Origin of the sequence: Bacillus sp. B1-WWTP-T-0.5-Post-4 (genome assembly GCF_009183795.1) — a bacterium.
GTDB lineage: Bacteria > Bacillota > Bacilli > Bacillales > Bacillaceae_G > Bacillus_A > Bacillus_A cereus.
The window spans coordinates 1-57,671 of the sequence record NZ_WEIJ01000008.1; the positions used below are offsets into that span (position 1 = coordinate 1).

Consider the following 57,671-nt stretch of genomic DNA (forward strand, 5'->3'; position numbering starts at 1 on the left):
CCCATAGCGTAAGCTAGTAAGATCCCTGAAAGATGATCAGGTTGATAGGTTCGAGGTGGAAGCATGGTGACATGTGGAGCTGACGAATACTAATAGATCGAGGACTTAACCATATAATATGTAGCAATGTTATCTAGTTTTGAAGGAATATGCCTTCATAGTTTGGTGATGATGGCAGAGAGGTCACACCCGTTCCCATACCGAACACGGAAGTTAAGCTCTCTAGCGCCGATGGTAGTTGGGACCTTGTCCCTGTGAGAGTAGGACGTCGCCAAGCAAGAACCTAAGTTATTTTGACTTAGGTTTTTTTGTGTTTATTTTTATTTACCGAATGCTATAATCCGTAAATTTAATAAAGCTACAGACGAAAAAAGAATGAAGTAGAGACTCTTTAAAATAATAGTAATGATTTTTTGTGTTCCTGATTTTCCTAATGTCGCTAAAGTAATACTTAAAATAGGACACATTATTTCTATCATAAGTATATATTTTAAATAATGAGATGCTATAAATAAATATTTAATAATTACAGAAATTACTGCAATAGAGAAAAATAAATAGGATAATAGCATAGTTCTTTCTTTAACAGTTATCCTCCTTAGAAATTAAATCGTTATAATAATACAAGAGTGTATATATTTTGATTAAAAACATACTGAAGTGCTATTTAAACGATAAATACATAAAATAGATCTCTAGAAATATATATTCTAATTCCCTTTTCTTCTTGTATATAGTTGCAATTCTTCTTTTGAATATAACTAAAACACGAACGTTATTGACTGCTAATAAAAAAACATTCGATTATTTATTGACATTGTTTATGAAATATTGTTAATATAGCCATAGAAACAATAATATAAGACCTCATATAATCGCGGGGATATGGCCTGCAAGTCTCTACCTAACGACCGTTATTCGTTAGACTATGAGGGAAAGTCACTCGGTATTTTTCTATTCACAAGGGATACGTATGCCTGAGTAGAGCGCTTTCTCTCATAGTAAAAGAGAAACTGTTCTATTTCAGGCTTTTTTTATTTGAATCGGGGGGATTCTAATATGAAATCACTAGTTGGAGTCATAATGGGAAGTACGTCAGACTGGGAAACAATGAAATATGCTTGTGACATTTTAGATGAATTAAATATACCGTATGAGAAAAAAGTTGTATCCGCTCATCGGACTCCGGATTATATGTTTGAATATGCAGAGACGGCTCGTGAACGTGGATTGAAAGTTATTATTGCTGGAGCTGGTGGAGCAGCACATTTACCAGGAATGGTTGCAGCGAAGACAAATCTTCCTGTAATTGGAGTTCCAGTTCAATCAAAAGCATTAAACGGCTTAGATTCATTATTATCCATCGCCCAAATGCCAGGAGGTGTTCCAGTTGCAACTGTTGCAATTGGTAAAGCCGGTTCAACGAATGCTGGATTACTTGCCGCACAAATACTTGGATCATTTCATGATGATATACATGATGCATTAGAATTGAGACGAGAAGCGATTGAAAAAGATGTGCGTGAAGGTAGTGAGCTAGTATGACGAGAATCATTTTACCTGGAAAAACAATCGGTATTATTGGAGGCGGCCAGCTAGGAAGAATGATGGCATTGGCAGCTAAGGAGATGGGATATAAAATTGCTGTTTTAGATCCTACAAAGCATTCGCCATGTGCACAAGTTGCTGATATTGAAATTGTTGCACCATATGATGATTTAAAAGCAATTCAGCATTTAGCAGAGATAAGTGATGTTGTCACATATGAATTTGAGAATATTGATTATAGATGTTTACAATGGCTTGAAAAACATGCGTACTTACCACAAGGTAGTCAGTTGTTAAATACAACGCAAAATCGTTTTACAGAAAAGAATGCGATTGAGAAGGCTGGGTTACCAGTAGCAACGTATAGATTAGTTCAAAATCAAGATCAGCTTACAGAAGCAATTGCTGGGTTATCATTCCCTTCCGTCTTAAAAACGACGACAGGTGGATATGATGGGAAAGGGCAAGTTGTTTTAAGAAGTGAAGCTGATGTTGAGGCAGCAAGAAATCTTGTGGATAAAGCAGAATGTATTTTAGAGAAATGGGTGCCTTTTGAAAAAGAAGTATCAGTTATTGTGATTCGTAGTGTAAGTGGTGAAACAAAAGTGTTTCCAGTAGCAGAAAATATTCATGTAAATAACATTTTACATGAATCTATCGTTCCAGCTCGCATTACAGAAGAGCTTTCTCAAAAAGCAATTGCGTATGCAAAGGTACTTGCGGATGAATTAGAACTTGTGGGAACACTAGCTGTAGAGATGTTTGCTACAGATAATGGTGAGATTTATATTAATGAATTAGCGCCAAGACCTCACAATTCAGGACACTATACACAGGATGCATGTGAAACGAGTCAATTTGGTCAACATATTCGAGCAATCTGTAATTTACCTCTAGGAGAAACAAATTTGTTAAAACCAGTTGTCATGGTAAACATTTTAGGCGAACATATAGAAGGGGTCCTAAGACAAGTGAATAGATTAACCGGGTGCTATTTACACTTGTATGGAAAAGAAGAAGCAAAAGCACAGCGAAAAATGGGGCATGTTAATATTTTAAATGATAATATTGAAGTCGCTCTAGAAAAAGCGAAGAGTTTGCATATTTGGGACCATCAAGAACAACTGTTGGAGGGAAAAAGATGATTAGTCGTTATACACGCCCTGAAATGGGTGCGATTTGGACGGAAGAGAACAAATTTAAAGCGTGGTTAGAAGTTGAGATTTTAGCTTGTGAAGCATGGGCTGAGCTTGGCGATATTCCAAAAGAAGATGTTAAAAAAATTCGTGAACATGCATCATTTGATATTGATCGTATTTATGAAATTGAAAAAGAAACACGTCATGACGTAGTTGCATTCACTCGTGCTGTATCAGAAACGCCAGCATTAGGCGAAGAACGTAAATGGGTTCATTACGGTTTAACATCTACAGATGTAGTAGATACAGCATTATCTTACATCTTAAAACAAGCGAATGAAATTATATTAAAAGACTTAGAGAACTTTGTAAGCATTTTAGCTAACAAAGCGAAAGAGCATAAATACACAATCATGATGGGAAGAACACACGGTGTTCATGCAGAACCAACGACATTTGGTTTAAAACTTGGTCTTTGGTATGAAGAGATGAAACGTAACGTAGAGCGTTTCAAACAAGCTGCTGATACAGTTCGTGTTGGTAAACTATCTGGTGCGGTTGGTACATATGCAAATATCGATCCATTCGTAGAAAAATATGTTTGTGAAAATTTAGGATTAGAAGCAGCACCAATTTCAACACAAACATTGCAACGTGATCGTCACGCACACTACATGTCAACACTTGCACTAATTGCAACATCTATCGAAAAGATGGCAGTTGAGATTCGTGGTTTACAAAAGAGTGAAACACGTGAAGTTGAAGAAGCTTTCGCAAAAGGTCAAAAGGGTTCTTCTGCAATGCCACATAAACGTAATCCAATTGGTTCTGAAAATATGACTGGTTTAGCTCGTGTTATCCGCGGTTATATGATGACAGCTTACGAAAATGTTCCATTATGGCATGAGCGTGACATTTCTCACTCTTCGGCAGAACGCGTAATTTTACCAGATGCTACAATCGCATTAAATTACATGTTAAATCGCTTTGGTAATATCGTTAAAAACTTAACTGTATACCCAGAGAATATGAAACGTAATATGACAAGAACATACGGCTTAATTTATTCTCAGCGCGTAATGCTTACACTAATCGACAAAGGTATGGTACGTGAAGAAGCTTATGATATCGTACAGCCTAAAGCGATGGAAGCTTGGGAAACACAAGTACAATTTAAAGAGCTTGTAGAAGCTGATGAGCGTATTACAAGCAAGTTAACACAAGAAGAGATTAATGAATGCTTCAACTATGAGCATCATATGCAACACGTTGATACAATCTTTGAACGCCTTGGATTAAACGAAGCGTAAAATTTCATATGGCACAGAATAGAGTCATTCTGTGCCATTCTTTATAAAAATATTATTCACATTTTTCAAACTACAGGGGGCTTGCGAAATGCAAAAGCTAGAATTGCTGTATGAAGGTAAGGCAAAAAGAATTTATCGTACAGAATCAGCAGATATGGTTTGGGTAGAGTACAAAGATAGTGCGACTGCTTTCAATGGGGAGAAAAAAGAGACGATTACAGGAAAAGGTCGTTTGAACAATGAAATTACAACTTTATTGTTCAGAAAGTTACAAGAAGTGGGAATTAAAACACATTTTGTTGAGAAGTTATCTGAAACAGAACAACTTGTTAAAAAAGTGAGTATTATTCCTTTAGAAGTTGTCACAAGAAATGTAATTGCAGGAAGTCTTTCAAAACGATTAGGAATGGAAGAGGGAACTGTACTTGCAGAACCAATCGTAGAATTTTACTTCAAAGACGATGATTTAGGAGATCCGCTTGTAACGGAAGATCATATTCGTGTATTAAACGTTGCATCGCCAGAGCAAGTAAGTGTATTACGAGATATGGCTCTACAAATCAATCAAGTGTTGATTGATCATTTCGCAAGCTGTCGTGTAAGATTAGTAGATTTCAAATTAGAGTTTGGTGTAACGGAAGAAGGAGAAATCATTTTAGCGGATGAAATTTCACCAGATACTTGCCGTTTATGGGATGAAACGAGCAATGAAAAGTTTGATAAAGATGTATTCCGTCGTGATCTTGGAAATTTAACAGATGCTTATGAAGAGATTTTAAAACGTTTAGGGGGAATTTCACATGTATAAAGTTAAGGTATATGTAACATTAAGAGAAAGCGTATTAGATCCACAAGGAACAGCAGTAAAAGGAGCACTTCATAGTCTTTCATTCACAGAAGTACAAGACGTTCGAATCGGAAAGTACATGGAACTAACAATTGATAAATCTGTATCTGATTTAGATAGCAAGGTAAAAGAAATGTGTGAAAAACTATTAGCGAACGTTGTAATGGAAGACTTCCGTTATGAAGTTGAGGAGGTTGTCGCACAGTGAAATTTGCCGTAATAGTATTTCCGGGTTCGAACTGTGATGTCGATATGTTCCATGCAATTAAAGATGAGCTTGGCGAAGAAGTAGATTACGTTTGGCACGATACAGAGAATTTAGATGAATATGATGCAATTCTACTACCAGGTGGATTTTCTTATGGTGACTACTTACGCTGCGGTGCTATCTCTCGCTTTGCTAATGCAATGAAAGCAGTGCAAAAAGCTGCTGAGCAAGGAAAGCCGATTTTAGGTGTATGTAATGGATTCCAGATTCTTGTTGAATCAGGATTACTACCAGGAGCGTTAATAAGAAACGAAAACTTAAAATTTATGTGTCGCACTGTTCAGTTACGTGTTGAAAATAATGAAACGATGTTTACATCACAATATGAAAAAGATGAAATAATTAATATTCCAATCGCGCATGGTGAGGGGAATTACTATTGTGATGAAGCGACTCTTAAACAATTAGAAGAGAACAATCAAATCGCATTCCGTTACGTAGAAAACCCTAACGGTAGCGTTTCAGATATTGCTGGTATTGTAAATGAAAAAGGAAATGTACTTGGTATGATGCCGCACCCAGAGCGTGCTGTAGATGAATTACTTGGCGGTGCTGAAGGGTTAAAAGTCTTTCAATCTATCTTAAAACAGTGGAGGGAAACATATGTCGTTAATGCTTGAACCAAATCCAACACAAATTAAAGAAGAGCGTATATATGCGGAAATGGGGCTAACAGACGAAGAGTTTGCCATGGTTGAAAAGATTTTAGGTCGTCTGCCAAATTATACAGAAACAGGGTTATTCTCTGTAATGTGGTCTGAACATTGTAGTTATAAAAATTCAAAACCAGTTCTTCGTAAGTTTCCAACTACAGGTGAGCGCGTTCTGCAAGGACCTGGAGAAGGTGCTGGAATTGTAGATATCGGTGATAATCAAGCAGTTGTATTTAAAATGGAAAGTCATAACCATCCTTCAGCTATTGAACCATATCAAGGAGCTGCAACAGGTGTTGGTGGTATTATTCGTGACGTATTCTCTATGGGAGCACGCCCGGTAGCTCTATTAAACTCACTTCGTTTCGGTGAATTACAGTCACCACGTGTGAAATATTTATTCGAAGAAGTAGTAGCAGGAATTGCAGGATACGGTAACTGCATCGGTATTCCGACTGTTGGCGGCGAAGTACAATTTGATCCATGTTATGAAGGAAATCCACTTGTAAATGCAATGTGCGTAGGTTTGATTAACCACGAAGACATTAAAAAAGGGCAAGCGCACGGTGCTGGTAACACAGTAATGTACGTAGGAGCATCAACTGGTCGTGACGGTATTCACGGTGCAACATTCGCGTCGGAAGAACTATCTGAAAGCTCAGAAGCGAAACGTCCAGCGGTTCAAGTAGGGGATCCATTTATGGAAAAGCTTCTTATTGAAGCGTGTTTAGAATTAATTCAATCCGATGCACTTGTTGGAATTCAAGATATGGGTGCGGCTGGTTTAACATCATCATCTGCAGAAATGGCAAGTAAAGCAGGAATGGGTATTGAAATGTACTTAGATGATGTACCACAGCGTGAAACAGGAATGACACCATATGAAATGATGCTATCTGAATCACAAGAGCGTATGTTAATTGTCGTGAAAAAAGGTAGAGAACAAGAAATAGTAGATTTATTTGAGAAGTATGGTCTTGCAGCGGTTACGATGGGGAAAGTAACAGAAGATAAAATGCTTCGTTTATTCCATAAAGGTGAAAAGGTAGCTGAAGTTCCAGCAGATGCTTTAGCAGAAGAAGCACCAATTTATCATAAGCCATCAAAAGAAGCAGCATACTTTGCTGAATTCCAAGCAATGAAAATGGAAACGCCAAAAGTAGAAAATTATAAAGAAACGTTATTCGCTTTATTACAGCAACCAACAATTGCAAGTAAAGAGTGGGTATACGATCAATACGATTACCAAGTTCGCACAAGCACAGTTGTTACGCCAGGTTCAGATGCTGCAGTTGTACGTGTACGCGGTACAGAAAAAGGATTAGCAATGACGACAGATTGTAACTCTCGCTACATTTATCTAGACCCAGAGATGGGCGGTAAAATTGCAGTAGCAGAGGCAGCGCGTAATATCGTATGTTCTGGCGGAGAGCCACTTGCAATTACAGATTGCTTAAACTTCGGTAACCCAGAAAAACCAGAAATCTTCTGGCAGATTGAGAAATCAGTAGACGGTATGAGTGAAGCTTGTCGCACATTACAAACACCAGTTATCGGCGGAAACGTATCGATGTATAACGAGCGTAGTGGTGAAGCTGTATATCCAACACCAACTGTTGGGATGGTCGGACTTGTGCATGACTTAAAACATGTAACAACACAAGAGTTTAAGCAAGCTGGTGATTTAGTGTATGTAATTGGTGAGACGAAAGCTGAGTTTGGCGGAAGTGAATTACAGAAAATGATTCACGGCAAAATTTTCGGTCAATCACCAAGTATCGATTTAGATGTAGAATTAAAACGCCAAAAACAAGTATTAGAAGCAATTCAAGCTGGTCTTGTTCAATCTGCACATGATGTTGCTGAAGGTGGTTTAGCAGTTGCGATTTCAGAAAGTGCAATTGGTGCTAAAGGCTTAGGTGCTACTGTGAAATTAGATGGAGAAGCAACAGCAGCATTATTCGCTGAATCACAGTCTCGCTTCGTGATAACTGTAAAACGTGAAAATAAAGAGGCGTTTGAGAAAGTGGTAGAAGCAATCCAAGTTGGAGAAGTAACAAGTACAAATGAAGTAACAATTCATAATGAAGAAAATGAAGTATTACTTACAGCAAATGTAGATGAAATGAGAAAGGCTTGGAAAGGGGCAATCCCATGCTTGCTGAAATAAAGGGGTTAAACGAAGAATGTGGCGTTTTCGGAATTTGGGGGCATGAAAATGCAGCACAAGTTTCATACTACGGATTGCACAGTTTACAGCACCGTGGGCAAGAAGGCGCAGGCATTGTCGTAAATAATGGGGAAAAAATCGTCGGTCACAAGGGGTTAGGTTTAATATCAGAAGTGTTTTCAAGAGGTGAGCTAGAAGGATTAAATGGAAAATCAGCAATCGGACATGTACGATATGCAACAGCTGGTGGAAGTGAAGTTGCTAACGTTCAACCATTGTTGTTCCGTTTTTCCGATCATAGTATGGCGTTAGCTCATAACGGAAATTTAATTAACGCAAAAATGCTTCGTCGTGAATTAGAAGCAGAGGGCAGTATTTTTCAAACTAGTTCAGATACAGAAGTACTTTTACATCTTATTAAACGTAGTACGAAAGATTCTTTAATTGAAAGTGTAAAAGAAGCTTTAAACAAAGTGAAAGGTGCGTTTGCGTATCTTTTACTAACTGGAAATGAAATGATTGTTGCATTAGATCCGAATGGGTTCCGTCCGCTTTCAATTGGAAAGATGGGGGATGCTTACGTTGTAGCATCTGAAACATGTGCTTTTGATGTAGTAGGTGCAACATACATTCGTGATGTAGAACCGGGTGAATTACTTATCATTAATGATGAAGGAATTCACGTAGATCGTTTCACAAATGATGTAGAACATGCAATTTGTAGTATGGAATACATTTACTTTGCACGACCAGATTCTAATATTGCAGGCGTTAACGTTCATGCAGCACGTAAGAATATGGGGAAACGTTTAGCGGCAGAAGCTCCTATTGAAGCAGATGTTGTTACTGGTGTACCAGACTCTAGTATTTCAGCTGCGATTGGCTATGCGGAGGCGACAGGTATTCCATATGAGTTAGGATTAATTAAAAATCGTTACGTTGGACGTACGTTTATTCAACCTTCTCAGGAACTGCGAGAGCAAGGGGTTAAGATGAAGCTTTCCGCAGTAAGAGGTGTAGTTGAAGGGAAACGAGTTGTTATGATTGATGACTCTATCGTAAGAGGAACGACAAGTAAACGAATTGTTCGTATGCTTCGTGAAGCTGGAGCGACAGAAGTTCACGTAAGAATTGCTTCACCACCTCTGAAATATCCATGTTTCTATGGCATTGATATTCAAACGAGAAAAGAATTAATTGCAGCAAATCATACAGTAGAAGAAATCCGTGAAATGATCGGAGCAGATTCTTTAACATTTTTAAGCGAAGATGGATTAGTAGATGCAATTGGACGTCCATATGAAGGGAAATATGGTGGCCTATGCATGGCTTACTTTAATGGGGACTATCCAACAGCTCTTTATGATTATGAGCAAGAGCTTTTAGAAAGTATGAAATAAGAAAAGTGAAACAAGCTTCTACTTCTTTTGATGTAGAAGCTAGCTCCTTTCTTAAAATAGCCCGCCCTGGATGGGGAGAAATTAAAAGACGAGGTGTAAATAACGATGGCGAATGCATATAAGCAAGCAGGAGTAGATATTGAAGCTGGATATGAAGCGGTATCTCGCATGAAAAAACACGTACAAACAACTATGAGAAAAGAAGTACTAGGCGGTTTAGGCGGTTTTGGAGGTATGTTTGATCTATCAAAATTTGCATTAGAAGAACCTGTATTAGTATCTGGAACAGATGGCGTGGGAACGAAATTGATGCTCGCTTTTATGGCAGATAAACATGACACAATTGGTATTGATGCAGTAGCGATGTGTGTAAATGATATTGTTGTCCAAGGAGCAGAGCCGCTTTTCTTCCTTGATTATATTGCTTGTGGTAAAGCTGAACCTAGTAAAATTGAAAACATCGTCAAAGGTATATCAGAGGGCTGTCGCCAAGCTGGTTGTGCATTAATCGGTGGAGAAACAGCTGAAATGCCAGGAATGTATTCTACGGAAGAATATGATTTAGCTGGTTTTACAGTTGGGATTGTTGATAAAAAGAAAATTGTAACAGGTGAAAAGATTGAAGCTGGTCACGTGCTAATTGGCTTAGCATCTAGCGGTATTCATAGCAATGGTTACTCTTTAGTACGAAAAGTGTTACTAGAAGATGGAGAACTATCTTTAGAGCGTATTTATGGCCGCTTAGAACTACCTCTTGGTGAAGAATTATTAAAACCAACGAAAATTTATGTCAAACCTATTTTAGAACTATTGAAGAAACATGAAGTATACGGTATGGCGCATATTACAGGTGGCGGATTTATTGAAAATATTCCACGCATGTTGCCAGAAGGAATCGGTGCTGAGATTGAACTAGGATCTTGGGAAATTCAGCCGATCTTTAGTTTGCTTCAAGAAGTTGGAAAACTGGAAGAAAAAGAAATGTTCAATATTTTTAACATGGGTATTGGTATGGTAGTAGCAGTGAAGGAAGAAGATGCAAAAGATGTTGTTCGTCTTCTTGAAGAGCAAGGAGAAATGGCTCGTATTATTGGACGTACTATACAAGGAGCTGGCGTTACTTTTAATGGGGGCACAGCACTATGAGTAGATTAGCAGTTTTTGCTTCTGGAAGCGGATCTAACTTTCAATCTCTCGTTAATGCGGTAGAAGAAAAAAGATTGGATGCAGAAATTAGTTTATTAGTATGTGATAAACCAGAAGCACGCGCTGTTGGACGGGCAAATTATCATCATATTCCGTGTTTTGCTTTTTCAGCGAAAGCATATGAGTCAAAAGAAGCATTTGAAAAAGAGATATTAAAGAAGCTAGAAGAATATGAAATTGATTATGTTATTTTAGCTGGATATATGCGGTTAATCGGGCCGACGTTACTAGAAGCATACGGCGGGAAGATTATTAATATTCATCCATCATTACTACCGAGCTTTCCGGGTAAAGATGCTGTCGGTCAAGCGTTAGAAGCAGGTGTGAAAGTAACTGGAGTAACAATTCATTATGTAGATGCAGGTATGGATACAGGGCCAATTATTGCGCAAGAAGCAGTGGTTGTTTCTGAAGGGGATACGAGAGAAAGTTTACAAAAGAAAATTCAACAAGTTGAACATAAATTATACGTAAATACAGTGAATCAAATTGTTCAGTCTGTGAAAGAATCAACTGTTAACTAACATACAACCAGGGGTGAAGGATAAATGAAAAAGCGTGCATTAGTAAGTGTTTCAGATAAAACAGGAGTAGTAGAATTTGTTAAAGGGTTACTAGAACAAGGGATTGAAGTTATTTCAACAGGTGGTACGAAAAAGTTACTAGAAGAAAACGGTTTACAAGTAATTGGTATTTCTGAAGTAACTGGTTTCCCTGAAATTATGGATGGCCGTGTGAAAACGTTACATCCAAATATTCATGGTGGTCTATTAGCAGTTCGTGATAATGAAACACATGTAACACAAATGAATGAATTAGGTATGGAGCCAATTGACTTTGTTGTTGTTAACTTATATCCATTTAAAGAAACAATCGCTAAGCCTGATGTAACATTTGCTGATGCAATTGAAAATATTGATATCGGTGGCCCGACAATGATTCGCTCTGCTGCGAAAAATCATAAATTCGTATCTGTAATTGTAGATCCAGTAGATTATGATATTGTGTTAGCAGAACTGAAAGAGAACGGTGAAGTAGCAGAGGAAACAAAACGTAAACTAGCAGCGAAAGTATTCCGTCATACAGCAGCGTATGATGCGTTAATTTCTAACTACTTAACAGAGCAAATGGGTGAAGAAAGTCCAGAAACATTAACGGTGACATTTGAGAAAAAGCAAGACTTACGTTATGGCGAGAACCCACATCAAAAGGCAACTTTCTATAAAGCGCCATTCGCAGCAACTTCTTCTGTTGCATACGCAGAACAATTACACGGTAAAGAATTATCGTATAACAATATTAATGATGCAGACGCAGCGCTTAGCATCGTAAAAGAATTTACAGAACCAGCAGTAGTAGCAGTAAAACATATGAATCCATGTGGTGTTGGAGTAGGAACTGATATTCACGAAGCATATACTCGCGCTTATGAAGCAGATCCAGTATCAATTTTCGGCGGTATTATTGCAGCAAATCGTGAAATTGATAAAGCTACAGCAGAAAAGTTACATGAAATTTTCTTAGAAATTGTTATCGCACCTTCGTTCTCGCAAGAAGCTTTAGAAGTGTTACAAAGTAAGAAGAACTTACGTTTATTAACTATAAATATTGAAAAAGCGACAAGTGCAAGCAAAAAACTAACTTCTGTACAAGGTGGACTTCTCGTTCAAGAGGAAGATACGTTATCATTAGATGAAAGTACAATTTCAATTCCAACGAAACGTGAACCTTCAGAGCAAGAATGGAAAGATTTAAAACTAGCTTGGAAAGTTGTAAAACATGTGAAATCAAACGCAATTGTTTTAGCGAAAGATGACATGACAATTGGCGTCGGTGCGGGACAGATGAACCGTGTAGGTTCTGCAAAAATCGCAATTACACAAGCTGGTGAAAAAGCACAAGGTAGCGCACTTGCATCTGATGCTTTCTTCCCAATGCCAGATACATTAGAAGAAGCAGCAAAAGCAGGAATTACAGCAATCATTCAACCAGGCGGATCAATCCGTGATGAAGATTCTATTAAAGTGGCAGATACTTATGGGATTGCTATGGTGTTCACTGGCGTACGTCATTTCAAACACTAATAGAGGATGTTTAAAAAGTCCGGTTAAGATAACCTTTTATTGATATGAAAAAGCAAACTAGGAGCATAGCTTCTAGTTTGTACTTATTTAATTATTGGGGGATGAAATATGAATGTTTTAGTAATTGGCCGCGGTGGGCGTGAGCATGCTTTAGCTTGGAAGTTTGCACAATCTGAAAAAGTAGAAAAGGTATATGTAGCACCAGGTAATGAAGGTATGAGAGATGTTGCAATACCAGTTGATATTGATGAAAATGATTTTGATGCATTAGTTTTATTTGCCAAAGAGAATAATATTGAGTTAACTTTCGTTGGACCAGAAATTCCACTTATGAATGGAATTGTTGATCGTTTTAAAGAAGAGGGACTTCGCGTATTTGGTCCGAATAAAGCGGCTGCTGTTATTGAAGGTAGTAAAGCTTTTACAAAAGAGCTTATGAAAAAGTATGATATTCCAACTGCGGCGTACGAAACTTTTACCGATTATGAAGAAGCAGTACAGTATATTCAAAAAGTTGGTGCACCAATCGTTATTAAAGCTGACGGATTAGCTGCTGGTAAAGGGGTAACGGTAGCAATGACGCTTGAAGAGGCATTACAGGCTGTGAAAGAAATGCTACAAGATGTGAAGTTCGGCGCGGCAAGTAAGAAGGTTGTTATTGAAGAGTTTTTAGATGGACAAGAATTTTCATTAATGGCATTTGTAAATGGAACAACTGTACATCCGATGGTAATCGCTCAGGACCATAAACGAGCTTTTGATGGTGATAAAGGCCCAAATACAGGCGGAATGGGTGCATATTCTCCAGTACCACAAATTCCAGAATCAGCAGTCCAAGAAGCGATTCAAACTGTATTACATCCAACTGCTCAAGCAATGATCCAAGAAAATCGATCGTTTACAGGGATTTTATATGCAGGGCTTATTTTAACAAATGATGGTCCAAAGGTAATTGAATTTAATGCACGCTTTGGTGATCCTGAAACAGAAGTTGTATTACCTCGCTTAGAAAATGATTTAGTTGATGTATGTAACGCTGTATTAGATGAAAGTGAGTTAGTGTTAGAGTGGTCAGAGGAAGCAGTAATTGGTGTTGTACTTGCTTCAAAAGGATATCCAGAAGCGTATAAAAAAGGTGATATTATTAGTGGACTAGATGCACTGCAAGATGTGATTGTTTTCCATGCAGGTACAGCAATGAAACATGGGGACTTTGTAACGAACGGTGGCCGTGTATTATTTGTTGCTTGTAAGGCAAATAGTTTACAAGAAGCAAAAGATAAAGTATATAAAGAAATCGGTAAAATTGAGAGTGATGGTCTATTTTATCGAAGTGATATAGGATATCGTGCAATTGGGCATGAGATGACGAAAAGTTAATATGTAAAAATCCCGCTGAGGAATCAGCGGGATTTTTTATGCATCTTTATCTTTTTTTAATTTCCCTTTTTGCTTTGCCATTTCTCGAAGTAAATACTCGATGTGTGCATTGACGCTACGAAATTCATCATTTGCCCATTTTTCGATGACTGCGTGTAATTCAGGATCAATACGTAATGGAAAGCTTTTCTTTTTAGCCATAATTACTTATAGCCCTTAGTATAGGCTTCCTGTATTAATAACTGGTTGCGCACCTTTATCTGAAACGATGGCAACTAATAAGTTGTTTACCATATTTGCTTTACGCTCGTCATCGAGTTCTAGTACGCCTTCTTCATCTAACATATGGATGGAATCTTTCGCCATCTTCACAGCACCTTCAACAATTTCTTTTCTAGCAGCTAATACTGCTTTTGCTTGCTGGCGTTGTAGCATTGCATGGGCAATTTCTGTTGCGTAAGCTAAGTGCGTTAAACGAGTTTCTAATACTTCTACACCAGCAATTTCAAGACGCGCCTCTAACTCACGTTTTAATTCTTCAGAGATTTCTTCAGTATTTCCGCGTAACGTAACGCAGGTTTCATCTTGGAAATTGTCATAAGGATATTTTGTTGCAACATGGCGGATTGCCGTTTCGCTTTGAATTTCTACAAATCGATCATAATGTTCAACACCAAACATTGCTTTTGCAGAATCAACAACTTTATATACGATAACAGCTGCAATTTCAATTGGATTTCCATCAACGTCATTTACTTTTAATTTTTTACTGTTAAAGTTTTCAACACGTAAAGATACAGTTTGACGGAATGCGAACGGAATCGTTAAAAATAAACCGTTTTGACGAATTGTTCCTAAATAATTACCGAAGAACGTAATAACCTTCGCTTGATTCGGTTGAACAATACCGATACCTGTAGCGAGAACTGCGGCTAATATAATAGTTAGTGCTGCTCCTATGAAAATTTCTTGTGCAAGGAAAAATACACCGATAGCAGCTAAAATCAAAATTCCAATAATACCGAGAAAACCATTTACATAAAATACTTGTTTTTCTTTCATATGATCGCCTCCTGATATAAAAATGATATCACTTTTATATCATTTTAAGCAAGAGGTATGCACCTAATTTTCTGAATTTTATTGATTGATATCTTTTATATACATTTTAAGGTCAAAAAAGAGAATGTACGTTCTGTTTTATGGTAAAATAAAGAAGACTTAACCGCCCACTGCAGCAGCTAAGTCCCTTTGAGAGCATCTTGCATCGTGACAAATGATTCAAAGCGGTTTTGCCAGGATTATATTTTCAATCGCTGACTCAATCTCTTTGTCAGAAGCGTCATAACTTCCTTTTGACTTTGGCTTGTCATGAGTGGAAGTTTGATTCACTTCTTCTTTAGCATGTCCTTTTTCAGCAAAATTCATGCTAGGCATTTTAAATGCCCCCATATTCATGTATTTTCCGAATTTCCACATTTCAACAACAGGGCAGAAACGAACAATTCCTTCTGCAACTTTCATTGCACCAATCCATAGAAAAATGTTAGACCAAGTGCACCACGGCTTGCGTACAAGTTTAGTTGCACTACATCCGAAGAGGACGAGCCCAAGTGTAATTCGAATTAGAGCGTTTATTGTCCCGATATTTTGCTTCATTAGAAAAACACTCCTTTTTATGAAAGTTGAAATAGATAATACTATTTCTTTTATTAGTATCCCGTTTGATTTTTGGGATATGTAATCCAACATTTGACGTGGAAAAAGATGTTGGAATGTGCGTGTGTGTAAGTAACTTTTTTTGTTATAATGAAAGAATGCATAAAAGGAACTTCAAAATTAAATCCTCTAGTTTAAAAAATATGGAAGAGGTAATTCCAAACTTAATTCTCCGTTTTAAACAAATATTTAAGATGAAGTTAAAACAATAATGATGAAAATAAACTGTTATTTTGAACAGAAATATATATAACTAGAGAAAAGGAAGGGTGTTTTCATGTACGATATTTCCGGATGGAAACATGTATTTAAGCTTGATCCAAATAAGGAGTTAAGCGATGAACATTTAGAAATGATTTGTGAGTCTGGAACTGATGCGGTTATTGTAGGCGGAAGTGATGGAGTTACAATTGATAACGTATTACACATGCTAGTTAGCATTCGTAGATATGCAGTTCCTTGTGTATTAGAGGTTTCTGATGTAGAAGCAATTACACCAGGATTTGATTTTTATTACATCCCAAGTGTTTTAAATAGCCGAAAAGTAGAATGGGTAACAGGTGTTCATCATGAGGCATTGAAAGAATTTGGGGATATTATGGACTGGGACGAAATTTTTATGGAAGGGTATTGTGTTTTAAATCCAGAAGCGAAAGTAGCCCAGCTTACAGAAGCGAAATGTGATGTAACAGAAGATGACGTTATTGCATATGCTCGTTTAGCAGACAAGCTATTACGTTTACCGATATTTTATTTAGAATATAGCGGTACGTATGGAGATGTTGAACTTGTTAAAAATGTAAAAGCAGAATTGAAACAAGCTAAGTTATATTATGGCGGTGGTATTTCTAATGCAGAACAGGCGAAAGAAATGGCACAATATGCTGATACAGTAGTTGTTGGAAATATTATTTATGATGATATAAAATCGGCGTTAAAAACAGTTAAAGCAGTAAAAGGAGAGTAGGTGCAGGCGTATATGAGTATGACAGATAAGTTATTAAACGGTTTAAATCCACAGCAACAAAAAGCAGTACAAACAACGAATGGACCACTTCTATTAATGGCAGGTGCAGGTAGTGGTAAGACACGTGTGTTAACACATCGTATTGCGTATTTACTTGGTGAAAAAGGTGTAGCACCATGGAATGTACTAGCTATTACCTTCACAAATAAAGCAGCTCGTGAAATGCGTGAGCGTATTGATACACTTGTCGGACCAGAAGCAGAAGATATTTGGATTTCGACGTTTCACTCTATGTGTGTACGTATTTTACGACGCGATATCGATCGTATTGGTATTAATCGTAACTTTACAATCTTAGATTCAGGTGATCAGCTAACTGTAGTCAAAAAAATTATGAAAGAGCGCAATATTGATCCGAAGAAATTTGAGCCGCGCTCTATTTTAGCGGGTATTAGTAATGCGAAAAATGAACTGTTATCTGCGGATAAATATGCAAAAAAAATTACAATGGCTGATCCATATGAAAAATTAACGAGCGATGTATACACAGAGTATCAAAAACGTCTTTTGAAAAATAATTCATTAGACTTTGATGATTTAATTATGACCACGATTCAGTTATTTGAACGTGTTCCAGAAGTATTAGAGTTTTATCAGCGTAAGTTCCAATATATTCACGTTGATGAGTATCAAGATACGAACAAAGCGCAATATCTTCTTGTTAAACATTTGGCAGCGCGTTTTAAAAATCTTTGCGTTGTAGGTGACTCTGACCAGTCTATTTATCGCTGGCGTGGTGCAGATATTTCTAACATTTTGTCGTTCGAAAAAGACTATGAGAATGCACAAGTAATTTTGTTAGAACAAAACTATCGTTCGTCACAAAATATTTTAAATGCAGCGAATGCTGTTATTGAAAAAAATACAAATCGTAAGCCGAAGAAATTATGGACAGACAATCAAGTTGGAAGTAAAATCTCGTATTATCGTGCTGCAACTGAAAAGGACGAAGCGTATTTTGTTGCGAAAAAAATTCGTGACGATATTCAAATGGGGAAACGAAAATATACTGATTTTGCAGTGTTATATCGTACGAATGCTCAGTCTCGTATGGTCGAGGAGATTTTCCTTAAATCTAACATTCCGTACAAAATTGTCGGGGGTACGAAGTTCTACGATCGTAAAGAGATTAAAGATATTTTGGCGTACTTACGTTTAATCGGTAATCCAGATGATGAAATTAGTTTTGCACGTATTATTAACATGCCAAAGCGTGGGATTGGTGCGACTTCTATCGATAAAATTATTAATTACGGTGTGCAAAACGGAATTTCATTAACTGCTGTATTTGATGAAATTGAGCATGTTGGAGTAAGTGCAAAAATTACAAAGGCAGTAAAAGAATTTGCGAATTTATTAAATAACTGGGTAAATATGCAAGAGTATTTATCTGTTACAGAATTAGTAGAAGAAGTTATTGAAAAAACAGGCTATCGCGATATGTTGAAAAATGAACGTTCTTTAGAAGCGGAAGGTCGTTTAGAAAACTTAGACGAGTTCTTATCTGTTACGCAAACATTTGAATCTCAAAGCGAAGATAAGAGCCTTGTTGCATTCTTAACAGATTTAGCACTTGTTGCTGATATTGATCGTGTAGATGAAGACCCAACTGCTGGTGAAGAAGTTATTTTAATGACGATGCACTCAGCGAAAGGATTAGAGTTCCCGGTTGTCTTTATTGTTGGCTTAGAGGAAGGGATATTCCCTCATACTCGTTCTCTTATGGAAGAGGATGAAATGCAAGAAGAACGTCGTCTTGCTTATGTAGGTATTACTCGTGCAGAAGAAGAGCTATATTTATCTAACGCGCAAATGCGTACATTATTTGGTAGAACAAGTATGAACGCTGCGTCTCGATTCATTACAGAAATCCCGACAGAACTAGTGGAATCATTAAATGAAACAGCGCCAAAGCGTGAAACATCGTTTGGTGCAAAAGGCAGAACGGCAAGTAGCGGCAAAACGACAATCACAACGACAACACGCTCTCGTTCAGCTTTCGCGCGCCCTGCAGCTAAGACGACAGGCGGCGAACAAATTGGCTGGGCAGTAGGAGATAAAGCTTCCCACCAAAAATGGGGAGTCGGTACAGTTGTAAGTGTAAAAGGTGAAGGTGATGCAAAAGAATTAGATATTGCATTCCCAAGCCCAATTGGTGTTAAACGTTTGTTAGCAAAATTTGCACCTGTGACGAAACAATAGAAAGGAATGAGGATATGTCAAAAGAGATAGCAAAAAAACGTATAGAAGAACTGCGTGATTTATTAAATACATTTAACTATCAATATCACGTATTAGACAATCCTTCTGTTTCTGATGCGGAATATGACCGTAATATGCAGGAGCTTATAAAATTAGAAGCAGAGAACCCAGAGTTTATGAGTGAAGATTCTCCCTCCGTTCGCGTTGGGGGGACTGTTCTTGATATATTTGAAAAAGTAACACATAAGTCACCAATGTTAAGTTTAGGAAATGCATTTAACGAAGGAGATTTACGTGATTTCGACAGAAGAGTACGTCAAGGAATTGATGGTGCGAATGTAAGATATATATGTGAATTAAAAATTGACGGGCTTGCCGTTTCGCTTCATTATGAAAAAGGACGCTTCATTCAAGGGGCGACACGTGGTGATGGTGTAACGGGTGAAGATATTACTCAAAATTTAAAAACGATTAAAGCTATCCCACTTCGTTTAAATGAAGAAGTAACGTTAGAAGCACGAGGCGAAGCTTATATGCCGAAGCGTTCATTCGTTAAACTAAATGAAGAAAAAGAGCAAAATGGAGAAGATGTATTTGCGAATCCGCGTAATGCAGCAGCAGGTTCAATACGTCAACTTGATCCGAAAATTGCAGCGAAGCGTAACTTATCTATGTTTGTGTACGGTCTTGCGAATGTAGAAGAAAAAACAATTCCATCACATAGTGAATCGCTTGATTTCTTAGGTGAACTTGGATTTAAGACAAATCCAAATCGCCGTACATGTGAAACAATTGAAGAAGTTATAGCTTATGTAGAAGAATGGCAAGAAAAACGTCCGCATCTTGATTATGAGATTGATGGAATCGTTATAAAAGTAGATGATGTTGCCCTTCAAGAAAGTCTAGGAACTACAGCGAAGAGTCCAAGATGGGCGATTGCTTATAAATTCCCGGCTGAAGAAGTTGTAACGAGATTAACAGGCATTGAATTAAGTGTTGGCCGAACAGGAGTTGTAACACCGACTGCAGAACTAGAGCCAGTGAGAGTTGCTGGTACAATTGTTCGTCGTGCTTCTTTACATAACGAAGATTTAATTCGTGAAAAAGACATTCGAATTGGTGACTACGTTGTTGTGAAGAAGGCTGGAGATATTATTCCTGAAGTTGTGAACGTTATTTTTGATAAGCGTACTGGTGAGGAAGAAGAATACCGCATGCCAACTCATTGTCCAGCATGTGAGAGTGAACTTGTTCGTTTAGAAGAAGAAGTAGCACTTCGTTGTATAAATCCAACTTGTCCTGCTCAAATTCGAGAAGGGTTAATCCATTTCGTTTCAAGAAATGCAATGAATATTGATGGACTTGGGGAACGTGTCATTACACAACTCTTTGATGCTGATTACATTCGTACATTTGCTGATTTATATGCATTGACGAAAGAGCAATTATTACAGTTAGAACGTTTTGGTGAAAAATCAGCAACAAACTTAATACAAGCAATTGAAAATTCTAAAGAAAACTCGTTAGAGCGATTATTATTTGGTCTTGGAATTCGCCACGTTGGAGCGAAAGCAGCACGTACATTTGCAGAGCACTTTGAAACGATGGATGAGCTTGTAAAAGCAACGGAAGAAGAACTAAAAGCAATTAATGAAATTGGCGAAAAAATGGCTCAATCTGTTGTGACATATTTTGATAATGAAGATGTATTAGAGTTATTACAGCAGTTTAAAGAGTATGGCGTGAATATGACATACAAAGGTATAAAAATTGCAGATTTACAAAATGTTGAATCTTACTTCGCAGGAAAAACGGTTGTTTTAACAGGTAAGCTAGAAGTTATGGGGCGAAGTGAAGCGAAGAAGAAGATTGAGGCATTAGGTGGAAAAGTAACGGGAAGTGTTAGTAAGAGTACGGATTTAGTTGTTGCAGGTGAAGCGGCTGGTTCGAAATTAGCACAAGCGGAGAAACATAATGTTGAGGTTTGGAATGAAGAGAGGTTCTTACAAGAGCTAAATAAGTAAGAGGTGCAAACTTACCATGAAAAAAATAGCATTAGCGGTATTAAGCCTTGGCCTACTTGTAAGTGGGTGTAGTGCAGGTGCCGACAAAGATGAAAAAGTGGCTGAGAAATCGGGGAAAGCAAAAGAACAATCAGTTGTTCCAAAATACGCTATTTCGGATGAATATTATAAGACGACTATTCCATTTGATGGTGGAAAGGCACGTGGTTTAGTCGTGCAAGGGTTAAATAGTCGTCTTGATATAGATGAATTTGAAACAGGGTTAATGCGAATTGCAAAAGAATCATTTAGTACGAAAGATAATTTTTTAAAAGGCGGAAAAGCTCTAGATACTCAAACTATACAGATGCTTGTTAAAAGAAAACGTACAGATGCTGAACAAAAGGAACTAGAGGACAAATTAAAAAAAGATGCAGTTAAATTTCCTAATATAGGATTAAACCCTGCATTAGGAACAGGATCCGAATCACTAGAAGTGAAAAATAAAAAAAATCCAATATATATTTCGAATATTTTAGAGCATGATTATTATGTGAAAAAAGGCGATAACGACGAGGAACGCGTTGGTATGGTAGTTGGATTAGCGATGAATTCTGTTCAATATTTTAACGAAGAGCATGGTTATCCACGTGAAGCTGCAATCCCGGATGAAAAGATGTTAGCTGAAGGGAAAAAAATGGCGCAAGAAATTTTGAAAGTCATACATCAAAAAGAACCTGAAACCAAAAATATTCCAATAACATTTGCGATTTATCGCCAAGCTCCAAAGTCTTCGCTCGTGCCAGGTAATTTTGTTTCTTATGCGAATGTTGAAAAAGGTAGTGAAACGGTTGAAGATTGGAAACAAATTAATGAAAAATATTATTTGTTCCCATCAGAGCAAGCGAAAACAGATAATAAACGTGAAGACCTTGCAAGAGTATCCAACTTTAAGGCAAAACTAAGCGATTATTTCCAAGGCGACTATACAGCTGTTATTGGTACTGGTATGTATAGAGATGATGAATTAAGAGAAATGAAGCTTGATATTCCTGTCCAGTTTAATGGAAAAGCTGAAATAGTTGGGTTTACACAATATGTGGCAGGGCTTGTTATGGAATACTTCCCGAATTATATGAAAGTACAAGTAACGATTAAATCTGTAGAACGCCCAGAAGCTATTATTATACGTGAAGCAAAACAAGATGAACCACTTGTGAAGATTTTAGATTAAATATGAAGGCTGTTCCTCTATGGAACAGCTTTTTTTCTTATGTAATTTTGTTATAATTTAAAATGTTGTAAAAAATAGGGGTAAGGGGTAAAGCTCATGGAAGAATTAAGTTTTCAAGTCATTATTTTATTAATTGCATTCGGTTTTTTAGCAGCTTTTATTGATTCCGTTGTTGGAGGAGGAGGATTAATTTCGCTTCCTGCACTTATGTTTGTTGGCTTATCGCCAGCTTCGGCAATTGCAACGAATAAATTAGCGGCAACAATGGGGACGTTTACGAGTGCGATGTATTTCATTCGATCAGGAAAAGTTGATTTTAAAATTGTAGGAAAGTTAATCCCGTTAACTATTGTTGGAGCTGTTGCAGGTGCTTTAGTAGTAAAATTTATTCCACCGGATATTTTACGCCCATTAGTACTTGTAATGTTGGTATTTATTGCTATTTATATTATTGCAAAAAAGAATTGGGGAAGTGTGTCTACCTATAAGAAGATGACGCAAAGAAAAACATTAATATTTTTCTTTGCTATTTTAATGATAGGATTTTATGATGGATTTTTTGGACCAGGGACAGGGTCGTTTTTAATTTTTGCATTTTTATTAATTGGCTTGGATTTTATTCAAGCGGCAGCATCTGGAAAACTTTTGAACTTTGTTAGTAATATTGTATCTTTAATTACTTTTTTATTTTTAGATATAATTCATTTTGAATATGGTATTATCATGGGATTATCAATGATCTTAGGTGCTTATTTTGGATCGAAGTTTGCGGTTCAAAAAGGTGTTGGATATGTAAGGACTTTATTTTTATTAGTTACTATATTATTGATCGGGAAAAATGTTTTGGAATATACTCATATTTTGTAGATTCATACGCATGTATGAATCTCTTTTTTTTATTATATTTTAAAAATTTATTAATTTTTAAAATATAAGTCTAGGAATATTTGAATAAATCTAAATTATCGTGTAGAATAATGTTGTAAAATGTAAACGTTTTTCTAAGGGGAGGCTAAAAAAAATGGTAGTAGCATACAAACATGAGCCATTTACAGATTTTTCAGTGGAGGCTAACAAATTAGCGTTTGAAGAAGGTTTAAAGAAAGTAGAATCTTATCTTGGACAAGACTATCCATTAATTATTGGGGGAGAAAAAATCACTACAGAAGACAAAATTGTTTCTGTAAACCCTGCAAATAAAGAGGAACTTGTTGGTCGTGTTTCAAAAGCAAGCCGTGAGTTAGCTGAAAAAGCAATGCAAGTAGCGGATGAAACATTCCAAACTTGGAGAAAATCAAAGCCAGAAATGCGTGCAGATATTTTATTCCGTGCTGCAGCAATCGTTCGTCGCAGAAAACATGAATTCTCTGCTATTCTTGTAAAAGAAGCAGGTAAGCCATGGAATGAGGCAGATGCTGATACAGCAGAAGCAATCGATTTTATGGAATATTATGGTCGTCAAATGTTAAAATTAAAAGACGGTATTCCAGTAGAAAGCCGTCCAATTGAATATAATCGTTTCTCTTACATTCCATTAGGAGTAGGTGTTATCATTTCTCCTTGGAACTTCCCATTCGCAATTATGGCAGGTATGACAACAGCTGCTTTAGTTTCTGGTAACACAGTATTACTAAAACCAGCTAGTACAACTCCTGTAGTAGCAGCTAAATTTATGGAAGTATTAGAAGAAGCTGGCTTACCAGCTGGCGTAGTAAACTTCGTTCCAGGTAACGGTTCTGAAGTTGGTGACTACTTAGTAGATCATCCTCGTACACGTTTCGTAAGCTTCACGGGATCTCGTGATGTAGGTATCCGCATCTATGAGCGTGCAGCGAAAGTAAACCCAGGACAAATTTGGTTAAAACGCGTTATCGCTGAAATGGGCGGTAAAGATACAATCGTTGTTGATAAAGAAGCAGATCTTGAATTAGCAGCTAAGTCTATCGTTGCATCAGCATTCGGATTCTCAGGACAAAAATGTTCTGCATGTTCTCGTGCAGTAATCCATGAAGATGTATATGATCATGTATTAAATCGTGCTGTTGAATTAACAAAAGAATTAACAGTTGCTAACCCAGCAGTATTAGGTACAAACATGGGTCCTGTTAATGACCAAGCTGCATTCGATAAAGTAATGAGCTATGTTGCAATTGGTAAAGAAGAAGGTAGAATCTTAGCAGGTGGCGAAGGAGACGATTCTAAAGGCTGGTTCATCCAACCAACAATCGTTGCTGACGTTGCAGAAGATGCTCGCTTAATGAAAGAAGAAATCTTCGGACCAGTAGTAGCATTCTGTAAAGCGAAAGACTTCGATCATGCACTTGCAATTGCAAATAATACGGAATACGGTTTAACAGGTGCTGTTATTACTAACAACCGTGACCATATTGAAAAAGCACGCGAAGACTTCCACGTTGGTAACTTATACTTCAACCGTGGATGTACTGGTGCAATCGTAGGTTACCAACCATTCGGTGGCTTTAACATGTCTGGTACAGACTCTAAAGCTGGTGGACCTGATTACTTAGCACTTCACATGCAAGCAAAAACTACTTCTGAAACTTTATAAGAAATAGTAGAGGAGCTCTTCACAGAATGTGAAGAGCTCCTTTTAAAATTGAAATCCTATATACTACCATCGTTCGAAGGGAATGAGCTAAAACCTATTAATAGCGGGATAAACATGTGAACAGAGATAAAATGATGAGAAAAGTTGACTTATTAGTCATATTTTTTAGTATTCATTTTGAGAATTTCCTGTATAATACAATTTGAAAGAAAATCTATGGTTCGACAAGGAACACTCCTTTCGGTTTTGCTCACTGAAAGGAGTGTTTTTTATGTAGCTAAAAATTCTTGCGTGCTTATTACATTTGCATATACGCCATTTAAACTAGCTAAAATTGTATTGTGAATGTAAACAGCTGGTATAGTAGCGTTCTTAAAAGAAAGGTCTTTTGTAGCACAAGCATCATGTATAACGGTACATTGAAAGCCAAAATCGAATGCAGCCCTTACTGTAGCATCGATACACATATGAGTCATCATCCCACATACAACGACATGTTCAATATTTAAACGTTTTAATTGCTCTAGAAGATTAGTTTCTCGGAAGCTATTTGGATAATGTTTGACTATAACTGTTTCTTCTCTAAGTGGACGTACGCTTTCGTGAATATGTACACCTTCTGTATTAGGTAGGAAAAAAGTAGCGCCATCTTTTATAGCTACGTGTTGGATATGAAAAATAGGTTCGCTGTTTGTTCTAAAGTGTTGTAATAACTGATTAGCATATTCGCTTGCTTCTACTGGATTACGCAATTCCATCTTTCCATTTGGAAAATAATCGTTTTGAATATCGATGAGTAAAAGAGCTGTTTTCATATATTTATCTTCCTCCGAGTTTCATATTCAAATAAATTTATTCAATTCGTAGAGAAGATTCTCCTGTTTAAAAATATGAGGAAGAAGAATTTTAAATAACCTTGAAAGTTACTATTTTCTCATGAATTTTCATCTGAAAATTTTAATAAAGGAATAATTAATATTTTTCTAAAAAATGTATTGACTCTTATTATTCTGAGTTCTATAATGAGAATTAATTAAACGACAATTAAATCGATACATTCTTATCCAGAGAGGTGGAGGGACTGGCCCTACGATACCTCAGCAACGGGTTTTTTTAATACCGTGCTAACTCCAGCAAGCCATATAAAGGCTTGGAAGATGAGAAGATGTGAACGAGTACATATAAGTGCTCTCCTTCTTATCTTTATGGTTGATAAGAAGGAGAGCACTTTTTATTTTACCTCGAAAGCTCTACTTCAAGTTTTTACAGCATATAGGAGGGGAAAAAATGATTTCTTTTAACAATGTAAGTAAAGTGTATGAATCAGCTGGGCAATCTGTTCATGCGGTAGAGGATGTAACATTATCAGTTGAGAAAGGCGAAATTTTTGGCATTATCGGTTTTAGTGGCGCTGGAAAGAGTACGTTATTACGCCTAGTAAATATGTTAGAGAGACCGACGGCAGGAACGATTTCAATAGATGATAAAGATATTACATCATTATCGACGAAAGAATTACGTAAACTAAGACAAAGAATCGGAATGATCTTTCAAAGTTTTAATTTATTTAATTCAAGAACAGTATTTGGAAATATTGCTTATCCATTAAAGTTAGCGAAAGTACCAAAGAATGAGATAAAAGAAAGAGTAAATGAACTGCTGAAGTTTGTAGGGTTAGAAGATAAAGCAAACTATTACCCAGAGCAGCTATCAGGTGGACAAAAGCAGCGTGTGGGCATTGCTAGAGCACTTGCGACATCGCCAGATATTCTTATATGTGATGAGGCAACATCAGCCTTAGATCCAGAAACGACGACAGAAATTCTAAACTTATTAAAGAAAGTAAATCGAGAATACAATTTAACAATTCTTCTTATTACACATGAAATGCATGTTGTGAAAGAAATTTGTCACCGTGTAGCTGTAATGGAGAAGGGAAAAGTTATTGAAGAAGGAAAACTGTTCGATGTTTTCACACAACCAAAAACAAAGACGACTCAAAACTTTGTACGCTCTGTTATTAATGATCATTTACCAGAAAGTGTTCTAGCGAAAATTCAAAATGGTGGTCAAATTTATCGTCTAACATTTACTGGTGAGGAGACAGGACAGCCGGTACTATCATATATCGCAAAAAACTATAACGTCGATGTAAATGTACTGTACGGAAATATTATTGAACTTCAAAATGTGCTATTTGGAAATCTTCTTGTAGAGTTGCAAGGGGAGCAGAGGGAAATTCAAAAAGCATTACAACATCTAAGACTGCAAGTGCAGCTGAAGGAGGTAGAAGCTCATGCGAGTTGATTGGAGTATATTTTGGCCGCGCATACTAGATGCGACGGGGGATACCCTCTTAATGGTAATTGTAACCCTTATATTCGCTACAATTCTTGGTATACCTCTAGGTTTACTTTTATATGTAACGAGAAAAGGAAACTTTTTAGAAAATAAATGGGTCTTTTCTATTCTTAACATCATAATTAATACAATTCGTCCGGTACCATTCATTATCTTTTTAGTAGCCTTAAGTCCACTAACAAGAAGTGTTATCGGAACGACGATTGGAACAGCAGCGGCAATTTTCCCGATGACGTTAGTCGCATCAATTGGTATTGCTAGAATGGTTGAAACAAACCTTGTTTCCGTTCCGAAAGGAGTAATTGAGGCAGCACAAGCAATGGGCGCCTCGCCAATTAGAATCGTTTTTGAAATCCTTGTACCAGAAGCGTTAGCGCCATTAATCTTAGGTGTCACATTTATGACAGTTGGTTTAATTGAATTTTCTGCAGTTGCTGGGCTTGTCGGTGGTGGCGGTCTTGGTGATTTAGCAATGACATATGGTTATCAACGTTTTGATACATCAGTTATGTTCGTAACGGTCGTGTTACTTATTATTCTCGTACAGATAGCTCAAAATTTAGGGAATTACTTTGCGAAAGTCTTGTTACGCAGATCATAAAAAGGAAGAGAGGAAAAGAAAATGAAGAAAATTTTAGCATTTGCATTATCAGCGATTGTAGGGATTTCGGCGTTAAGTGGCTGCTCGGATGCTGGAGCAAAAGAGAAAACAGTTCGCATTGGTGTAACTGGAACGGATGGAAACGCTTGGGAAATTGTAAAGGGAAAAGCTGAAAAAGAAGGGATTAAAGTTAAACTGATTGAGTTCTCTGATTACACAACGCCAAATAAAGCGTTAGCTGATGGAGATATTGAACTAAACTCATTCCAGCATATTGCGTTCTTAGAGCAATTTAAAAAGGAACATAAGTTAGATATTACAGCTGTTGGTACAACACAAATTGCACCAATGGGTTTATACTCTGAAAAATATAAGAAATCAAATGAAATCCCAGATGGTTCAGAAATTGCAATTCCAAACGATCCAACGAACCAAGCACGTGCATTAAAACTTCTTGATGCAGCTGGATTATTAAAGCTGAAAAAGGATTTTGGTCTATTTGGAGATCCAAGTGGTATTGCTGAAAATCCGAAGAAATTAAAAATTACACCGGTTATCGCACAGCAAACACCTCGTGTGTTAAAAGATGTAGCGGCATCAGTTATTAATAACGGTGTTGCTGGTCAAGCTGGATTAGATCCAGCGAAGGATCCTATTTTCTTAGAAGATCCAAAGAATGAAAATGCGAAGCCTTATATTAATATTTTCGCAGCTCGTACGAAAGATAAAGATGATCCAACACTGAAAAAAGTAATTGAATTATACCATTCAAAAGAAGTAACAGATGCAATTAAGAAAGAAACAAATGATGGTTCAATTTCAGTAGATCTTTCACTTGAGGAGCTTGAAAAAATCGTAAAATAATGATTGGGTTTAACGGGCTAGCAGAAGGAACCCCTCCGCTGTTAGTTCGTTCAACATATAATCTGCTTAACAAACAAACCCTAATTCTGTACCTTCCAATTCTGTATAACGTAGAATCCAATGTTTGTTAAGTAGAGTAATGGACCAGGAGTTTTCCTGGTCTTTTTTTATGAATGAAAATAGCTAGCGAACAGTAAGGTGATCCAAATTATAATGGGATAAGAAAATAAGCTGAAAAGGATTGTAATTACGAATTGCTTTTGATGAATTAAGTGTTTTTTTGATAAAAAAAAGAAAATAGAAAAGAGAGTAATGAAAAATGCTGATATGACGCCGGGGTTATAGGAGCGATAAATGAAAAACAAAATAATATGTTGAACAGAGTTAAAGAAGATAGCCCCTTGTATAAAAATAATCCAGCATATAGAAGACAAGAAGTTAAGTTGATATAGAAAGACGATAAGTAATACAAAGATTGTTAATACGGAAATGGCAATGAAAAATTGTTGGCTAGTTATAAGACGGATTGAAAATTGATTAGCAAGATATTGTGGCATTTGGAAAGCTTCTTCAAGGTTATGAATGAAAAATAATAAGGGAATGATCCAGAGTATAGTAGTGGAATGCTTTTTCATCAACTTACATCACTCCAATAAAGTATAGAAAGCCTAAAAAAGGCCCTCTATACAGAGATAGTTATTCAATTATGATATTTTTTAAATTAACTTCATGATGATCTCGTTCTTTCGGATAAGCAGCTAGCTCCTCTTGCAAAATATTTAATATTTGCTTAGCTGATTGCTGGATTGGATTAGGTAGCTCTTCTAATATATGCATCCCGACTTTTACTTTTGTACGAATTACCCTTCGTAGTAGTTCCTCATGCATGCACTACACCTCCAAACCGAATGTTTAGTATATCTTCTTCAAATTTTGCCCCTTGAATAGAAAGGTGTGTTAATGTTTTTGGTAACGTGATGTTCCGTTTAACAGAACCCGCTCGAATAATAAGTTCATCACCTTTTTGATTTAAGGAAAGTTCACTTTTGTTTGAGAAGGGAATGGACAGAACGAAAATATATTCATCGCCATCCTTTTTTACATATTGAGTGCGCCCGTTAAATTTCACTTCTGTAGGGGAATGATCAGTTTTAAATAAAGAATCTCCTACACGTTCTAACATAGACAAACCAACAACTTCTTGTTCAAACATTGGAGCTTCGTAAATAGGAAGGGGTTGAAAACTATCTTGAATTAATGTTTTATATTTCTTCTGTGTATCTTTCCATGCCTGAAAATAAGGATCGGTGACAGTGTTAGGGATGACGCGATTAATCATAATGGCATCTACGTTATAATCGTATAAATTTAAATAAGTAAAGCTACGCTGAGCTTCTTTAATGACCATTTTTTCAGGATTTACAACGATGCGGATACTTGTTACTTCTCGGTTTGATAAAATATCTCTCATTTCTCCGAGCTGTTCAAGTGTATTTGTTAATTCGTCCATAATATCATCGGTTGGAAGAGGGACACCAAGGAGTGGTTGAGCTACAGGACGAACGACTTTTAAAACTTTTCTTTTAATAGGAAACAATTTTTCCATCCACCAGCCGAGCATGTCTGGAAAGCTTAGCATTGCTAATGTTTCTCCTGTTGGAGCACAATCAATAATAATAACATCATATGTGTTTTGTTTATAATAATCGAGTACGCGAAGTAAGCTAATTAAATCTTCCATACCAGGAAACATCGTTAATTCTTCTGTTGTAATATCATCGGCTGCTTTGGAAGTGAAGAGTAGTGTAATATATTTCTGTAATTTTCCCCATCCTTTTTCCATCTCATAAATCGTATTAATTTCTTGTGCCCACAAATTTTCATGAATTTCTAATGGCTCAGAAGATAGCTTTATACCAAATGAATCTCCTAAACTATGAGCGGGATCTGTACTCATGACTAAAGTTTTTAATCCTTGTTTTGCGCTTTGAATTGCTGTTGCTGCTGAAATGCTAGTTTTTCCTACGCCGCCTTTACCTGTATACAAAATAATTCTCATCATTCATATCTCCTTTGTTTCGAATATCGAATATTACGAGTGTCGAAGTAAATGATTGAATAAAAACCCAGATAGGGTTTTATTCAATCGGAATGTTTTTCATTTTAGGTGTAGAAACTTTTTCTTCTGTTTTTTGCTGTGACGTAGCAATGTGATTCATAATCTTTTGGAAGATTTGTAGTAAGAATGCTTTTTCTTCTTCTGACAATGCTTCTGTCAATAAGCTAAAGTAGTGGGCTGCATTTTGTTTTACTTCTTGAACGAGCATTACGCCGTTTTCTGTTAACCGAATTAATACAATACGTCGGTCGTTTTCATCACGGTAGCGCTCAATATATCCCTTTTTTACAAGGCGATTTACAACGCCCGTCGTTGTACTCATCGGTATATCAAGAAGGTCAGCAATTTTCGTCATTGTAATATCTGTATTTCGTTCCATCCAAAGTAAACAAAATACTTCTGTTTTAGAAAGTGTTAAATCTAGGCTTACCCATTCTTCAGGATAGAAAAGTTTCTTGGCGTTATCTAGCAGTAAGTCTAAAAAATGTTCATATTGCAACAATTAATTCCACTCCCGTATATTTCGAGGTTCGTAATATTTATTTTTATTTTATGTAGAATAGAAAAAATTGTCAATGATTTTAATTATTTTTTCAGATTAGACAGAAAACTTTCTTTAAAATAGTATTCTTTTATGATAGATTTATAAATATAAAACTAGAATTTACATAAAAATCCATCATGGTAAATATACTTATCTATAATGGGTATACAGCTAACGAGGGGGAGAACGATGAGAAGACGTAATACGCAAGCGTTCACATTTTTAGCATGGACTTCATTTGTTTGTGCGCTTTCAGGTATGCTAATTGGGATTTATACGTTAGATGAAACGCTTAGTGTAAAAGGATACTATTTAATTGGAACATTATTTTTAACGATGTCTTGTTTTGTATTACAAAAAACAATTCGTGATAATGAAGAAGATAACGAGAGATTTCCAAAAAATAAACCGTTAGATAAAGAGTAAATTGTAAAGAAAGGCATTTGCCTTTCTTTTTTTATGTAAAAATGGCGTAAGTACTCTGTGTTGACTTGCTTGAAGTACTGAAAATTTGGTATCATCAATAGTATTGTAGATTGAACGATATATTATGGAGGTGGCCTAGCCGTGTCAAGAATTTCCGTTGAGAATGTAAAGCACGTAGCACATTTAGCACGTCTTGCAATTACTGATCAAGAAGCAGAAAAATTTCAAAAACAACTAGATGCAATTGTTACATTTGCAGAACAGTTAAATGAATTAGATACAACAGATGTAAAACCAACAACTCATGTATTAACTATGAAAAATGTTATGCGTGAAGATGTACCAGAAAAAGGTTTACCAGTTGAAGAAGTATTAAAAAATGCACCGGATCACAAAGATAATCAAATCCGTGTTCCAGCAGTATTAGAATAGAGGAGGGGAATTTCGATGTCATTATTTGATCATTCAGTATCAGAGTTACATAAGAAGTTAAACAACAAAGAAATTTCCGTTACGGATTTAGTAGAAGAATCTTACAAACGTATTGCGGATGTTGAAGATAACGTAAAAGCCTTTCTTACATTAGATGAAGAAAATGCACGCGCAAAAGCGAAAGAATTAGATGCAAAAATCGGCGCTGAAGATAATGGTTTATTATTCGGTATGCCAATTGGTGTAAAAGATAACATTGTAACTAACGGTCTTCGTACAACTTGTGCAAGCAAAATATTAGCAAACTTCGATCCAATTTATGATGCGACAGTTGTGCAAAAGCTAAAAGCTGCTGACACAATTACAATCGGTAAATTAAACATGGACGAGTTCGCAATGGGTTCTTCAAATGAAAACTCAGGATTCTACGCTACGAAAAACCCATGGAACTTAGATTACGTTCCAGGCGGATCTAGTGGTGGTTCTGCAGCAGCTGTAGCAGCAGGAGAAGTACTATTCTCTCTAGGTTCTGATACGGGTGGTTCTATCCGTCAGCCAGCTGCATATTGCGGTGTGGTAGGTTTAAAACCAACTTACGGACGCGTATCTCGTTACGGATTAGTAGCATTCGCATCTTCACTTGACCAAATCGGACCGATTACACGTACAGTAGAAGACAATGCATACTTATTACAAGCTATTTCAGGTATTGACCGCATGGATGCAACTTCTGCAAACGTTGAAGTTGGAAACTATTTAGCTGGTTTAACAGGCGATGTTAAAGGTTTACGCATTGCTGTACCGAAAGAATACTTAGGCGAAGGTGTTGGCGAAGAAGCTCGTGAGTCAGTACTAGCTGCTTTAAAAGTATTAGAAGGTATGGGCGCAACTTGGGAGGAAGTATCTCTTCCACACTCTAAATACGCTCTAGCAACGTATTACTTACTATCTTCTTCTGAAGCATCTGCTAACCTTTCACGCTTTGATGGCGTGCGTTACGGTGTTCGTTCTGATAATGTAAATAACTTATTAGATCTTTACAAAAACACACGTAGTGAAGGTTTCGGTGATGAAGTTAAACGTCGTATTATGCTTGGTACATTTGCTCTTAGCTCTGGTTACTATGATGCATATTACAAAAAAGCACAACAAGTACGTACATTAATTAAGAACGACTTTGAAAATGTATTTGCTAACTATGATGTTATTATTGGACCAACAACACCAACTCCGGCATTTAAAGTGGGAGAAAAAGTTGACGATCCAATGACAATGTATGCAAATGACATTTTAACAATCCCAGTAAACTTAGCGGGTGTTCCAGCGATTTCAGTTCCATGTGGATTCGGTGCTAACAACATGCCACTTGGTCTACAAATCATTGGTAAACACTTCGATGAAGCGACAATTTACCGCGTTGCACATGCGTTTGAGCAAGCAACAGACTATCATACAAAAAAAGCAAGTCTGTAAGGAGGCGAGCATAGATGAATTTAGAAACAATTATTGGTTTAGAGGTTCACGTTGAGTTAAAAACAAATTCGAAAATTTTCTCTGCGAGTCCAACAGAATTCGGAGCGGAGCCAAATACACAAACAAGTGTAATTGACTTAGGATACCCAGGGGTACTTCCTACTTTAAATAAAGAAGCAGTTAACTTTGCAATGAAAGCTGCAATGGCATTAAACTGTGAAATCGCAACGGAAACGAAGTTTGACCGTAAAAACTATTTCTATCCAGATAACCCGAAAGCTTACCAAATCTCTCAATTTGATAAGCCAATTGGTGAAAATGGTTGGATTGAAATCGAAGTAGACGGTAAAAAGAAACGTATTGGTATTACACGTCTTCATTTAGAAGAAGATGCTGGTAAATCAACGCATACAGCTGATGGTTCATTAGTAGACTACAACCGTCAAGGTATGCCTTTAATCGAGATCGTATCTGAGCCAGATATGCGTAAGCCAGAAGAAGCATATGCATACTTAGAGAAGTTAAAATCAATCATTCAATACACTGGTGTATCTGATTGTAAGATGGAAGAAGGTTCCTTACGTTGTGATGCGAACATTTCTCTTCGTCCAGTTGGACAAGAGAAGTTCGGTACAAAAGCGGAACTGAAAAACTTAAACTCATTCACTTACGTACAAAAAGGTCTTGAGCACGAGCAAGTGCGCCAAGAAAAAGAACTGTTATCTGGTGGTATCATCCAACAAGAAACACGTCGTTATGATGAAGCAACGAAGAAAACAATCTTAATGCGTGTGAAAGAAGGATCTGACGATTACCGTTACTTCCCGGAGCCAGACTTAGTTGAACTTTACATTGATGATGAGTGGAAAGAAGCAGTTCGAGCTTCTATTCCAGAACTTCCAGATGCACGTAAAGCTCGCTACGTTGCAGAACTAGGCTTACCAGCTTATGATGCACACGTGTTAACATTAACGAAAGAGATGTCTGATTTCTTTGAAGCAACTGTTGCAGACGGTGCTGATGCGAAATTAACATCGAACTGGTTAATGGGTGAAGTACTTGCATACTTAAACAAACAACAAAAAGAATTAAAAGACGTTGCATTAACGCCTGCTGGTTTATCTAAAATGGTTCAATTAATTGAAAAAGGTACAATTTCTTCTAAAATCGCGAAGAAAGTATTTAATGAATTAATTGAAAAAGGTGGAGACCCAGAAGAAATCGTTAAAGCGAAAGGTCTTGTTCAAATTTCTGACGAGGGTACACTTCGTAAAGTTGTAACAGAAATTCTTGATAATAATGAGCAATCTATCGAAGACTTTAAAAACGGTAAAGACCGTGCAATTGGCTTCTTAGTTGGTCAAATTATGAAAGCTACAAAAGGACAAGCAAATCCACCGCTTGTTAACAAAATCTTACTTGAAGAGATTAATAAGCGATAATAGTAATGACTTTTAAAGATTAAGCAGAAAAACACCCGTACATGGGTGTTTTTCTAGGTTAATCAAACGTTTGTTTAAATGAGACAAAATCGTTTAAACAAACGTTTGATTAACTGTCAAAAGTGGAAAAATGTTTGTATAGCAACTATGGTATGATAGTTGCAAAAAGGTGGGAATAATGATAAATCTAAACATAGAGGTTTTTTTCATCTCATGAAATAATAGATAGTTATTATTCGTTATATGTAAATTTTTATGGAAGAATGGATAGAAATAAAGTGAAACTTTAATCAGTGGGAGGTTCATCCAAAGCTGATTATTAGCCCTCACCAATCGGGCATTTACTGCCCGCAAATAGCGGGATAAATTTTGGAGTCAAATAAAAAACCATTGAAATGAATATTTACTTTTGATGGACTACACGAATCGGGTTCTTACTGCCTGTTTGAGCGGGATAAAAGAAGGATAGCAAGATGAGAGGAGGTAGGCATGGGAATACTGAATAGAAGTTCAGTATGTTCTTTTTCGATACATAAAGAAATTTCCTGTGCTAATAAATGATGAAGCGAGCAAGAATTATTTATAATCCTACTTCTGGGCGTGAGCTATTTAAGAAGAGCTTACCAGAAGTATTACAAAAATTAGAACAAGCTGGCTATGAGACATCTTGTCATGCGACAACGGGTCCTGGAGACGCTACTGTGGCGGCGAGGCAAGCTGCGGATCGTAAGTTTGATGTTGTTATTGCGGCTGGTGGCGACGGTACATTAAATGAAGTAGTAAACGGTTTAGTTGGGCATGAATTCCGTCCGAAATTTGGAATTATTCCAGTTGGAACGACAAATGACTTTGCACGTGCAATTGGTGTACCTCGTTCTATTGAAGAGGCAGCAGATATTATTTGCGAAGGAAAAACAGTGCCATTAGACCTTGGTAGAGCGAACGATACATATTTTATTAACATCGCTGGTGGCGGTCGTATTACAGAATTAACATACGAAGTACCGAGTAAGTTAAAGACAGTATTAGGGCAGCTTGCTTATTACCTAAAAGGTATCGAGATGTTACCATCATTGCATCCGACATATGTTGAAATTGAGTATGATGGAAAGTTACTACAAGAAGAAATTACGATGTTTTTAATTACGAATACTCGTTCAGTAGGTGGATTTGAAAAGGTAGCACCGTATGCATCTATTAACGATGGGTTATTTGACCTATTAGTACTGAAAAAAGGTTCTATCGCTGATTTAATTAAAGCAGCAACACAAGCACAACGTGGTGAACATATTAATAATCCAAAAGTGTTATATACACAAGCGAACCGAATTAAAGTACATTCACCAGATAAACTAATGATTAATTTAGATGGTGAGTATGGTGGAGATGCACCGATGGAATTCGAAAATATATATCATTGTTTAGAACTATTTGTTCCTGAACATCAAGAGGATGCCCTGTAAAGGCATCCTTTTTTACTTTGTTAAAATGAATTGTAAATTGGGAGTTAGTTTGATTTTTATGGTATTTTTACAATTCTTTTATTTTACATCCATACTTTATTGATACACTGGAAGAGATAAGAAATGAGAGGTAGGGTGCTATGGAGAAGGTAAAGGCGATATTATTTGATAAAGATGGGACATTAATGGATTTTCATTCAATATGGATAAAAGTAGCTGAAGAACTTGTAGCTGAATGTATAAGTTTATATCATTTACCAAGTACAATGCGGCAGACCTTATTAGAAGAGATTGGTGTAGAGGGAGCATTTGTTAATCCAAGGAGTGCAATAGCTGCTGGAACAAGCCTTGATGTAGCGAAGGGGCTTTGTAATTATATTGAGTCTGCTAGAGAAGAAGAGATGCATCAGTGGGTAAGTGAGAAGTTATTTTCCCTTATGTATGAGCATCGTTCGCATATGAAAATGACAGCAGACTTACCGAAAGTGTTACAGGCATTAAAAGATAAAGGATTTATATTAGGGGTTGTCACGGCGGATGATTTCGCACCAACAGAATTATTTTTAAAACAATATAAGTTGGAGAACTTTTTTGATTATATTATAGCCTCGGATACATTCCCTGCGCAAAAACCAGATAAAAAGATTATAGAAGTGTTTTGTGAGAAATTTAATTTAGAATCATGTGAGGTTGCGGTTGTTGGAGATACGCCAACTGATTTACATTTAGCTAAAAATGGCGATTGCTATGCAATTGGGGTGCTATCTGGTACAGGAGACCGTCCAACATTAGAACCACTTGCTGATTTAGTGTTAGATTCTGTTGGAGAGTTTATTTCTCAATCGGGTGAGTTTTTCTGGGAGAAAGAAAAGTCTAATGTGTAAGGAAAATAAGTCTATAAAGACTCTTAATGAGTCTTTATAGACTTATTTTTTATGCCTGGATACAAAGAATATAGGATAAATGCTAGAAAAGAAAGTTGGCATATATTTTGCAATAAAAAGAGAAAACAATGTAAAGAAAAGGATGGGGTACGCAATGAACACAAAAAAATTTGCTAAAGTAAATGAACAAATTCCAGGACCGAAAGCGGCATCTTTATTAGAACGCCGTCAAAATATAGTACCAAAAGGAGTAAGTAACGGCATCCCAACGTTTGTACAATCTGCCAATGGTGCTCTTGTAACAGATGTTGATGGCAATCAGTACATTGATTTTGCAGGAGCAATCGGGACAATTAACGTAGGGCATTGTCATCCAACGGTTAAAGAAGCGCTCCATAAACAAGTCGATCAATACATTCATACTGGATTTAACGTCATGATGTATGAGCCATATATTGAATTAGCAGAAAAGCTTGCGGCATTGGCACCAGGAAGTTTCGATAAGCAAGTCCTGTTTTTAAATAGTGGTGCAGAAGCAGTTGAGAACGCGGTGAAAATCGCTCGTAAATATACGAAGAGACCTGGTATTATCGCATTTTCTAAAGGTTTCCACGGGCGTACATTAATGACAATGACGATGACAAGTAAAGTGAAGCCATATAAATTTGGGTTTGGTCCCTTTGCTCCAGAAGTATATAAAGCGCCATTTCCATACGAATACCGTCGCCCAGAGGGATTAACGGAAGAGCAGTATGATGATTTTATTATTGAAGAGTTTAAGAACTTCTTCATATCGGAAGTAGCACCAGAAACAATTGCAGCTGTTGTAATGGAACCTGTTCAAGGGGAAGGTGGATTTATCGTCCCAAGTAAGAAATTTGTTCAAGAAGTACGCCGCATTTGTTCAGAGAACGGCATCTTATTTGTAGCGGATGAAATACAAACAGGCTTTAGTCGTACAGGAAAATATTTTGCAATTGATCACTATGATGTCGTTCCAGATTTAATTACAGTGTCTAAATCATTAGGTGCTGGTGTACCGATAAGTGGTGTCATTGGACGTAAAGAAATTATGAATGAGTCTGCACCAGGTGAACTTGGTGGAACGTATGCAGGAAGTCCATTAGGATGTGCGGCTGCATTAGCTGTTCTCGATGTAATAGAAAATGAGAAATTAAATGATAGAGCGATAGAATTAGGAAAAGTCGTAATGAACCGATTCGAAGAGATGAAAAATAAATATCATTGCATCGGTCATGTGCGTGGGTTAGGCGCAATGTGTGCATTTGAGGTCGTTCAAGATCGTAAGACGAAAGCACCTGACAAAACGTTAACGGCTAATCTATGTGCAGAAGCAAATAAGCGTGGGTTACTGTTATTATCAGCAGGGACATATGGAAATGTTATCCGTGTGTTAATGCCTTTAGTTATTACAGATGAGCAACTTGAAGAAGGTTTAACAATAATTGAAGAATCGTTGCAAGCTTGCTATGAGCAAACAAACATCGCTCGCGTTTAAAAACTGAAGTATAAATAGCAAACATTCTAGCTGACTCTATGTTAAATGCAGAAAATTCACTTTATAATAAAGGTAGTGAAGTGGATCGATGGATTTGAAGTTAGGGGTGGCTAGGATGGTTGCAGAAAAGGAACGAGTGTTAATGGATTTAAAAGATGTATTTGAATATGCGTTTGACGAAATTTTTGTTACAGATGAGCAAGGGATCGTTGTACGTGTAAATAGTACATGTGAAAGGCACTACCAACTAGCTGCAGAAGAGTTAGTTGGTAAGCATGTAAAAGAACTACAAAAGGATGGAATCTTTTATCCATCAGCGACATTAGAAGTGATTGAAAAAAAGAGGCCAATTGAACTCGTTCAAACTACAAAATCAGGAGAGTATTTACACGTTCGTACAAGGCCTGTTTTTGATGATGAGGGAAATTTAAGAAGAGTGATTAGTTATTCTCGCGACCTTACTGAACTCTATCAATTACGTCAAAAGGTAGAGGAAATGGATAATCAGCTAAAAACATATAAAAAAGAATTAAGAGAAACATATGAGCATGAAGGACTTATTTTTAAAAGTCTAGCTATGCAAAAAATAGTCGATACAATCAAAAAAGTATCTGTAGTGGATAGTACTGTTCTCGTTTTAGGCGAGACTGGAGTAGGAAAAAGTCGATTAGTACGCCATTTACATGAAGTGAGTCACCGTAAGTATGAAAGTTTCTATGAAATTAATTGTGCGGCATTGCCAACTAATTTAATTGAATCGGAGCTTTTTGGATATTCAGGTGGATCTTTTACAGGTGCGAATCGTGAAGGGAAAAAGGGACTATTAGAATCCGCGCATAAAGGAACTCTTTTTTTAGATGAAATCGGTGAAATGCCGCTTGAAATTCAAGCGAAGCTTTTGCAAGTATTGCAAGAAAAAACATTTCGTCCTATAGGCGGAAGAGAATTAAAAAAAGTGGATGTTCGAATTGTGGCGGCAACAAATAGAGATTTAAGCGAGATGGTGAAACAAGGAACATTTCGGAAAGATTTATACTATCGTTTGAATGTCATTCCAATTGTAATTCCCCCGCTTAGGGAAAGAACAGAAGATATTTTGCCGCTTATTTATCATTACTTGCAGCACTTTAATAAAAAGTACGGACGTGATGTGAAACTAGCGCCGAGTACGTTACAAATGTTTGTTGGATATCCGTGGGAAGGGAACAATAGAGAAATAGAGAATGTAATTGAGAGAATTGTTATTACTGTTGATGATGTTGTAACGGTAGAGGATTTGCCACTCTCTATGCAAGAGGCTGCAGTTGAACAATCGGGGCAAAGCCTTTATAAAATGCTGGAAGAGGTAGAGAGAAATATAATTCTTAAAGCGTATAAAACGTATGGATCAAGTTATAAAGTGGCTGAGTTTTTGCAAATTAGTCAATCTGCTGCTACTAGAAAAATTAAGAAGTTCATAGAGGAGGAAGAAAACATTGGATAAAAAGGCGACTTTCGTAAGTATAGATAAAAAGGCGATGTATATAAATGGTGAGTGGATTACACTACAAGAACAAATTGAAGTAAATAATCCTGCGACGAAGGAAATATTTGCAACTGTACCAAAAGGCGGAGTAACAGAGGCAAAGCAAGCTGTTGATGCTGCACATGAAGCTTTTAAAACGTGGTCTAAGTTAACGGCAGCAGATCGTGCCACGAAGTTAAAAAAGTGGTTTACGCTTATTGATGAAAATAAAGAAGAGATCGCAGCGATTATGACGAAGGAACAAGGAAAGCCGTTTGCAGAAGCGCTTGGTGAAGTAAATTATGCAAACAGTTTTGTTGAATGGTATGCAGAAGAGGGGAAACGCGTATATGGTGAAATGATTCCTGCTGCTCATCCGAATAAGCGCATTTTAGTTATGAAGCAACCAGTTGGCGTTATGGCAGCTATTACACCTTGGAACTTCCCAGCTGCTATGATTACGAGAAAGGTAGCCCCAGCGCTTGCAGCAGGCTGTACAGCCGTTGTGAAACCGGCAAGTCAAACGCCATTAACTGCATTGAAATTAGCTGAATTAGCCCATGAAGCAGATATTCCAAAGGGCGTAATCAATATCGTAACAGGTAGTGCAAAAGCAATTGCTGATACATGGATGGAAGATGGTCGCGTTCGAAAAGTGTCCTTTACAGGGTCAACGGAAATCGGGAAAGAGTTAATGGCTAGTGCGGCGCAAACGATGAAAAAAGTTTCGCTTGAGTTAGGGGGACACGCTCCGTTTATCGTAATGAATGATGCAGATTTAGATAAAGCAGTAGAAGCGGTGATTGGTTCGAAATTCCGTAATGCAGGACAAACGTGTATATGTACAAACCGAGTATTCGTTCAAGAAGAAGTATACGAAGTATTTGTAGAGAAGTTCCAAAAGGCAGTAGGGCAGTTGAAAGTAGGAGACGGTTTCGGTGACGGAACGACTGTCGGGCCACTTATTGATGAGAATGCAGTTTCAAAAGTACAAGAACATATTGAAGATGCTATTCAAAAAGGTGGAACAGTTTTATATGGTGGTCAAAAGGTCGTAGAGTTAGAGGGACATTTCATTCAACCGACTGTAATTGGGTTGGCAAATGATACGATGCTTTGTATGAATGAAGAAACATTTGGGCCAGTGGCACCAGTTGCGAAATTTAAAACAGTTGATGAAGTAATCGAGCGTGCAAACAATACACCATACGGTTTAGCTGCGTATATTTTCACGAAAGACATTAGCCAAGCATTCCAAATTAGTGAAGCGTTAGAGTACGGTATTATCGGTCTAAACGATGGTCTTCCATCAGTTGCACAAGCACCATTTGGTGGATTTAAAGAAAGTGGTATCGGTCGTGAAGGAGGACATTTCGGCATCGAGGAATATTTAGAAATTAAATATATTTCATTGGGACTATAAGTAGTATACTAGAATCTCTATAAGGTAACAGAGAAGGAGATTCTAGTATGGTATATTGGCTATTATTACTTGTTACAATTATTTTTGAAGTAGCTGGAACAATTGCGATGAAACTATCAAATGGTTTAACAAAGCTCGTTCCAAGTGTACTGATTTTCGTGTTTTATGGAATTTGTTTCAGCGTGTTCGCCATCGTTGTGAAAAAGATCCATTTAAGTATTGCTTATGCTATTTGGTCTGGCGTTGGAACATTACTTATTACAATCATTAGTGTGTACTTTTTTAAAGAGCATATTAGTTTATTTCAAGCATTTTGTATTCTTTTTATTGTTTTGGGTGTCATTGGACTTAAGGTTTCATCGGCATCATGAAAGCTATCTTTTGTAGAAGATAGCTTTTTTCTATTTGTGCAGTTAGCAATTAATACGACAAAATATGACAAGAAAGAGTAAAGCGTTTTGTTATGATACATATGAAATATTGTCTTATGTGGAGGAAAGAGTATGTTAAAAAAGGTAAGTCAAATTGTTTTAATTTTTGGCATAGCTTTTAGTTTAAGTGCTTGCACTGAGACTAAAGATAGTAATGAAAGTAAACAAGAAGATGTTCAAGATAAAGTGTATAAAATAGGGGAGACAGTAGACGTAGATGGTTTGCAAGTAACTATCGATTCAGTTAAATTAGGATATCCGGATTATGATGAGAATAAAAAGAAAGAGGAGATTTTGGGGATTATTTTCAAAGTAGAAAATAATAGTAAAAAGGAAATACCTTTTGCATTTTATGAATTTGAGATTACCGATAAGAAAGGTACAAGATTTAAAGAATATAATAACCCTGATAGCTTTATTAGTAAAAAGTTAGCACCAGATGAAAAAATTCAAGATATCATGCTATTTGACGTAGCGAAAGAAAATACGTATATCGCTACGTATAGACCGGAGTTTACGCATGAAAATAGAACGATAAAATTTGAATTGAAACCAAATAAATAAAGAAACACATTGGATTATCCAATGTGTTTCTTTATGGTAATAAATTTAAAACGCCCAGTTACCTTTACGGAAGATAGGCTCATGTCTGCCATCAGCAGTAATACCGTCAATATCAAGCTCAGCTGACCCAATCATGAAGTCGTTGTGTGTGATACTAGCGTTTGCGCCGTTTTCAGCAAGTTCTTCTTTAGACATTGTTTTTCCGCCAACTAAGTTAAATGCATAAGCATTTCCGATTGCAAGGTGGCAAGATGCATTTTCGTCAAATAGTGTATTGTAGAATAAAACATTTGTGTTTGAAATTGGTGAGTCATGAGGTACTAAAGCTACTTCTCCTAAGAAGTGAGAACCTTCATCTGTTTCTACTAAATGTTTTAAAGCTTCTTCACCAGCTTCAGCTTTATAGTCTACGATACGCCCGTTTTCAAATGTTAACGTGAAATTATCGATAATATTACCTGCAAATACTAACGGTTTTGTACTAGAAACTTGGCCGTTTACACCTGTTTTAAGTGGCATTGTAAATACTTCTTCAGTTGGAATATTAGCCATAAATGGTACGTTCTTTTCATTTAAGCTACCAGCACCAGCCCATACATGTTTTTCTGGAAGCTCGATTGTTAAATCTGTTCCAGGACCTGTATAGTGAAGAGCTTTATAATGCTTTTCGTTTAAGTAATCCACTTTTGTATGTAATGTTTCATCATGTTCTTTCCATGCTTCTACAGGATTTTCTAAATCAGCACGAGTAGCTTTGAAAATAGCATCCCATAACTTTGCTTCTTGTTCTTCTGGCGCTACGTCAGGGAATACTTTCGCAGCCCATTCTTTCGTAGGAACAGAAATGACACACCAGCTTACTTTATCTGCTTGTACGTAATCACGGTATACTTTCATTGCTTCTCCAGCTACTTTATGAGCTGTTGCAATACGCGATGCTTCTACACCTTTTAATAAATCAGGGTTTTCTGCATAGATAGACATAAATGCAGCGCCTTCTTTTGCTAATTCTTCACGAGCATGTGCTTTCCAAGATGGAAATTCAGCGAAAGCTTCTTCAGGAGCTAGATCGAACTTTAAGCGTGTTAACGTCTCATCATTCCAATCTACATATACGTGTTTTGCACCAGATTTATATGCTTTTTCTGTAACGAGGCGTACAAATTGTACAGCTTCAAGAGGTGCACTAATTGATAAAGTTTGTCCAGGTTGAATATTAACACCAACATTAACTGCAAGAGCAGCATATTTCTCTAACGTTTGTTCAAATGACATATGTATAATCTCCTTTAATTTGAAAGATTTCTTACTATATATAATACAAGAAAATTCTAAAAATATATATAAATATAAAGTAAAAAGAGAGCTCAAAATGTATTGAGCCCTTATATTTACTTAATTGAAGAAGCAAACTGCTCTACAGTCGTTGTATGGTGTATACGAACGCGCTTCATCTTTAACAATTCATCAGGTTCACCCTTCGTAATGAATTGCCCAGGCTTTGTCGTCGTCGCAAATTGATAATACTTCTTCGTTTCTGTAACAACCTTATCATCTACATGACCGAATGGATAAGCAATCGCGATAACAGGCTTACCTGTTATTTTTTCTAGTTTTTCTTTTGAACCTTTTAACTCTTCCTCATAGTTTGTAATTTTCGGTAAGTCTGCATGTGTTGCAGTATGAGATTGCACCGAGAAAATGCCGGAATCAACCATTTCTTTTATTTCAGAAGTAGACAATGCTCCTTCTACATCAACGTTATCAACAATCATATATTCTGTTGCTGCCGGTTTAAAAGTATCATCTTTTAGCTTTTGTAAAACGCGAAATGCATTCATATTATTTTTCATACCGTCATCAAATGTAACGAAAATCGGCTTATTTACTTTATTTATATCGCCCCAGCGTTCAAACGTTAAAAGCGTATAACCATTGTCTTTTAAATGTTTCATTTGTGCTTCAAAGTTAGCTGGTGATACGAATAAGTCTTTAATACCTTGACCATGATAATCATCGATTGCGTGATACATAAGAACAGGAACCTTTTGTTCGAAAGTAATAGTAGATTTCGTAAGCGGGATTGTTTTCCCATCTTCTTTCATTCCTGTTGCTTCAATTTGGAACTCACCGCGTTTTCCTTCAAATTCTTTTATGTCAAAAGGAATTGTAAATTGTTTCTCCTTTTCTTTAGAAGAAAAAGATTTAGCACGTTCCTTTCCATCAGCTGTGCGCCAAATTTTATATTGTACTTCATTTAAAGAATCTTTTAAGTCTGTAATATGAATACTTGTGTTTGTAGATTCGTGTGTGATGGGAGTATAAGAAATTTTACCTTGTTCTTGTAGAGTCTCTTTTTGTATAGCTACTTCTTGAACCTTTTTCTCTTTTTTAGGTTCTTGGCTTACATTGCTAGTATTGCAGCCTGCTAGAATGGCAGACGTACATAAAGCAATTGCTGCGTATTTTCTCATAAAAATCACCTTCTATTGTGTAGTATGTTGCATATTGACATTAAAATCCCCACCGCTATAAGAGTGGTGGGGATATACCCTTGTTCATCATATCATTTGAAGAAAATGAGGGGAATATGATTTTTAGGAGGCTATTAAGGTAATAGATTAGTGACTTTGAATAGATGTATTTTTTTGTTTCTTATTAGAATTAATAATAATATAACCGACTACAAAGATAAGAGGAATAATGAAGACATAGATAGGCATTCCCCATACATAATAGCTTTTCAGCGTTAAGACTAGTAAATGTAAGAAATCGAAAAGGGCGTGAGCTTTCATAATATCCTCCAATGTTTTTTTACAAATTATAACATTTAACACTTGTTATTTGTATAATTTGGAAAGTTATTTAAGCTAATTTTAAAGTAAGAAGAAGACATATTAATATGCAATTTTGCATAAGGATATGTATTTAATTAAAATATAAAGATTTTATACTATAATGAAAACCGCTATAAAACTAAGTAAGAATAATGTATGGAGTGGAGAATAGAAATGAAATATAAAAAAATAATATATATCTTTTTCATATCGCTATTTATAGTTGGTTGTCAAAGTGAAGTGAGTAAAGCGAATAGCGTGGAAGAGTATATTCCATCGCATCTTATGAATGCGGAAGTGACGGCGGATATTATGACACTAGAATTTCCTTATGAGATAAAAGAGAAATTAGAGAAAATAGGAAATAAAATGAGCGATAGTATTACAAATAATTTAGATTGGTATTTGAAGTATGCCGAAGAAGAAATTATACCGAAAAAAACGTTTCCTTATCATCAAAACTTAGGTATTACAAAAGAAGAATATGATTTTATGATAGATAAAATGAATAATGCAGAATATGTAAATACCAAAGACGGAAAACTCTTTTTTAAACAGAAAGATCATGAAATTCAAATTCTCTCTGATGAAAATTTGAAGCTAATTAAAAATATTCGAATTGATACAGAGAAGAATATAATTAAAACTCCTTTAGGAGAATGCGAATATGAAGGTGAAATAAAGGCGTCGGATGAACAAAAAGCTACTGGTCCATGGAGTGGGAAGATGTGGACTTTAAAAAGCGATGGATTACTTTATCATTTTTCATTAGGAAAGTTAAAAAACATAAACAAATCTATCATTTACATTTCAATAAAAGGTATATATAAAGATAGGATTATCAATACAGAAGAAGCAGTTGAATTTCACTCGGTTTCATAAAGAATCAAAAAAAACACCTTACTTGTTAAAGTAAGGTGTTTTTTTATTAAATAAACAATCCAGCGATTGTCGCAGATAAAATAGAAGCAAGTGTTGATGCAAATAGCATTTTCCAACCAAATTTAGAAACAACGCTTCCTTGCTTTTCAGAAAGGGCACGGATTGTACCAACGATTGCACCAATTTGGCTAATACTTGCGAAGCTAATTAAGAATACTGTAACGATTCCAACTGTACGTGGAGCTAATGTTGTAGCTGTGTCTTTTAAATCAAGGATTGCTACAAACTCATTTAAAACAATCTTCGTACCCATAATACCACCAGCTGGGATAATATCTTGAGTTGGAATACCCATTAAGAATGCGAATGGAGAAAGTACGTAACCGAAGATTTGTTGTAAAGTAACAGCATGTCCCATTGCGCCTGAAGCTGCACTAATTACGTAGTTTACAACTTCCATCACACCGATAAAGGCGATCATTAATGCGGCAACGATACCAGCTACTTTTAAACCATCAAGCGCACCGTTAATCATTGCGCCGATAAAGCTGTCTCCGAATAGAGTTCTATCAAATTTCTGAATCACTTCATCTTCTTTCTTCGTATCAACTGGTGTTAATAACGAACAAACGATTAAGCTTGAGAATAAGTTTAGCGGAAGAGCTGCCAGTACGTATTTTGCATCTAACATCATTACGTATGATGCTGTAACAGAAGCAGAAACGGAGCTCATCGCAGAACAACAAATGATAAACATACGGTTTTTATTGAAATGCTGTAAATCGTTTTTAATAACGATTAACGCTTCACTTGAACCGAAGAATACAGAGTTTACTGCGTGGAATGACTCAACACGTGGTAAACCAGTAATTTTTGAAATAGCACCGCCGACAACGCGAACGATGAATGGTAAAACACCTAAATAACTAAAGATTGAAAGTAGTGCTGAGAAAAATACGATAATTAATAATACGTTTAAGAAAAAGACAAAATCTCTGTGAATTCCATTAAAGAGAAAATCGACACCTGTCGTACCAAGTTTAATTAGTTTGTTGAAAACTTTACTAATGAAAATAATGATTTGTTGACCAATCTTTGTAGCAAACATAAACCAACCGATTAAAATTTGGAAACCAATCATAATTGCAATTGCACGGAAGTTGATTTTACTTTTGTTGTTTGACAAAGCAAAACATAAACCTAACACGGCAAGAATACCGATAATGCTCATTACATATTGCATGTAGTTGCCCCTTTCAGAAGTTCGTATAAAGTTTGTACATAAAACGCTCGTTATATTACTAAAAATAAAAGAACGAGGTTTTATGTCATACGTAAGATGTCTGACCTTTTAGAAAAATAAAAATAAAAAAAGACCCATATGGATTCACTTTCATCTATGAGAGAAAGCTAATCAATATGAGTCCTTTTTTGCGCATAGGCTAATATTCATTAGTTTTCCCCATAGTCCAGCAATTTAAGGTTGCCGGGTAGAAACTCTCGATCCATATTATCAAGTATATATGAGGTAACATCGTCCGTATTAAATTAGTAGTAGCGTAACATTAACAGAGAAGTATCGTCAATAGCTTTTTTTCTTCCAATAGAAAAAGACCATATAAGTATGATAAAATGTAACGCAGTGTTATGAAAAAGAGAGGTCGGAAAATGAGTACTAAAATGACGCCACCAGTTGAGAAAAACGAGTTTATAGATGTAGTATTTGAAGATTTAACACATGATGGTGCCGGTGTTGCGAAAGTAAAGGGCTATCCTATTTTCGTTAAAAACGGATTACCAGGTGAAGAAGCGCAAATTAAAATTATTAAAGTGAAGAAAAACTTCGCATTTGGCCGTTTAATGAAGCTTCATACAGAAAGCCCATATCGTAAAGATGCTGAATGCCCAGTATATAATCAGTGCGGCGGTTGTCAGCTTCAGCACTTAACTTATGAAGGACAATTACAAGCGAAAGAAAAACAAGTACGTGACGTTATGCAGCGTATCGGAGGACTAGCTGATGTTCCTGTTCATCCTGTACTTGGCATGAAGAATCCGTGGGTATACCGTAATAAAGCACAAGTACCAATCGGAGAACGTGAAGGCGGACTTGTAGCTGGTTTTTATCGCCAAGGAACGCATGACATCATTAATATGGAATCATGCTTAATTCAGGCAGAAGAAAACGATACATTAATCCAAGAAGTAAAACGTATTTGTGAAAAGCACGGTATCACTGCGTACAACGAAGAGCGTAACAAAGGAACACTTCGTCACGTAATGGCTCGTTACGGACAAGTAACAGGGGAAATTATGCTTGTCTTCATTACGCGTACAGCAGAATTGCCGAACAAAAAAGCAATTATTGAAGAAATTGCAGCGAAATTCCCAGAAGTAAAATCAATCGTTCAAAACGTAAATACGAAGCGTACAAACGTAATTTTCGGAGACAAAACGACAGTATTATACGGATCAGAATATATTTATGACTTTATCGGTGACATTAAATTTGCGATTTCAGCACGTTCATTCTATCAAGTAAACCCAGAGCAAACGAAAGTGCTTTACGATAAAACGTTAGAATACGCAAAATTAAATGGTAACGAAACAGTAATCGATGCCTATTGCGGAATCGGATCAATCTCGTTATTCCTAGCGCAAAAAGCGAAAAAAGTGTACGGCGTTGAAATCGTCCCAGAAGCAATCGAAGACGCAAACCGAAACGCAGCACTAAACAACATGACAAACGCTGAATTTGGCGTAGGAGAAGCAGAAGTAGTCATTCCAAAATGGTACAAAGAAGGCGTAATCGCCGACACAATGGTCGTAGACCCACCGCGTAAAGGCTGTGACGAAGCATTACTAAATACAATCATCGACATGAAGCCAAACCGCGTCGTATACGTATCGTGTAACCCAGCAACATTAGCACGTGATTTAAAAGTACTAGAAGAAGGCGGATATAAAACACAGGAAGTACAACCTGTTGATATGTTCCCGCATACGACTCACGTAGAGTGTGTGGCTTGGCTTAAGTTGGTATAATAGGAAAGCAGTTGATATAGGGGAAATCTATACCACCTGCTTTTTGGTTTACAAAAATACCATTCATAAGCGATTTTAGTTAAAATAAATATTGCTGATTTTCACAAATTATAAATTGAGATTTTGAAATTGTATTCATAGTGAGAGGATTTGAATTTGAAATGATAGATAATTTTTGGCGTGAATTACCACGACCATTTTTCGTACTTGCACCAATGGAAGATGTGACAGACGTTGTTTTCCGTCACGTAGTAAGTGAAGCAGGTCGTCCGGACGTATTCTTCACAGAGTTTACAAACTCGGATAGCTATTGTCATCCAGAAGGTATGAAAAGTGTACGTGGCCGTTTAATTTTTACAGAGGACGAACAGCCGATGGTGGCACATATTTGGGGAGACAATCCCGAATACTTCCGTCAAATGAGTATTGGTATGGCAGAACTAGGATTTAAAGGCATCGATATTAACATGGGTTGCCCAGTACCGAACGTTGCATCAAGAGGAAAAGGTAGTGGCCTTATTCTACGTCCAGACGTTGCGGCAGAACTTATCCAAGCAGCAAAAGCGGGCGGACTACCTGTCAGCGTAAAAACACGACTTGGCTTTAAAGAGTTAAGCGAGTGGGAAGATTGGTTAACGCACATTTTCAAACAAGATATTGCAAACCTTTCTATTCACTTACGTACAAGAGAAGAAATGAGCCAAGTAGATGCGCATTGGGAACTAATTCCGGAAATTAAAAAATTACGTGACCGTATCGCACCAAATACGTTAATAACAATCAATGGAGACATCCTTGATCGTAAAATGGGGCTGGAACTTGCTGAAAAATACGGCATTGATGGCGTAATGATCGGACGAGGCATCTTCAAAAATCCATTTGCTTTTGAAAAAGAGCCAAGAGAGCATAGCAGTAAAGAGCACCTAGATCTTTTAAGACTACAACTTGATCTTCAAGATCAATATGCAGAAGTACTGCCACGCTCAATCACAGGGCTTCACCGCTTCTTCAAAATTTATGTAAAAGGCTTCCCTGGAGCTGCTGAATTGAGAAATCAATTGATGAGTACGAAATCGACGGATGAGGTGCGTGCTTTGTTGGATAGGTTTGAGGATAGTGTTGGTGAGGCTCAGGATAGTGAGACGGTTTAACTTTTAAGCAGTTAAATCATTTCATATGTAGTGCATGACATGAGTGAGTTGAAAATAAGTGCAGAGCTGGAAAAGAACAGTGTATTTGAGAAATCAAAGCACTGTTTTTTTCTTTTAGTTAATGTTAAGAGAGAAATCTTTTTATAGGCATATAAAAAACATGTAAGAGCTCTGTAGATACAATGATAGAGAAAAGTTCGGGTAAGACTATAAAACATATCTTTAAAATGTTAAAGTATTAATTTAGCGGACAATAACTAAAAGGTTAGATTAAACATGATAATTTAAAGCAGGTTATAGCATAAACTTTAACCGCTGAATAAATAATCAACATTTCAGGAGGAAACCCAATGGCAATGAGCAACAACGATATATTAAAAAGAGTACGATACGCTTTAGATATAAAAGATATAGATATGGTAGAAATCTTTAAACTTGGCGGGATGGAAGTAACGAAAGAAGACGTAGTTGATATGCTTACAAAAATAAAGAGAGCTCCTCAGCATGAAGCTGAAAATGATGAGGTAGCTGAAGATGAGTACGTAAAAACATGCGATATGATGATGTTAGAGGCATTTTTCAATGGATTTATTACTTTAAAAAGAGGAAAGCAAGATCCGAAACCAGGACAACCAGCACCTGTACAGAGCAAGGAGAGTGCCAATAACCTTCTTCTAAAGAAAATGAAAATCGCACTATCTTTAACGAGTGAGGATGTACTTGATATATTAGATAGCGTAGGCGTTACGGTAACAAAAGGAGAGTTAGGCGCTCTATTAAGAAAGAAAGGCCATAAAAATTACAAAGAGTGTGGCGATAGATACGCAAGGAATTTCATTAAGGGATTAGGTGTAAAGTATAGAGGATAATAAGCTTGCTAAAGCAGTAAATGATATAATAGGTAGAGTAGGACGTTCGTATCCTACTCTTTTTTATTTGTAAAAATACTATGCTAGGTGATGAAATGGTACATACATATTTAGGTGAGACAATTAATTTTCATATAACTTATAAGAAGAAAAAGTCCGTGCGTCTTTTTGTGGATTCGTATGGAAATGTGGAAGTGCAGGCTCCGAAAGGAACACCTGTTGAATACTTAGTCCAGTTGCTAGAGGAGAAGTGGGATTGGATTCAGACAACACGTAAGGAAATGGCGGAGCGAGCGCGTGGACCACAGGAAAAGGATTATGATCAAGGAGAGGGCTTTTTGTATTTAGGGAATACGTATCCGATACAGATTTCCCAAGATGCAAGCATTGAGCAAGACAATGCGATTTTTGAAGGGGATAAGTTACATATTTATGTAAAAGAGCTTAAGGATGAGAAAATACAACAAGCTTTAAAACGATTTTACTATAAGCAGTGTAAATCTTTAGTAGAGAAGAGTATTAAAGCGCATCAAAGTAATTTCAAAACAAAACCACGTTCTATTCGTATTACAGATAGTAGTCGTACTTGGGGTACTTGCGATTCGAATTTACAACTAACATTCAATTGGAAGCTAGCGATGGCACCACAGCGAGTAATTGACTATGTAGTTGTTCATGAAATGTGTCATATGGTTCATTTAAATCATGATCGATCTTTTTGGCGTCTTGTCGGGAAGATAATGCCTGATTATAAAGAAATGGAGAATTGGTTAGCGTTATCTAGTTGGAAGATGACGGTTTAGGAAGGGATATCGATTTTTGTCTGTAAATCGATATTTCTTGTCGAATCGTTGATATATTGTGAGTTTTGATAGATATATTTTAAAAATCGTTGATATATTGTGAGTTTTGATAGATATATTTTAAAAATCGTTGATATATTGTAAGTTATGATAGATATATTCGAAAAATCGTTGATATAATTTCATTTACCACAGGATTGTTCAACAAATCGAAAAGAGAAGAGGTCACAGCAGACATCTCCTCTTTTCGACCATATAGATTATCGCCCAAACTTCACAACAAAATCCCCATCCACTTTCTCCATCTCATACCCACGATACCCTTCCGAAAGCAAAGCCTGCTGTCCACTAGCATCACTCATTAGAATACTTTGAATATCCGTCCAATCGCTTTCTTTATCTCCGCGCAATTTCTTCACAAAAACATACCGCAGACTACCACCATACTTCTCCTTTAGCGCAGCAATCGCCATCCCTTGCGCAAACTTATCCTTCAAACTCGGGATGTTAAAAGGAGCAACGGTGCAGCATACATAATCATATTTGCTATCTTCTTTTTGTAATTCGTCCATGATGACGTTTGCTAATATTTTTTGCATCCCATTTCCTCGGCAGTTCGGATGAACGTTTGAGATTTCTTGATAGATGACGCGGTGCAGTTCACTTTCTGATAGACCAATATCAAGCCCTAAATGTTCATCGTCGATAGGAGGGACGAGTAGAGCGCGAAATGCGATGAGTTCGTTTTCGATAAAAGCACCGATCATCATGCCGTTTCCTTCTAGAATGTATTGAAATTCTTCTTGTGAGAGTGGTTGTAAACGACTTTTATCTTCTAGTGTTTCAACTACGATGTTTTGTAGTGATAAAATTTGTTCGATGTGCTCTAGTGATAGTAATGTAACGTGAAATGATTCGTTATTTTGTTTTAATGTTCCTTTGTATAGAACTGTCATGTGTTAGTCCTCCTTTAGCGTACAATGTCCTGAAAGACGGTGAGTTCTTGTAATGTATCTTCGTTTATTTCAATGCCGAGTCCAGGCTTTTCGTTTAAGCGAATGAATGGTACGTCGTAATGTAAGTTTCCGATGTCTTTTGTGAATTTTAATGGCCCTGTTAGCTCTACGCTCGTAATGATTTTCTTTGAGAAAGCGACATGGAATCCTGCGGAAGAGGCAACAGATGATTCGACCATTGATCCCACTTGGCATTCAATGCCTGCCATTTCTGCTTGATGAGCGAGCTTTACAGCTGGATATATGCCGCCGCATTTCATTAGTTTTATATTTACTTTATCAGCAGCTTCTAATTTAATAATTTGGCGCATTTCACGAGAACTTTTTAATCCTTCATCAATCATAAGCGGGAGGTCTGTTTTAGAACGAATATGAGCCATGGCATCAATATCGTCCGCGATAACAGGTTGTTCAATCCAGTCAATGTTTAAATGTCCTAATGAACGTAGTGCTGTTAATGTGTTTGCGCTATTTTTCCAGCCTTGGTTTACATCAACGCGAATAGCGATGTCATTTCCTACACGTTCTCGTACAGCTTCAATACGTTTTACATCTTCTTTTACATTTGTACCAACTTTCATTTTGAAAGATTGGTAACCTTTTTGAATCATAGAAGCAGCTTCTTCAGCCATGTTTTCTGGATCGGCAATACTTAAAACGTGAGTGACAGGGAATTCTTCATGGTAGCGCCCGCCAATTAATTGATATACAGGTTGATTTAGTTTTTTGCCCATTATATCAAAACAAGCAATATCAATTGCGGCTTTCGCTGTTGGAACACCGTAAATTGTATTGTCCATCATGTCGTGTATTTTTTCGATATTCATTGGATTTTGCCCGATTAGAGCAGGGGTTAGCGTATGTTTTAAAGTATGGAAAGTACTTTCCCATGATTCACCTGTGACGTGATCATCAGCAACGCCTTCACCGTAACCGATAATACCTTCATCCGTTTCCATTTTGACGATAATAGAGGGCATATCAGAATAAGAGCCATAACTAATAACAAACGGATTGCGAAGCGGTAAACGAATTGCGTAAAGATGAATAGCTGTAATTTTCATTGAATAGAAACCCCTTCCTGTTTACAATAGTTTTATACATTTGATATAGTTGACGTTAAATAGTCGTTAATTAATGATAAGGAGTTAGAGAAAATGATGATAAAAATTGCAGTTGTCGGTTCAAAGGAGTTTATGGAGAACCTTTTTCCTATTGCTCAAAAATTAGAGGGAATAGAAATTGATCCATATATTTACCTTCATCCGGCGGAATCTTCTGAACTATTAAAGTGTCTAAAGCCTTGTGATGTCATCTTTTTCTCAGGTGCTTTACCTTATTATATGGCAAAAGAAATAAGAGAACAATTACGAATTCCAAGTACATACTTACAGCAAGACGAGACAACTGTCGTATCTTCAATTCTTTCTATCATGTATCATCAAAGTATTCAACCACATAACATTTCCATCGATTTAGTAGACCGCTCGTTTATTACAAATGTGTTCCATGATATCGGTATAAAAGAAAGCCCGCAAGTGTTGGATTATGAAAATATGCTGTGGAGTAAAGATGAAATAAATAGAGTTATCGATTTTCATGTAGCTAAATATCAATCTGGAGAGGCTCATTTAGCTTTAACTAGTATTCACGCTGTTTACGACGAGCTTCAAAAAATAGGTATTCCTTCAGAGCGTATGATTGATCCAACACAGTCCATTATACATGGGCTAAAAGATGCAAAAATAAAAGCTGAGTTAGCAAAAAGCTATTCAGCTACTGTTGGTGCTTGTATTATTTCTTCCTTAGAATTACGAGCGAGTTTGCTTGAAAAACTAGATGTCATTTCAAAAGAACTACGTGGTTCATTTAAACAAGTGGATGAAATGACATGCATTTTGTATACAACTCGTGGTGATATCGAATCGATTATTAAAACAAATGCGATAGATAACTTGTTTGCGAGCATAGAAGGAACGATAGCTATTGGATTTGGTTATGGGAAAACCGTGAAAGAAGCGGAGCAAAATGCAAAAATTGCTCAAAGTTTTGCAAAGAACAATCCAATAGATCGTTGTTTTTATATACTAACAAGTGATAAAGATTTGTTTGGTCCGTTCCCGAAAGAACAGAGAGTACAAAGTTTGAAAAATGATAATCCGGAACTAATGAAAATAGCGAAGGAAACGAAGCTTAGTCCGGCCAACTTGTCAAAAATCATTCAATTTAGTCAATCGCACCCGTCATTGAAGTTTACAGCAGCTGACCTTTCTGAGTATTTACAAGTGACTCGAAGATCGACAGAAAGGTTGTTAAAGAAATTAGTTGATTACGGGTATGCTCATATTTGCGGCGAGGAAATGCCCTATCAACAAGGGCGACCTCGCGCACTATATGAACTGAATTTACCGCTATTTTTAAGCTTCTAGTTGAGCTTTTTGTTTCTTTAGTAGTTCTGCTTTTTCAATGTCTGATAGTTTTACAATTGTGAAGCCTGTTATACCATAAATGATTGAGATAATAGGTACGATGAAATTCAAAATAGCATAAGGGGCATATTCAAATGCACCTACGCCAAGTGTAGCGAGAATAAATACACCGCACGTATTCCAAGGAACGAAGACAGAAGTTAATGTTCCGCCATCTTCTAATGCTCTGGATAAGTTTTTTGAATGTAGTCCTTTTTCTGTGTATGCATTTGCGTACATTCTTGAAGGGACAACAATTGAAATATATTGTTCAGAGCAAGTAAGGTTTGTTGCAAAACAAGATGCGATAGTAGAAGCGATAAGCCCTTTTGCTGATTTCGCTAACTTTAAAATCTGATTTACAATTGAGCGAAGAATACCTGTATGTTCTAATACTCCTCCGAAAGTCATAGCGACAATTGTCATCGAGACTGTATTCATCATCGAATCTAAGCCACCGCGGTTAAATAGTTCGTCTACTAGCTTGTTTCCAGTGTCTATAACAAATCCAGCTTGGAGTGCACCGACAGATGCTGAGACAGAACCACCTTGAATAAAGACTTGTGATAAAAATCCTAAAATAATACCGACGAGAATCGCTGGTATAGCAGGGACCTTTTTAGCGACCAATACCATAACGACTACGGGTATAATGAGTAGGAAAGGTGAGATAACAAAGTTTTGTTGCAATACTTGTAACGTTTGATCGATGCTCTTCGCATCAATATTGTTAGCGCCGAAGCTTCTTCCTAAGACCGCGTAGACGATAAGAGTAATAATTAAACCTGGAACTGTAGTAAATAACATATGACGAATGTGTGCGAATAAATCTGTATTTGTTAATCCTGCGGCTAAGTTAGTTGTGTCTGAAAGCGGTGACATTTTATCGCCAAAATAAGAGCCTGAAATAATGGCACCAGCAACCATTGGAGCTGGAATTCCCATACTTAGGCCAATTCCCATTCCAGCAACACCAATTGTGCCCATTGTAGACCAAGAGCTACCAATTGCTAATGCTACGATAGAACAAATGACGGTAATGGAAACTAAAAATAGTGATGGAGTTAAAAGTTTTAAACCGTAATAAATCATCGTTGCGACGATTCCACCGCCAATCCAAGCACCAATTGTTAAGCCAACAAGAATAATAATGACGATAGCAGGTAATGCAAGACGAATCCCTTTATACATTGCTTCTTCAAGATCATTCCATTTGTAACCGTAACGCCAAGCGACAATAGAAGCAACGGTTGTACCAATAATAAGTGGAACGTGAGGGGTTTGTTTTAATACAACAATTGTAACCATCATAACTGCAACGGTAATGATAATAGGGATAATCGCTATTCCAAAAGGTATTTCTTTTTTCATAAAGTTCCTCCTTGTTACGTATGTTTGTTTGTATTTTTAGAATTGTCGTAAAATAGACGTTTATTAGGTTATGATAACTAAAAGTTTATGTAAGCGTCAACATAAAAAACAGAAAATAAGGAATGTTCTAGTTGTTTGTTTAGTTTGTAATATAAGTGCAGAGTAAGCTTTTTAAGTATTTAAAAATAAATAATTGACTTTTTTCTTAAAATTCAATATGTTCATAAAAACATCTGTTTTTCATAAGTATAATTAACCCGAATCGTTTGTAATGTGGGAAGGAGACTGGAACGTTGAAAACATTAGAACTACAAGAGCGCTTAACGGAGATTTTTCAGCATTTACACGAAAACCCTGAAGTAAGTTGGAAAGAATATGAAACGACAGCGTATATTACTGACTTTTTAAAAGAAGAAGGAA

Annotated in this window: 54 protein-coding genes, 2 rRNA genes and 3 riboswitches (1 of these 59 running past the window's edge); of the genes, 41 read left to right on the forward strand and 15 right to left on the reverse strand. The window is 36.6% G+C overall.

Annotated elements, in window-relative coordinates; genetic code table 11:
• A 23S ribosomal RNA gene (locus GBN91_RS21825) occupies positions 1-113 on the forward strand; the annotation flags it as partial.
• Positions 114-161: 48 nt separating this feature from the next.
• Positions 162-277 (forward strand): 5S ribosomal RNA (gene rrf, locus GBN91_RS21830).
• A gap of 43 nt (positions 278-320) precedes the next feature.
• Here the strand turns inward: rrf and GBN91_RS29315 are convergent.
• Positions 321-572 (reverse strand): hypothetical protein, encoded by a 252-nt coding sequence (locus tag GBN91_RS29315; RefSeq protein WP_000927500.1) that lies wholly within the window; start codon positions 570-572, stop codon positions 321-323.
• Between the two features lie 275 nt (positions 573-847).
• Positions 848-949, forward strand: a riboswitch (purine riboswitch).
• A 110-nt stretch (positions 950-1,059) separates the two neighbouring features.
• Here GBN91_RS29315 and purE point away from each other — a divergent pair.
• The 12 genes from purE to purD all read left to right on the forward strand — a co-directional run bounded on the left by purE (position 1,060) and on the right by purD (position 14,005).
• Positions 1,060-1,545, forward strand: coding sequence for a 5-(carboxyamino)imidazole ribonucleotide mutase (gene purE / locus GBN91_RS21840; RefSeq protein WP_000839365.1), 486 nt, complete (start codon positions 1,060-1,062; stop codon positions 1,543-1,545).
• Complete coding sequence (gene purK / locus GBN91_RS21845; RefSeq protein ID WP_000196774.1) at positions 1,542-2,693, forward strand: 5-(carboxyamino)imidazole ribonucleotide synthase; 1,152 nt, start codon at positions 1,542-1,544, stop codon at positions 2,691-2,693. Before purE ends, purK begins: the two co-directional genes overlap by 4 nt.
• The gene (gene purB / locus GBN91_RS21850; RefSeq protein ID WP_000625682.1) at positions 2,690-3,997 is read left to right on the forward strand and encodes an adenylosuccinate lyase; all 1,308 of its coding nucleotides are present in this window, start codon (positions 2,690-2,692) and stop codon (positions 3,995-3,997) included. Before purK ends, purB begins: the two co-directional genes overlap by 4 nt.
• 88 nt (positions 3,998-4,085) lie before the next feature.
• Entirely contained in the window at positions 4,086-4,805 is a 720-nt protein-coding gene (gene purC / locus GBN91_RS21855) for a phosphoribosylaminoimidazolesuccinocarboxamide synthase (protein ID WP_001170544.1), read from the forward strand.
• Positions 4,798-5,052, forward strand: coding sequence for a phosphoribosylformylglycinamidine synthase subunit PurS (gene purS / locus GBN91_RS21860; protein WP_000278823.1), 255 nt, complete (start codon positions 4,798-4,800; stop codon positions 5,050-5,052). The genes purC and purS overlap by 8 nt, the downstream gene beginning before the upstream one ends.
• On the forward strand, positions 5,049-5,732 hold the full coding sequence (gene purQ / locus GBN91_RS21865; protein WP_000666774.1) for a phosphoribosylformylglycinamidine synthase subunit PurQ: 684 nt from the start codon (positions 5,049-5,051) through the stop codon (positions 5,730-5,732). Before purS ends, purQ begins: the two co-directional genes overlap by 4 nt.
• A complete protein-coding gene (purL, locus tag GBN91_RS21870) occupies positions 5,716-7,935 on the forward strand; it encodes a phosphoribosylformylglycinamidine synthase II (RefSeq protein WP_000055564.1) in 2,220 nt (739 codons plus the stop codon). The genes purQ and purL overlap by 17 nt, the downstream gene beginning before the upstream one ends.
• On the forward strand, positions 7,920-9,335 hold the full coding sequence (purF, locus tag GBN91_RS21875; protein ID WP_000879025.1) for an amidophosphoribosyltransferase: 1,416 nt from the start codon (positions 7,920-7,922) through the stop codon (positions 9,333-9,335). The genes purL and purF overlap by 16 nt, the downstream gene beginning before the upstream one ends.
• A 105-nt stretch (positions 9,336-9,440) precedes the next feature.
• Positions 9,441-10,481 carry a phosphoribosylformylglycinamidine cyclo-ligase gene (gene purM / locus GBN91_RS21880; RefSeq protein ID WP_001262439.1) on the forward strand — a complete coding sequence of 347 codons (1,041 nt, stop codon included), beginning with the start codon at positions 9,441-9,443 and terminating at the stop codon, positions 10,479-10,481.
• Positions 10,478-11,065 (forward strand): phosphoribosylglycinamide formyltransferase, encoded by a 588-nt coding sequence (purN, locus tag GBN91_RS21885; RefSeq protein WP_000088589.1) that lies wholly within the window; start codon positions 10,478-10,480, stop codon positions 11,063-11,065. Before purM ends, purN begins: the two co-directional genes overlap by 4 nt.
• A gap of 24 nt (positions 11,066-11,089) precedes the next feature.
• On the forward strand, positions 11,090-12,625 hold the full coding sequence (purH, locus tag GBN91_RS21890) for a bifunctional phosphoribosylaminoimidazolecarboxamide formyltransferase/IMP cyclohydrolase (protein WP_000745439.1): 1,536 nt from the start codon (positions 11,090-11,092) through the stop codon (positions 12,623-12,625).
• Positions 12,626-12,733: 108 nt separating this feature from the next.
• Complete coding sequence (gene purD, locus GBN91_RS21895) at positions 12,734-14,005, forward strand: phosphoribosylamine--glycine ligase (protein WP_152122330.1); 1,272 nt, start codon at positions 12,734-12,736, stop codon at positions 14,003-14,005.
• 36 nt (positions 14,006-14,041) lie between these two features.
• Here purD and GBN91_RS21900 read toward each other — a convergent pair whose 3' ends face one another.
• The 3 genes from GBN91_RS21900 to GBN91_RS21910 form a co-directional block, all read right to left on the reverse strand.
• Complete coding sequence (locus tag GBN91_RS21900; protein WP_001085171.1) at positions 14,042-14,206, reverse strand: type II toxin-antitoxin system antitoxin; 165 nt, start codon at positions 14,204-14,206, stop codon at positions 14,042-14,044.
• A 15-nt stretch (positions 14,207-14,221) separates the two neighbouring features.
• A complete protein-coding gene (locus GBN91_RS21905; protein WP_000660669.1) occupies positions 14,222-15,067 on the reverse strand; it encodes an SPFH domain-containing protein in 846 nt (281 codons plus the stop codon).
• Between the two features lie 219 nt (positions 15,068-15,286).
• Positions 15,287-15,664 (reverse strand): YgaP family membrane protein, encoded by a 378-nt coding sequence (locus GBN91_RS21910; protein ID WP_000812346.1) that lies wholly within the window; start codon positions 15,662-15,664, stop codon positions 15,287-15,289.
• 337 nt (positions 15,665-16,001) lie between these two features.
• Here GBN91_RS21910 and pcrB point away from each other — a divergent pair, with 337 nt between their 5' ends.
• The 6 genes from pcrB to pruA all read left to right on the forward strand — a co-directional run bounded on the left by pcrB (position 16,002) and on the right by pruA (position 24,759).
• Positions 16,002-16,691 carry a heptaprenylglyceryl phosphate synthase gene (gene pcrB, locus GBN91_RS21920; RefSeq protein WP_000272103.1) on the forward strand — a complete coding sequence of 230 codons (690 nt, stop codon included), beginning with the start codon at positions 16,002-16,004 and terminating at the stop codon, positions 16,689-16,691.
• A gap of 12 nt (positions 16,692-16,703) precedes the next feature.
• Positions 16,704-18,953, forward strand: a complete 2,250-nt coding sequence (gene pcrA, locus GBN91_RS21925) for a DNA helicase PcrA (RefSeq protein WP_033695235.1) — start codon at positions 16,704-16,706, stop codon at positions 18,951-18,953.
• Positions 18,954-18,967: 14 nt separating this feature from the next.
• Positions 18,968-20,977: an NAD-dependent DNA ligase LigA gene (gene ligA, locus GBN91_RS21930; protein WP_000031450.1), complete on the forward strand. Its 2,010-nt coding sequence runs from the start codon at positions 18,968-18,970 to the stop codon at positions 20,975-20,977.
• A gap of 16 nt (positions 20,978-20,993) precedes the next feature.
• Positions 20,994-22,190 (forward strand): CamS family sex pheromone protein, encoded by a 1,197-nt coding sequence (locus GBN91_RS21935; RefSeq protein WP_000717027.1) that lies wholly within the window; start codon positions 20,994-20,996, stop codon positions 22,188-22,190.
• Between the two features lie 96 nt (positions 22,191-22,286).
• Positions 22,287-23,057, forward strand: coding sequence for a TSUP family transporter (locus tag GBN91_RS21940; RefSeq protein WP_000391974.1), 771 nt, complete (start codon positions 22,287-22,289; stop codon positions 23,055-23,057).
• A 154-nt stretch (positions 23,058-23,211) separates the two neighbouring features.
• On the forward strand, positions 23,212-24,759 hold the full coding sequence (pruA, locus tag GBN91_RS21945; protein WP_000259555.1) for an L-glutamate gamma-semialdehyde dehydrogenase: 1,548 nt from the start codon (positions 23,212-23,214) through the stop codon (positions 24,757-24,759).
• A 269-nt stretch (positions 24,760-25,028) separates the two neighbouring features.
• Here the strand turns inward: pruA and GBN91_RS21950 are convergent, their stop codons facing one another.
• Positions 25,029-25,574: a cysteine hydrolase family protein gene (locus GBN91_RS21950; RefSeq protein WP_088362283.1), complete on the reverse strand. Its 546-nt coding sequence runs from the start codon at positions 25,572-25,574 to the stop codon at positions 25,029-25,031.
• A gap of 242 nt (positions 25,575-25,816) precedes the next feature.
• Positions 25,817-25,923: riboswitch (SAM riboswitch) on the forward strand.
• A gap of 123 nt (positions 25,924-26,046) precedes the next feature.
• Between GBN91_RS21950 and GBN91_RS21955 the strand changes: the two genes are divergently transcribed.
• Genes GBN91_RS21955 through GBN91_RS21965 form a run of 3 tightly spaced genes read left to right on the forward strand, consistent with a single transcriptional unit; the run spans position 26,047 to position 28,585 of the window.
• Positions 26,047-27,066, forward strand: coding sequence for a methionine ABC transporter ATP-binding protein (locus GBN91_RS21955; RefSeq protein ID WP_000622969.1), 1,020 nt, complete (start codon positions 26,047-26,049; stop codon positions 27,064-27,066).
• The gene (locus GBN91_RS21960; RefSeq protein ID WP_001261865.1) at positions 27,056-27,721 is read left to right on the forward strand and encodes a methionine ABC transporter permease; all 666 of its coding nucleotides are present in this window, start codon (positions 27,056-27,058) and stop codon (positions 27,719-27,721) included. The genes GBN91_RS21955 and GBN91_RS21960 overlap by 11 nt, the downstream gene beginning before the upstream one ends.
• Before the next feature lie 21 nt (positions 27,722-27,742).
• Positions 27,743-28,585, forward strand: a complete 843-nt coding sequence (locus tag GBN91_RS21965) for a MetQ/NlpA family ABC transporter substrate-binding protein (RefSeq protein ID WP_000721575.1) — start codon at positions 27,743-27,745, stop codon at positions 28,583-28,585.
• A gap of 167 nt (positions 28,586-28,752) precedes the next feature.
• Here GBN91_RS21965 and GBN91_RS21970 read toward each other — a convergent pair whose 3' ends face one another.
• The 4 genes from GBN91_RS21970 to GBN91_RS21985 form a co-directional block, all read right to left on the reverse strand.
• Complete coding sequence (locus GBN91_RS21970) at positions 28,753-29,220, reverse strand: HXXEE domain-containing protein (RefSeq protein ID WP_012593137.1); 468 nt, start codon at positions 29,218-29,220, stop codon at positions 28,753-28,755.
• A 61-nt stretch (positions 29,221-29,281) separates the two neighbouring features.
• A complete protein-coding gene (locus GBN91_RS21975) occupies positions 29,282-29,473 on the reverse strand; it encodes a DUF3926 domain-containing protein (protein WP_000544106.1) in 192 nt (63 codons plus the stop codon).
• A complete protein-coding gene (locus GBN91_RS21980; protein WP_193222125.1) occupies positions 29,466-30,647 on the reverse strand; it encodes an ArsA family ATPase in 1,182 nt (393 codons plus the stop codon). The genes GBN91_RS21975 and GBN91_RS21980 overlap by 8 nt, the downstream gene beginning before the upstream one ends.
• A 76-nt stretch (positions 30,648-30,723) precedes the next feature.
• A complete protein-coding gene (locus GBN91_RS21985; protein WP_152122332.1) occupies positions 30,724-31,206 on the reverse strand; it encodes a MarR family winged helix-turn-helix transcriptional regulator in 483 nt (160 codons plus the stop codon).
• Positions 31,207-31,437: 231 nt separating this feature from the next.
• Here GBN91_RS21985 and GBN91_RS21990 point away from each other — a divergent pair, with 231 nt between their 5' ends.
• The 11 genes from GBN91_RS21990 to GBN91_RS22040 all read left to right on the forward strand — a co-directional run bounded on the left by GBN91_RS21990 (position 31,438) and on the right by GBN91_RS22040 (position 42,809).
• Positions 31,438-31,674 (forward strand): YiaA/YiaB family inner membrane protein, encoded by a 237-nt coding sequence (locus tag GBN91_RS21990; RefSeq protein ID WP_001254393.1) that lies wholly within the window; start codon positions 31,438-31,440, stop codon positions 31,672-31,674.
• Between the two features lie 141 nt (positions 31,675-31,815).
• Positions 31,816-32,106, forward strand: a complete 291-nt coding sequence (gene gatC / locus GBN91_RS21995; protein WP_000086999.1) for an Asp-tRNA(Asn)/Glu-tRNA(Gln) amidotransferase subunit GatC — start codon at positions 31,816-31,818, stop codon at positions 32,104-32,106.
• A 15-nt stretch (positions 32,107-32,121) separates the two neighbouring features.
• A complete protein-coding gene (gene gatA, locus GBN91_RS22000) occupies positions 32,122-33,579 on the forward strand; it encodes an Asp-tRNA(Asn)/Glu-tRNA(Gln) amidotransferase subunit GatA (protein WP_000051433.1) in 1,458 nt (485 codons plus the stop codon).
• Between the two features lie 14 nt (positions 33,580-33,593).
• Positions 33,594-35,021 (forward strand): Asp-tRNA(Asn)/Glu-tRNA(Gln) amidotransferase subunit GatB, encoded by a 1,428-nt coding sequence (gene gatB, locus GBN91_RS22005; RefSeq protein WP_152122334.1) that lies wholly within the window; start codon positions 33,594-33,596, stop codon positions 35,019-35,021.
• A 557-nt stretch (positions 35,022-35,578) separates the two neighbouring features.
• Complete coding sequence (locus tag GBN91_RS22010) at positions 35,579-36,484, forward strand: diacylglycerol kinase (RefSeq protein ID WP_000977679.1); 906 nt, start codon at positions 35,579-35,581, stop codon at positions 36,482-36,484.
• Positions 36,485-36,624: 140 nt separating this feature from the next.
• Positions 36,625-37,368, forward strand: coding sequence for an HAD family hydrolase (locus GBN91_RS22015; RefSeq protein WP_000416672.1), 744 nt, complete (start codon positions 36,625-36,627; stop codon positions 37,366-37,368).
• Between the two features lie 154 nt (positions 37,369-37,522).
• A complete protein-coding gene (gene gabT / locus GBN91_RS22020; RefSeq protein ID WP_193222126.1) occupies positions 37,523-38,887 on the forward strand; it encodes a 4-aminobutyrate--2-oxoglutarate transaminase in 1,365 nt (454 codons plus the stop codon).
• A 115-nt stretch (positions 38,888-39,002) separates the two neighbouring features.
• Positions 39,003-40,370 carry a sigma-54 interaction domain-containing protein gene (locus GBN91_RS22025; RefSeq protein ID WP_152122338.1) on the forward strand — a complete coding sequence of 456 codons (1,368 nt, stop codon included), beginning with the start codon at positions 39,003-39,005 and terminating at the stop codon, positions 40,368-40,370.
• The gene (gene gabD / locus GBN91_RS22030; protein ID WP_044306511.1) at positions 40,363-41,814 is read left to right on the forward strand and encodes an NADP-dependent succinate-semialdehyde dehydrogenase; all 1,452 of its coding nucleotides are present in this window, start codon (positions 40,363-40,365) and stop codon (positions 41,812-41,814) included. Before GBN91_RS22025 ends, gabD begins: the two co-directional genes overlap by 8 nt.
• 47 nt (positions 41,815-41,861) lie before the next feature.
• Positions 41,862-42,185, forward strand: coding sequence for a DMT family transporter (locus tag GBN91_RS22035; RefSeq protein WP_000263262.1), 324 nt, complete (start codon positions 41,862-41,864; stop codon positions 42,183-42,185).
• 132 nt (positions 42,186-42,317) lie between these two features.
• Positions 42,318-42,809, forward strand: coding sequence for a DUF4352 domain-containing protein (locus GBN91_RS22040; RefSeq protein WP_000915109.1), 492 nt, complete (start codon positions 42,318-42,320; stop codon positions 42,807-42,809).
• Between the two features lie 45 nt (positions 42,810-42,854).
• On the opposite strand, the gene GBN91_RS22045 is transcribed toward GBN91_RS22040, so the two are convergent.
• Both GBN91_RS22045 and GBN91_RS22050 read right to left on the reverse strand, forming a co-directional pair.
• Positions 42,855-44,084 carry an aminopeptidase gene (locus GBN91_RS22045; RefSeq protein WP_000007349.1) on the reverse strand — a complete coding sequence of 410 codons (1,230 nt, stop codon included), beginning with the start codon at positions 44,082-44,084 and terminating at the stop codon, positions 42,855-42,857.
• A 116-nt stretch (positions 44,085-44,200) separates the two neighbouring features.
• Positions 44,201-45,283 carry a polysaccharide deacetylase family protein gene (locus tag GBN91_RS22050; RefSeq protein ID WP_001233735.1) on the reverse strand — a complete coding sequence of 361 codons (1,083 nt, stop codon included), beginning with the start codon at positions 45,281-45,283 and terminating at the stop codon, positions 44,201-44,203.
• A gap of 537 nt (positions 45,284-45,820) precedes the next feature.
• Here GBN91_RS22050 and GBN91_RS22055 point away from each other — a divergent pair.
• Positions 45,821-46,528 carry a hypothetical protein gene (locus GBN91_RS22055; protein WP_000875597.1) on the forward strand — a complete coding sequence of 236 codons (708 nt, stop codon included), beginning with the start codon at positions 45,821-45,823 and terminating at the stop codon, positions 46,526-46,528.
• 46 nt (positions 46,529-46,574) lie between these two features.
• Here GBN91_RS22055 and GBN91_RS22060 read toward each other — a convergent pair whose 3' ends face one another.
• On the reverse strand, positions 46,575-47,771 hold the full coding sequence (locus GBN91_RS22060) for a NupC/NupG family nucleoside CNT transporter (RefSeq protein WP_001200491.1): 1,197 nt from the start codon (positions 47,769-47,771) through the stop codon (positions 46,575-46,577).
• A 202-nt stretch (positions 47,772-47,973) separates the two neighbouring features.
• Positions 47,974-48,075: riboswitch (purine riboswitch) on the reverse strand.
• Positions 48,076-48,196: 121 nt separating this feature from the next.
• Between GBN91_RS22060 and rlmD the strand changes: the two genes are divergently transcribed.
• The 4 genes from rlmD to GBN91_RS22080 all read left to right on the forward strand — a co-directional run bounded on the left by rlmD (position 48,197) and on the right by GBN91_RS22080 (position 52,396).
• Complete coding sequence (gene rlmD / locus GBN91_RS22065) at positions 48,197-49,573, forward strand: 23S rRNA (uracil(1939)-C(5))-methyltransferase RlmD (protein ID WP_000105019.1); 1,377 nt, start codon at positions 48,197-48,199, stop codon at positions 49,571-49,573.
• Positions 49,574-49,734: 161 nt separating this feature from the next.
• Positions 49,735-50,724, forward strand: coding sequence for a tRNA dihydrouridine synthase (locus GBN91_RS22070; RefSeq protein ID WP_088362557.1), 990 nt, complete (start codon positions 49,735-49,737; stop codon positions 50,722-50,724).
• Positions 50,725-51,074: 350 nt separating this feature from the next.
• The gene (locus GBN91_RS22075; RefSeq protein WP_042874253.1) at positions 51,075-51,593 is read left to right on the forward strand and encodes a YehS family protein; all 519 of its coding nucleotides are present in this window, start codon (positions 51,075-51,077) and stop codon (positions 51,591-51,593) included.
• 95 nt (positions 51,594-51,688) lie between these two features.
• Positions 51,689-52,396 (forward strand): M48 family metallopeptidase, encoded by a 708-nt coding sequence (locus GBN91_RS22080; protein ID WP_000233759.1) that lies wholly within the window; start codon positions 51,689-51,691, stop codon positions 52,394-52,396.
• Between the two features lie 260 nt (positions 52,397-52,656).
• Here the strand turns inward: GBN91_RS22080 and GBN91_RS22090 are convergent, their stop codons facing one another.
• Both GBN91_RS22090 and GBN91_RS22095 read right to left on the reverse strand, forming a co-directional pair.
• Positions 52,657-53,352 (reverse strand): GNAT family N-acetyltransferase, encoded by a 696-nt coding sequence (locus GBN91_RS22090; protein WP_152122340.1) that lies wholly within the window; start codon positions 53,350-53,352, stop codon positions 52,657-52,659.
• A gap of 14 nt (positions 53,353-53,366) precedes the next feature.
• Positions 53,367-54,476 (reverse strand): mandelate racemase/muconate lactonizing enzyme family protein, encoded by a 1,110-nt coding sequence (locus tag GBN91_RS22095; protein ID WP_000704492.1) that lies wholly within the window; start codon positions 54,474-54,476, stop codon positions 53,367-53,369.
• A 93-nt stretch (positions 54,477-54,569) separates the two neighbouring features.
• Here GBN91_RS22095 and GBN91_RS22100 point away from each other — a divergent pair, with 93 nt between their 5' ends.
• Positions 54,570-55,841, forward strand: coding sequence for a hypothetical protein (locus tag GBN91_RS22100; protein ID WP_044307361.1), 1,272 nt, complete (start codon positions 54,570-54,572; stop codon positions 55,839-55,841).
• On the opposite strand, the gene nhaC is transcribed toward GBN91_RS22100, so the two are convergent.
• Entirely contained in the window at positions 55,830-57,251 is a 1,422-nt protein-coding gene (nhaC, locus tag GBN91_RS22105) for a Na+/H+ antiporter NhaC (protein ID WP_000711525.1), read from the reverse strand. The genes GBN91_RS22100 and nhaC overlap by 12 nt on opposite strands.
• Before the next feature lie 293 nt (positions 57,252-57,544).
• Here nhaC and GBN91_RS22110 point away from each other — a divergent pair, with 293 nt between their 5' ends.
• On the forward strand, positions 57,545-57,671 hold the beginning of the coding sequence (locus GBN91_RS22110; protein WP_152122342.1) for a M20 peptidase aminoacylase family protein. Its footprint extends 989 nt past the window's final position; the window shows 127 of its 1,116 coding nt (coding positions 1-127); its start codon is at positions 57,545-57,547; its stop codon lies beyond the right edge, outside the window.

What these genes read in the sequence shown, in the direction of transcription:
- purN (WP_000088589.1), top strand. Translation starts at nt 10,478, where the DNA reads ATGAGTAGATTAGCAGTTTTTGCTTCTGGAAGCGGATCTAACTTTCAA.
- GBN91_RS22015 (WP_000416672.1), top strand. Translation starts at nt 36,625, where the DNA reads ATGGAGAAGGTAAAGGCGATATTATTTGATAAAGATGGGACATTAATG.
- GBN91_RS21900 (WP_001085171.1), bottom strand. Translation starts at nt 14,206, where the DNA reads ATGGCTAAAAAGAAAAGCTTTCCATTACGTATTGATCCTGAATTACAC.
- GBN91_RS21965 (WP_000721575.1), top strand. Translation starts at nt 27,743, where the DNA reads ATGAAGAAAATTTTAGCATTTGCATTATCAGCGATTGTAGGGATTTCG.
- GBN91_RS21905 (WP_000660669.1), bottom strand. Translation starts at nt 15,067, where the DNA reads ATGAAAGAAAAACAAGTATTTTATGTAAATGGTTTTCTCGGTATTATT.
- GBN91_RS22055 (WP_000875597.1), top strand. Translation starts at nt 45,821, where the DNA reads ATGAAATATAAAAAAATAATATATATCTTTTTCATATCGCTATTTATA.
- purL (WP_000055564.1), top strand. Translation starts at nt 5,716, where the DNA reads ATGTCGTTAATGCTTGAACCAAATCCAACACAAATTAAAGAAGAGCGT.
- GBN91_RS22045 (WP_000007349.1), bottom strand. Translation starts at nt 44,084, where the DNA reads ATGTCATTTGAACAAACGTTAGAGAAATATGCTGCTCTTGCAGTTAAT.
- purF (WP_000879025.1), top strand. Translation starts at nt 7,920, where the DNA reads ATGCTTGCTGAAATAAAGGGGTTAAACGAAGAATGTGGCGTTTTCGGA.
- GBN91_RS29315 (WP_000927500.1), bottom strand. Translation starts at nt 572, where the DNA reads ATGCTATTATCCTATTTATTTTTCTCTATTGCAGTAATTTCTGTAATT.
- GBN91_RS22060 (WP_001200491.1), bottom strand. Translation starts at nt 47,771, where the DNA reads ATGCAATATGTAATGAGCATTATCGGTATTCTTGCCGTGTTAGGTTTA.
- GBN91_RS22025 (WP_152122338.1), top strand. Translation starts at nt 39,003, where the DNA reads ATGGTTGCAGAAAAGGAACGAGTGTTAATGGATTTAAAAGATGTATTT.
- gabT (WP_193222126.1), top strand. Translation starts at nt 37,523, where the DNA reads ATGAACACAAAAAAATTTGCTAAAGTAAATGAACAAATTCCAGGACCG.
- GBN91_RS21960 (WP_001261865.1), top strand. Translation starts at nt 27,056, where the DNA reads ATGCGAGTTGATTGGAGTATATTTTGGCCGCGCATACTAGATGCGACG.
- GBN91_RS21980 (WP_193222125.1), bottom strand. Translation starts at nt 30,647, where the DNA reads ATGATGAGAATTATTTTGTATACAGGTAAAGGCGGCGTAGGAAAAACT.
- gatB (WP_152122334.1), top strand. Translation starts at nt 33,594, where the DNA reads ATGAATTTAGAAACAATTATTGGTTTAGAGGTTCACGTTGAGTTAAAA.
- purM (WP_001262439.1), top strand. Translation starts at nt 9,441, where the DNA reads ATGGCGAATGCATATAAGCAAGCAGGAGTAGATATTGAAGCTGGATAT.
- gatA (WP_000051433.1), top strand. Translation starts at nt 32,122, where the DNA reads ATGTCATTATTTGATCATTCAGTATCAGAGTTACATAAGAAGTTAAAC.
- GBN91_RS22075 (WP_042874253.1), top strand. Translation starts at nt 51,075, where the DNA reads ATGGCAATGAGCAACAACGATATATTAAAAAGAGTACGATACGCTTTA.
- purB (WP_000625682.1), top strand. Translation starts at nt 2,690, where the DNA reads ATGATTAGTCGTTATACACGCCCTGAAATGGGTGCGATTTGGACGGAA.
- GBN91_RS22070 (WP_088362557.1), top strand. Translation starts at nt 49,735, where the DNA reads ATGATAGATAATTTTTGGCGTGAATTACCACGACCATTTTTCGTACTT.
- purE (WP_000839365.1), top strand. Translation starts at nt 1,060, where the DNA reads ATGAAATCACTAGTTGGAGTCATAATGGGAAGTACGTCAGACTGGGAA.
- GBN91_RS22010 (WP_000977679.1), top strand. Translation starts at nt 35,579, where the DNA reads ATGATGAAGCGAGCAAGAATTATTTATAATCCTACTTCTGGGCGTGAG.
- GBN91_RS21935 (WP_000717027.1), top strand. Translation starts at nt 20,994, where the DNA reads ATGAAAAAAATAGCATTAGCGGTATTAAGCCTTGGCCTACTTGTAAGT.
- GBN91_RS21955 (WP_000622969.1), top strand. Translation starts at nt 26,047, where the DNA reads ATGATTTCTTTTAACAATGTAAGTAAAGTGTATGAATCAGCTGGGCAA.
- GBN91_RS22090 (WP_152122340.1), bottom strand. Translation starts at nt 53,352, where the DNA reads ATGACAGTTCTATACAAAGGAACATTAAAACAAAATAACGAATCATTT.
- ligA (WP_000031450.1), top strand. Translation starts at nt 18,968, where the DNA reads ATGTCAAAAGAGATAGCAAAAAAACGTATAGAAGAACTGCGTGATTTA.
- GBN91_RS21970 (WP_012593137.1), bottom strand. Translation starts at nt 29,220, where the DNA reads ATGAAAAAGCATTCCACTACTATACTCTGGATCATTCCCTTATTATTT.
- purD (WP_152122330.1), top strand. Translation starts at nt 12,734, where the DNA reads ATGAATGTTTTAGTAATTGGCCGCGGTGGGCGTGAGCATGCTTTAGCT.
- GBN91_RS22080 (WP_000233759.1), top strand. Translation starts at nt 51,689, where the DNA reads ATGGTACATACATATTTAGGTGAGACAATTAATTTTCATATAACTTAT.
- purK (WP_000196774.1), top strand. Translation starts at nt 1,542, where the DNA reads ATGACGAGAATCATTTTACCTGGAAAAACAATCGGTATTATTGGAGGC.
- purH (WP_000745439.1), top strand. Translation starts at nt 11,090, where the DNA reads ATGAAAAAGCGTGCATTAGTAAGTGTTTCAGATAAAACAGGAGTAGTA.
- purC (WP_001170544.1), top strand. Translation starts at nt 4,086, where the DNA reads ATGCAAAAGCTAGAATTGCTGTATGAAGGTAAGGCAAAAAGAATTTAT.
- rlmD (WP_000105019.1), top strand. Translation starts at nt 48,197, where the DNA reads ATGAGTACTAAAATGACGCCACCAGTTGAGAAAAACGAGTTTATAGAT.
- GBN91_RS22095 (WP_000704492.1), bottom strand. Translation starts at nt 54,476, where the DNA reads ATGAAAATTACAGCTATTCATCTTTACGCAATTCGTTTACCGCTTCGC.
- GBN91_RS21975 (WP_000544106.1), bottom strand. Translation starts at nt 29,473, where the DNA reads ATGCATGAGGAACTACTACGAAGGGTAATTCGTACAAAAGTAAAAGTC.
- GBN91_RS21950 (WP_088362283.1), bottom strand. Translation starts at nt 25,574, where the DNA reads ATGAAAACAGCTCTTTTACTCATCGATATTCAAAACGATTATTTTCCA.
- GBN91_RS21990 (WP_001254393.1), top strand. Translation starts at nt 31,438, where the DNA reads ATGAGAAGACGTAATACGCAAGCGTTCACATTTTTAGCATGGACTTCA.
- pcrB (WP_000272103.1), top strand. Translation starts at nt 16,002, where the DNA reads ATGTACGATATTTCCGGATGGAAACATGTATTTAAGCTTGATCCAAAT.
- GBN91_RS21910 (WP_000812346.1), bottom strand. Translation starts at nt 15,664, where the DNA reads ATGAAGCAAAATATCGGGACAATAAACGCTCTAATTCGAATTACACTT.
- pruA (WP_000259555.1), top strand. Translation starts at nt 23,212, where the DNA reads ATGGTAGTAGCATACAAACATGAGCCATTTACAGATTTTTCAGTGGAG.
- pcrA (WP_033695235.1), top strand. Translation starts at nt 16,704, where the DNA reads ATGAGTATGACAGATAAGTTATTAAACGGTTTAAATCCACAGCAACAA.
- purS (WP_000278823.1), top strand. Translation starts at nt 4,798, where the DNA reads ATGTATAAAGTTAAGGTATATGTAACATTAAGAGAAAGCGTATTAGAT.
- GBN91_RS22035 (WP_000263262.1), top strand. Translation starts at nt 41,862, where the DNA reads ATGGTATATTGGCTATTATTACTTGTTACAATTATTTTTGAAGTAGCT.
- GBN91_RS22040 (WP_000915109.1), top strand. Translation starts at nt 42,318, where the DNA reads ATGTTAAAAAAGGTAAGTCAAATTGTTTTAATTTTTGGCATAGCTTTT.
- GBN91_RS22050 (WP_001233735.1), bottom strand. Translation starts at nt 45,283, where the DNA reads ATGAGAAAATACGCAGCAATTGCTTTATGTACGTCTGCCATTCTAGCA.
- GBN91_RS21940 (WP_000391974.1), top strand. Translation starts at nt 22,287, where the DNA reads ATGGAAGAATTAAGTTTTCAAGTCATTATTTTATTAATTGCATTCGGT.
- GBN91_RS22100 (WP_044307361.1), top strand. Translation starts at nt 54,570, where the DNA reads ATGATGATAAAAATTGCAGTTGTCGGTTCAAAGGAGTTTATGGAGAAC.
- nhaC (WP_000711525.1), bottom strand. Translation starts at nt 57,251, where the DNA reads ATGAAAAAAGAAATACCTTTTGGAATAGCGATTATCCCTATTATCATT.